General features: G+C 62.1%; 56 protein-coding genes and 1 tRNA gene (1 of these 57 running past the window's edge). 26 read left to right on the forward strand and 31 right to left on the reverse strand.

Annotated features, from left to right (window positions below; all coding sequences use genetic code 11):
- The 8 genes from ACFVHU_RS05725 to ACFVHU_RS05760 form a co-directional block, all read left to right on the forward strand.
- A partial coding sequence (locus tag ACFVHU_RS05725) for an HNH endonuclease (RefSeq protein WP_388022995.1) occupies positions 1-1,118 on the forward strand: 1,118 nt, incomplete at its 5' end.
- Between the two features lie 380 nt (positions 1,119-1,498).
- The gene (locus tag ACFVHU_RS05730; RefSeq protein WP_388022998.1) at positions 1,499-2,293 is read left to right on the forward strand and encodes a creatininase; all 795 of its coding nucleotides are present in this window, start codon (positions 1,499-1,501) and stop codon (positions 2,291-2,293) included.
- A 121-nt stretch (positions 2,294-2,414) separates the two neighbouring features.
- Positions 2,415-4,040 (forward strand): BCCT family transporter, encoded by a 1,626-nt coding sequence (locus ACFVHU_RS05735; RefSeq protein ID WP_388023001.1) that lies wholly within the window; start codon positions 2,415-2,417, stop codon positions 4,038-4,040.
- A 295-nt stretch (positions 4,041-4,335) separates the two neighbouring features.
- On the forward strand, positions 4,336-5,589 hold the full coding sequence (locus ACFVHU_RS05740; protein ID WP_388023003.1) for an aminopeptidase P family protein: 1,254 nt from the start codon (positions 4,336-4,338) through the stop codon (positions 5,587-5,589).
- A 258-nt stretch (positions 5,590-5,847) separates the two neighbouring features.
- Positions 5,848-7,134: an MFS transporter gene (locus ACFVHU_RS05745; RefSeq protein WP_388023787.1), complete on the forward strand. Its 1,287-nt coding sequence runs from the start codon at positions 5,848-5,850 to the stop codon at positions 7,132-7,134.
- A gap of 31 nt (positions 7,135-7,165) precedes the next feature.
- Positions 7,166-7,939, forward strand: a complete 774-nt coding sequence (locus tag ACFVHU_RS05750) for an IclR family transcriptional regulator (RefSeq protein ID WP_388023006.1) — start codon at positions 7,166-7,168, stop codon at positions 7,937-7,939.
- A 2-nt stretch (positions 7,940-7,941) separates the two neighbouring features.
- Positions 7,942-8,277 carry a cupin domain-containing protein gene (locus ACFVHU_RS05755; protein WP_388023008.1) on the forward strand — a complete coding sequence of 112 codons (336 nt, stop codon included), beginning with the start codon at positions 7,942-7,944 and terminating at the stop codon, positions 8,275-8,277.
- A 138-nt stretch (positions 8,278-8,415) separates the two neighbouring features.
- Positions 8,416-9,003, forward strand: a complete 588-nt coding sequence (locus tag ACFVHU_RS05760; protein WP_388023011.1) for an NADPH-dependent FMN reductase — start codon at positions 8,416-8,418, stop codon at positions 9,001-9,003.
- Between the two features lie 14 nt (positions 9,004-9,017).
- Here ACFVHU_RS05760 and ACFVHU_RS05765 read toward each other — a convergent pair whose 3' ends face one another.
- A complete protein-coding gene (locus ACFVHU_RS05765; protein WP_388023014.1) occupies positions 9,018-9,590 on the reverse strand; it encodes a dihydrofolate reductase family protein in 573 nt (190 codons plus the stop codon).
- A gap of 134 nt (positions 9,591-9,724) precedes the next feature.
- Positions 9,725-9,800, reverse strand: a tRNA-Ala gene (locus tag ACFVHU_RS05770).
- 191 nt (positions 9,801-9,991) lie between these two features.
- Here ACFVHU_RS05770 and ACFVHU_RS05775 point away from each other — a divergent pair.
- On the forward strand, positions 9,992-10,417 hold the full coding sequence (locus ACFVHU_RS05775; protein WP_133833990.1) for a VOC family protein: 426 nt from the start codon (positions 9,992-9,994) through the stop codon (positions 10,415-10,417).
- Positions 10,418-10,426: 9 nt separating this feature from the next.
- Here ACFVHU_RS05775 and ACFVHU_RS05780 read toward each other — a convergent pair whose 3' ends face one another.
- Positions 10,427-11,653 (reverse strand): MFS transporter, encoded by a 1,227-nt coding sequence (locus ACFVHU_RS05780; protein WP_105656358.1) that lies wholly within the window; start codon positions 11,651-11,653, stop codon positions 10,427-10,429.
- 208 nt (positions 11,654-11,861) lie between these two features.
- Here ACFVHU_RS05780 and ACFVHU_RS05785 point away from each other — a divergent pair, with 208 nt between their 5' ends.
- Positions 11,862-12,740 (forward strand): endonuclease/exonuclease/phosphatase family protein, encoded by an 879-nt coding sequence (locus ACFVHU_RS05785; RefSeq protein ID WP_388023018.1) that lies wholly within the window; start codon positions 11,862-11,864, stop codon positions 12,738-12,740.
- Here the strand turns inward: ACFVHU_RS05785 and ACFVHU_RS05790 are convergent.
- Positions 12,737-13,411, reverse strand: coding sequence for an alpha-ketoglutarate-dependent dioxygenase AlkB (locus ACFVHU_RS05790; RefSeq protein ID WP_332487612.1), 675 nt, complete (start codon positions 13,409-13,411; stop codon positions 12,737-12,739). The two genes, ACFVHU_RS05785 and ACFVHU_RS05790, sit on opposite strands and share 4 nt — an antisense overlap.
- 290 nt (positions 13,412-13,701) lie before the next feature.
- On the opposite strand from ACFVHU_RS05790, the gene cobA reads away from it, so the two are divergent.
- From cobA to ACFVHU_RS05810, 4 genes are all read left to right on the forward strand, one after another.
- Complete coding sequence (gene cobA / locus ACFVHU_RS05795; protein WP_388023022.1) at positions 13,702-14,721, forward strand: uroporphyrinogen-III C-methyltransferase; 1,020 nt, start codon at positions 13,702-13,704, stop codon at positions 14,719-14,721.
- The gene (locus ACFVHU_RS05800; RefSeq protein WP_105661937.1) at positions 14,721-15,821 is read left to right on the forward strand and encodes a uroporphyrinogen-III synthase; all 1,101 of its coding nucleotides are present in this window, start codon (positions 14,721-14,723) and stop codon (positions 15,819-15,821) included. Before cobA ends, ACFVHU_RS05800 begins: the two co-directional genes overlap by 1 nt.
- A gap of 46 nt (positions 15,822-15,867) precedes the next feature.
- On the forward strand, positions 15,868-16,776 hold the full coding sequence (locus ACFVHU_RS05805; RefSeq protein WP_105656354.1) for a carbohydrate kinase: 909 nt from the start codon (positions 15,868-15,870) through the stop codon (positions 16,774-16,776).
- A gap of 201 nt (positions 16,777-16,977) precedes the next feature.
- Entirely contained in the window at positions 16,978-17,751 is a 774-nt protein-coding gene (locus tag ACFVHU_RS05810) for an IclR family transcriptional regulator (RefSeq protein WP_105661938.1), read from the forward strand.
- 7 nt (positions 17,752-17,758) lie between these two features.
- On the opposite strand, the gene ACFVHU_RS05815 is transcribed toward ACFVHU_RS05810, so the two are convergent.
- The 7 genes from ACFVHU_RS05815 to ACFVHU_RS05845 form a co-directional block, all read right to left on the reverse strand.
- Positions 17,759-18,769 carry a sugar phosphate isomerase/epimerase family protein gene (locus ACFVHU_RS05815; protein WP_388023026.1) on the reverse strand — a complete coding sequence of 337 codons (1,011 nt, stop codon included), beginning with the start codon at positions 18,767-18,769 and terminating at the stop codon, positions 17,759-17,761.
- A gap of 13 nt (positions 18,770-18,782) precedes the next feature.
- Entirely contained in the window at positions 18,783-19,889 is a 1,107-nt protein-coding gene (locus ACFVHU_RS05820; protein WP_388023029.1) for a Gfo/Idh/MocA family protein, read from the reverse strand.
- Between the two features lie 18 nt (positions 19,890-19,907).
- The gene (locus ACFVHU_RS05825; RefSeq protein WP_105656351.1) at positions 19,908-20,747 is read right to left on the reverse strand and encodes a carbohydrate ABC transporter permease; all 840 of its coding nucleotides are present in this window, start codon (positions 20,745-20,747) and stop codon (positions 19,908-19,910) included.
- Complete coding sequence (locus ACFVHU_RS05830) at positions 20,740-21,732, reverse strand: carbohydrate ABC transporter permease (RefSeq protein ID WP_388023033.1); 993 nt, start codon at positions 21,730-21,732, stop codon at positions 20,740-20,742. The genes ACFVHU_RS05825 and ACFVHU_RS05830 overlap by 8 nt, the downstream gene beginning before the upstream one ends.
- 95 nt (positions 21,733-21,827) lie before the next feature.
- A complete protein-coding gene (locus tag ACFVHU_RS05835) occupies positions 21,828-23,180 on the reverse strand; it encodes an ABC transporter substrate-binding protein (protein ID WP_133833997.1) in 1,353 nt (450 codons plus the stop codon).
- 46 nt (positions 23,181-23,226) lie between these two features.
- Positions 23,227-24,339 (reverse strand): Gfo/Idh/MocA family protein, encoded by a 1,113-nt coding sequence (locus ACFVHU_RS05840; RefSeq protein WP_105661941.1) that lies wholly within the window; start codon positions 24,337-24,339, stop codon positions 23,227-23,229.
- 5 nt (positions 24,340-24,344) lie between these two features.
- Complete coding sequence (locus ACFVHU_RS05845; RefSeq protein WP_388023038.1) at positions 24,345-25,085, reverse strand: sugar phosphate isomerase/epimerase family protein; 741 nt, start codon at positions 25,083-25,085, stop codon at positions 24,345-24,347.
- 185 nt (positions 25,086-25,270) lie between these two features.
- Here ACFVHU_RS05845 and ACFVHU_RS05850 point away from each other — a divergent pair, with 185 nt between their 5' ends.
- A complete protein-coding gene (locus ACFVHU_RS05850) occupies positions 25,271-26,458 on the forward strand; it encodes an ROK family protein (RefSeq protein WP_388023041.1) in 1,188 nt (395 codons plus the stop codon).
- Between the two features lie 130 nt (positions 26,459-26,588).
- Positions 26,589-28,265, forward strand: coding sequence for a urocanate hydratase (gene hutU, locus ACFVHU_RS05855; protein WP_388023044.1), 1,677 nt, complete (start codon positions 26,589-26,591; stop codon positions 28,263-28,265).
- Between the two features lie 78 nt (positions 28,266-28,343).
- Here the strand turns inward: hutU and ACFVHU_RS05860 are convergent, their stop codons facing one another.
- Positions 28,344-28,853, reverse strand: a complete 510-nt coding sequence (locus ACFVHU_RS05860; RefSeq protein WP_388023046.1) for a Dps family protein — start codon at positions 28,851-28,853, stop codon at positions 28,344-28,346.
- Positions 28,854-29,232: 379 nt separating this feature from the next.
- On the opposite strand from ACFVHU_RS05860, the gene ACFVHU_RS05865 reads away from it, so the two are divergent.
- The 4 genes from ACFVHU_RS05865 (at position 29,233) to panD (ending at position 32,809) form a co-directional block, all read left to right on the forward strand.
- Positions 29,233-29,700 (forward strand): hypothetical protein, encoded by a 468-nt coding sequence (locus ACFVHU_RS05865; protein ID WP_388023049.1) that lies wholly within the window; start codon positions 29,233-29,235, stop codon positions 29,698-29,700.
- A 273-nt stretch (positions 29,701-29,973) separates the two neighbouring features.
- Entirely contained in the window at positions 29,974-30,552 is a 579-nt protein-coding gene (locus ACFVHU_RS05870; protein ID WP_388023051.1) for a hypothetical protein, read from the forward strand.
- A gap of 182 nt (positions 30,553-30,734) precedes the next feature.
- A complete protein-coding gene (hutH, locus tag ACFVHU_RS05875; RefSeq protein ID WP_133834003.1) occupies positions 30,735-32,276 on the forward strand; it encodes a histidine ammonia-lyase in 1,542 nt (513 codons plus the stop codon).
- Positions 32,277-32,386: 110 nt separating this feature from the next.
- Complete coding sequence (gene panD, locus ACFVHU_RS05880) at positions 32,387-32,809, forward strand: aspartate 1-decarboxylase (protein ID WP_332503325.1); 423 nt, start codon at positions 32,387-32,389, stop codon at positions 32,807-32,809.
- A 7-nt stretch (positions 32,810-32,816) separates the two neighbouring features.
- On the opposite strand, the gene ACFVHU_RS05885 is transcribed toward panD, so the two are convergent.
- Together ACFVHU_RS05885 and ACFVHU_RS05890 are read right to left on the reverse strand one after the other, a co-directional pair.
- The gene (locus ACFVHU_RS05885) at positions 32,817-35,273 is read right to left on the reverse strand and encodes an ABC transporter (protein WP_388023055.1); all 2,457 of its coding nucleotides are present in this window, start codon (positions 35,271-35,273) and stop codon (positions 32,817-32,819) included.
- A gap of 53 nt (positions 35,274-35,326) precedes the next feature.
- Positions 35,327-35,704, reverse strand: coding sequence for a hypothetical protein (locus tag ACFVHU_RS05890; RefSeq protein ID WP_332730751.1), 378 nt, complete (start codon positions 35,702-35,704; stop codon positions 35,327-35,329).
- Between the two features lie 155 nt (positions 35,705-35,859).
- Here ACFVHU_RS05890 and ACFVHU_RS05895 point away from each other — a divergent pair, with 155 nt between their 5' ends.
- A complete protein-coding gene (locus tag ACFVHU_RS05895) occupies positions 35,860-36,345 on the forward strand; it encodes a DUF6328 family protein (protein WP_105656337.1) in 486 nt (161 codons plus the stop codon).
- A gap of 12 nt (positions 36,346-36,357) precedes the next feature.
- Here ACFVHU_RS05895 and ACFVHU_RS05900 read toward each other — a convergent pair whose 3' ends face one another.
- The 8 genes from ACFVHU_RS05900 to ACFVHU_RS05935 all read right to left on the reverse strand — a co-directional run bounded on the left by ACFVHU_RS05900 (position 36,358) and on the right by ACFVHU_RS05935 (position 43,418).
- Positions 36,358-37,158, reverse strand: coding sequence for an oxygenase MpaB family protein (locus ACFVHU_RS05900; protein ID WP_388023060.1), 801 nt, complete (start codon positions 37,156-37,158; stop codon positions 36,358-36,360).
- Positions 37,159-37,221: 63 nt separating this feature from the next.
- Complete coding sequence (locus ACFVHU_RS05905) at positions 37,222-37,413, reverse strand: hypothetical protein (protein ID WP_332487581.1); 192 nt, start codon at positions 37,411-37,413, stop codon at positions 37,222-37,224.
- Positions 37,414-37,478: 65 nt separating this feature from the next.
- Complete coding sequence (rbsD, locus tag ACFVHU_RS05910; RefSeq protein WP_332487579.1) at positions 37,479-37,862, reverse strand: D-ribose pyranase; 384 nt, start codon at positions 37,860-37,862, stop codon at positions 37,479-37,481.
- A gap of 34 nt (positions 37,863-37,896) precedes the next feature.
- Positions 37,897-38,820: a ribokinase gene (locus ACFVHU_RS05915; RefSeq protein ID WP_388023064.1), complete on the reverse strand. Its 924-nt coding sequence runs from the start codon at positions 38,818-38,820 to the stop codon at positions 37,897-37,899.
- A 74-nt stretch (positions 38,821-38,894) separates the two neighbouring features.
- Positions 38,895-39,830, reverse strand: coding sequence for a substrate-binding domain-containing protein (locus tag ACFVHU_RS05920; protein ID WP_105656332.1), 936 nt, complete (start codon positions 39,828-39,830; stop codon positions 38,895-38,897).
- A 49-nt stretch (positions 39,831-39,879) separates the two neighbouring features.
- Positions 39,880-40,848: an ABC transporter permease gene (locus ACFVHU_RS05925; protein WP_359185508.1), complete on the reverse strand. Its 969-nt coding sequence runs from the start codon at positions 40,846-40,848 to the stop codon at positions 39,880-39,882.
- Positions 40,848-42,362: a sugar ABC transporter ATP-binding protein gene (locus ACFVHU_RS05930; RefSeq protein WP_388023069.1), complete on the reverse strand. Its 1,515-nt coding sequence runs from the start codon at positions 42,360-42,362 to the stop codon at positions 40,848-40,850. The genes ACFVHU_RS05925 and ACFVHU_RS05930 overlap by 1 nt, the downstream gene beginning before the upstream one ends.
- A gap of 21 nt (positions 42,363-42,383) precedes the next feature.
- Positions 42,384-43,418 carry a LacI family DNA-binding transcriptional regulator gene (locus tag ACFVHU_RS05935; protein ID WP_388023071.1) on the reverse strand — a complete coding sequence of 345 codons (1,035 nt, stop codon included), beginning with the start codon at positions 43,416-43,418 and terminating at the stop codon, positions 42,384-42,386.
- Positions 43,419-43,657: 239 nt separating this feature from the next.
- Between ACFVHU_RS05935 and ACFVHU_RS05940 the strand changes: the two genes are divergently transcribed.
- Together ACFVHU_RS05940 and ACFVHU_RS05945 are read left to right on the forward strand one after the other, a co-directional pair.
- Entirely contained in the window at positions 43,658-44,335 is a 678-nt protein-coding gene (locus ACFVHU_RS05940) for a metal-dependent transcriptional regulator (protein WP_105662148.1), read from the forward strand.
- A gap of 291 nt (positions 44,336-44,626) precedes the next feature.
- On the forward strand, positions 44,627-45,499 hold the full coding sequence (locus ACFVHU_RS05945) for an HNH endonuclease family protein (RefSeq protein ID WP_388023074.1): 873 nt from the start codon (positions 44,627-44,629) through the stop codon (positions 45,497-45,499).
- Between the two features lie 289 nt (positions 45,500-45,788).
- Here ACFVHU_RS05945 and ACFVHU_RS05950 read toward each other — a convergent pair whose 3' ends face one another.
- From ACFVHU_RS05950 to ACFVHU_RS05980, 7 genes are all read right to left on the reverse strand, one after another.
- Positions 45,789-46,664 (reverse strand): metal ABC transporter permease, encoded by an 876-nt coding sequence (locus ACFVHU_RS05950; RefSeq protein ID WP_388023077.1) that lies wholly within the window; start codon positions 46,662-46,664, stop codon positions 45,789-45,791.
- Positions 46,661-47,416, reverse strand: coding sequence for a metal ABC transporter ATP-binding protein (locus ACFVHU_RS05955; RefSeq protein ID WP_388023080.1), 756 nt, complete (start codon positions 47,414-47,416; stop codon positions 46,661-46,663). The genes ACFVHU_RS05950 and ACFVHU_RS05955 overlap by 4 nt, the downstream gene beginning before the upstream one ends.
- Positions 47,413-48,369 (reverse strand): metal ABC transporter substrate-binding protein, encoded by a 957-nt coding sequence (locus ACFVHU_RS05960; RefSeq protein ID WP_388023082.1) that lies wholly within the window; start codon positions 48,367-48,369, stop codon positions 47,413-47,415. The genes ACFVHU_RS05955 and ACFVHU_RS05960 overlap by 4 nt, the downstream gene beginning before the upstream one ends.
- 113 nt (positions 48,370-48,482) lie before the next feature.
- Complete coding sequence (gene hutG / locus ACFVHU_RS05965; RefSeq protein ID WP_388023085.1) at positions 48,483-49,448, reverse strand: formimidoylglutamase; 966 nt, start codon at positions 49,446-49,448, stop codon at positions 48,483-48,485.
- Between the two features lie 78 nt (positions 49,449-49,526).
- Entirely contained in the window at positions 49,527-51,485 is a 1,959-nt protein-coding gene (locus ACFVHU_RS05970) for an SH3 domain-containing protein (protein WP_388023088.1), read from the reverse strand.
- Between the two features lie 144 nt (positions 51,486-51,629).
- Positions 51,630-52,283, reverse strand: coding sequence for a peptidyl-tRNA hydrolase (locus tag ACFVHU_RS05975; protein ID WP_388023091.1), 654 nt, complete (start codon positions 52,281-52,283; stop codon positions 51,630-51,632).
- A gap of 75 nt (positions 52,284-52,358) precedes the next feature.
- The gene (locus tag ACFVHU_RS05980; protein ID WP_388023094.1) at positions 52,359-53,330 is read right to left on the reverse strand and encodes a zinc-binding dehydrogenase; all 972 of its coding nucleotides are present in this window, start codon (positions 53,328-53,330) and stop codon (positions 52,359-52,361) included.
- 350 nt (positions 53,331-53,680) lie between these two features.
- Between ACFVHU_RS05980 and ACFVHU_RS05985 the strand changes: the two genes are divergently transcribed.
- Together ACFVHU_RS05985 and ACFVHU_RS05990 are read left to right on the forward strand one after the other, a co-directional pair.
- Positions 53,681-53,815 carry a hypothetical protein gene (locus tag ACFVHU_RS05985; protein ID WP_388023096.1) on the forward strand — a complete coding sequence of 45 codons (135 nt, stop codon included), beginning with the start codon at positions 53,681-53,683 and terminating at the stop codon, positions 53,813-53,815.
- A 24-nt stretch (positions 53,816-53,839) separates the two neighbouring features.
- Complete coding sequence (locus ACFVHU_RS05990) at positions 53,840-53,998, forward strand: hypothetical protein (protein ID WP_388023098.1); 159 nt, start codon at positions 53,840-53,842, stop codon at positions 53,996-53,998.
- On the opposite strand, the gene ACFVHU_RS05995 is transcribed toward ACFVHU_RS05990, so the two are convergent.
- A complete protein-coding gene (locus ACFVHU_RS05995) occupies positions 53,995-54,561 on the reverse strand; it encodes a helix-turn-helix domain-containing protein (protein WP_388023101.1) in 567 nt (188 codons plus the stop codon). The genes ACFVHU_RS05990 and ACFVHU_RS05995 overlap by 4 nt on opposite strands.
- Positions 54,562-54,700: 139 nt before the next feature.
- Between ACFVHU_RS05995 and ACFVHU_RS06000 the strand changes: the two genes are divergently transcribed.
- On the forward strand, positions 54,701-55,486 hold the full coding sequence (locus ACFVHU_RS06000; RefSeq protein WP_388023104.1) for an IclR family transcriptional regulator: 786 nt from the start codon (positions 54,701-54,703) through the stop codon (positions 55,484-55,486).
- A gap of 75 nt (positions 55,487-55,561) precedes the next feature.
- Here the strand turns inward: ACFVHU_RS06000 and ACFVHU_RS06005 are convergent, their stop codons facing one another.
- Positions 55,562-55,952, reverse strand: the 3' portion of a protein-coding gene (locus ACFVHU_RS06005; RefSeq protein ID WP_388023107.1) for a hypothetical protein. Its footprint extends 77 nt past the window's final position; only the last 391 of its 468 coding nucleotides appear in the window; the start codon falls outside the window, past its right edge; it ends in the stop codon at positions 55,562-55,564.

Raw genomic sequence — 55,952 nt, forward strand, 5'->3', positions numbered from 1 at the left:
GCATCCTCTTCGAAGACACCCCGAACCTCGCCGCCGCCTGCGCCCGCGGCGAATTCACCGAAGCCCAAACCCAAGCCATCCTCACCCCGCTCCAAGACCTCAAACCCCAGCGCCGCACCGAATTCGACCAGCTCTACGCCCAGAACCCGCACATGTTCGAATCCATGGGCACCACCCAAATCAAGGAAACAGTCCGAAAATTCGCCCTGGCCTACATCTCCGACCCCGACTCCATCAAGCAGAAAACCGTCGAAGAGCAACGCAACCTCACCCTGAAAATCGACGACCAGCACGGCCGCATCATCATCCACGGCGAATACCCCCTGCTGCAGGGCATGTGCCTCAAACGCTACCTCGACGAAGAATCGAAAACCCTGCGCAAAAAAGGCGACCCGCGCACCCGCACCCAGATCCGCGCCGACCTGCTCTTCAGCTACATGATGGTCGGCGAACCCTCCAAAATGCCCATCGCCCTGCAAGTCGCAGTAGTCATGACCGACCGGGCCCTGTTCGCCGGCGAACGCGAACCAGCCTACCTGGAAGGCTACGGCTTCATCCCCGCCCAGAGCGTACGCGAATGGATCAGCGGGCACCAGATCCCCAACAGCCTGACCTTCGACCAAATGGACGCCAAACCAACTACGGAGCTGATCGAACAGCTCGACGTGCGCACCGAACTCGCCCGCCTCTACACCGCACCCGGCGACCAGGACCTGATCGCCATGGACTCCAAAGCCCGGATCTTCCCGGAAAAGCTCAAGAAGTTCATCGCGATCCGCGACCGGCACTGCCGCACCCCGTTCTGCGACGGCATCGTGGAGGAAATAGACCACGTCAAGCAATACGCCCGCGGAGGCAAGAGCACCGTCTTCAACGGCGATGGCCGCTGCGCTAGTTGCAACAAGGCCAAGGAAGCCGCCGGCTGGTACGAATACACGACCTACGGCAACGGCCACACCATCATGATCTGCCCCGGCTCGGCGATGTCCTACAAGTCCACCGCCCCACCGGCTACGGGCTACGCGCACAAGCCGTTCCCGCAATTGAGACGCGACTCGAAATGGATACAGCAACTCAAGGAACGGCTGAAGCCCCCACCCGACCAACCGGATCCATGAGCCGCGAGGTAAACCGATCGTTTGCACCGCTCGCCGCTATTACGCAACCACGCATCACCCCGTCCCACCCCTGCTTGGCGCGCTAATCCAAACCGCCTGGCATGCATCCGCCACGCAACAGTTCGATTTTCGTGCACCGCGCAAGCTGGCACCTCGTTACCGCACTGGCTTGGCACCTCTTCTTGCCGCTCATCGTGCAGATGCTGAACCCGCGAGATGCGCCACGACCACCATGCGAAGTTTTTCACCATGAGGCTTGACTGTGACGTGAGCCACTGAAATGATTCAGTGCAACACTGTTGCGCTTCTTGCAACCATATTCCGATACCGAATCTTTCCCGCCTGCGGCATTACTTGCCCCACGGGTCCAGGAGAATTCCATGCACTCAGTATTCATAGACGAACTCGATGCCCAGACTTACGCCGAGAACGTAGCGCGTACCGGATCCACCATTATCATCCCGGCCGGAGCGACCGAACAGCACGGACCTCACATGCCACTGGGCGTAGATGCCATGCTCTCGCGTTCCATCGCAGAAGCCGTCGCGCAACGCACAGGTGCTTTGGTTGCGCCGGCGTTGAGCTACGGGTACAAATCCCAGCCCCGCTCCGGCGGCGGCAACCACCGCAAAGGCACCACCAGCCTCGGCGGCACTTCGCTTAGCTTGATGATTGAGGACGTAGTTGCATCCTTCATCTCCCAGGGCTTCGATAATGTTGTCGTCCTCAACGGGCATTTCGAGAACTACCAGTTCATCTACGAAGGATTGGACAACTCAGTAGCCAAGTGCCGAGCCGCCGGCGCGGCGTCGCGCGCCATCCTGCTGTCTTACTGGGACTTTGTCGATGAGGAAACCTTGGCCAAGGTCTTCCCCGACGGCTTCCTCGGCTGGGACATCGAGCACGGAGGCATCCTCGAAACTTCCTTGATGCTCCTGCTCCACCCGCACCTGGTAAACATGGATCGGGTTGTCGACCACCCGCCCGCTAAGCTCGCGCCCTATGACATCTTCCCGGAGGATCCGTCACGCACCCCGGACAGCGGTTGCCTCTCTTCTGCGAAGGGCGCCACGGCAGATCGCGGCCAGCTGCTATTCGAAACCGTCACAAACCAAGTTGCCGATGCACTCAAAGGCGAGCTGCTGCTGGGCAACATCAGCATCGAGGTGAAATAGCATGTCTGTGGATAGCTCGACATCCCAAGACAGGAAAAAGTCCGCGAAAGCACCCCGGACCCCTGAAGGCACTAAGAAGCAAGTTGAGGTACCACGTTTCATGGGGCGGCACATACCTCCCATGGATCGACTGCTCATTCGCGTAATCCCCCCAGTACTGATTATCGCCGTGATGATTTGGGTCCTGTCCAATCCAGAAGCCGCCTCAGCCGCGATTTCCGAAATGCGCACTTTCGTCACCGGAAAATTCACCTGGCTCTTCATCTTGTATTCAGTATTCACAGTGGTGGTGTGCATTTGGCTCTCCATGAGCCGAGTAGGCAAGATCCGTCTCGGTGGCCCGAATGCCAAACCGCAGCACAGCAAATTCGCATGGTATTCCATGCTGTTCGCTTGCGGCCAAGGCATCGGCTTGATCTTCTGGTCAGTTGCCGAACCAATTATGCTTCGCGATGAAAACCCCGTGATCCCAGCAGGGCCAAACGGTGGCGGCGAAGAAGGGGCCATTGTTTGGACCTACTTCCACTGGGGCTTGACCGCCTGGGCAATGTATTGCGCCGTTGCAGTGTGCTTGGCCTACTCGCATCACAACCTCGGCAAGACATTGACTTTTCGCGAGGCTACCGTGGATATCCTGCCCCGCTGGTCGCGACGCGGAGCCGGTGTCATCGTTGAGCTCCTGGCAATTATCGCGACCGTACTCGGCCTGGCTACCTCCTTCGGATTCGCAGCCATGCAGTTCTCCTCCGGCCTGACTTCCTTCACTGGATTAACCGCCAGCCCAATGATGTGGTTCATGGTCATTCTGATCTTCGCCGGCATCACCTCAATTTCGGCTATCGTCGGCATCAGCAAGGGTATGGCACGCATCAGCGGATTGAACTCGATCCTCAGTATCGTGCTGATCGCAGCGGTGCTGATTTTCGGCCCATCGCTGTACATCATCTCGAATCTGTCCCAGACCTTTGGCAGCTTCTTCACGAACTTTGCCAATATGAGCCTGTGGACCGATTCAGGATTGGCCACCACCACCCTGGATTCATGGCAAGACAGCTGGAATGGCTGGTGGACGGTCTTCATATGGTGCTGGGTTATTGCCTTCTCCCCATTTGTGGCCGGATTCATTGCCCGCATTTCGCGTGGCCGTACCATCCGCGAATTCGTTCTCGGCGTGACCATAATTCCTTCATTGATCGTGATGGTTTGGGTTGCAGTGATCGGCTCCGCAGCCCTCTACTACGATGACCAGACTAATCGTGGCATCAGCAGTGCAGTCGCCGAGGACACTTCCTCCGGCTTGTTCGTCATGCTTGACTCCGTGCCTGTCGTTGGCACGGTCTTGCTAGTTGTTTCCACCATCCTGGTGGCCACCTACTACGTGACATCCTTGGACTCTGGCATTTACGCACTCAGTGAATTCGTCTCCGCCCCGGGCAAATCCGGTCCAGTCTTCCGTGTAGTCCTCGTGCTGTCTGTCGCAACGGTGACCACCGTGCTGCTGACCATGGGCGGAACCGCGGTGGTCGATACGGTCCAAACTGGCACCATTATCGGCGCCTTCCCCTTCTCCTTCGTGATCATTTTGATGATCATCAATTTGATCCGGAGGCTGCTCAAACGAGACAAGGCGATCAAGCAGCTGGAAAAGGACATCAACAACCCCGACCCGAATCTGGTCTTCGTAGCCGACCCCGATGGCGGCGGAGCGATCCTCAAGGAAGACCCAGGACAGGACCCACAGAATTAAGCAGTAGAACCCGCATTGGCATGAAGGCCGCGATGCTCGCCATGATGAGCTTCGCGGCCTCCTGCATTACCTCGTGGTTTTCATATTCATGCAGGTCAATTCCGATCTTGTGCACTGCAGAAAAAGATTTCGCAACCACCCTTGACAGTGATGCAGTGCACACATAATCTAGTTGCAACGACGTTGCAGTGAGCGCAACACGTAATTCTTCTCCGGCGATTCCCATGAATCCTCGCAATCCATCTGATTGGGCCGGCCTCCCTTGACAGTTGATTTCCCACAAGGAGCCAAAACCATGACTACCGCCAACATCGCCACCAATGTTTCCGAACTGGCGCGATTGAAGACCCTGCACAACGGCACCAAGCAGCCACTGACTTTCTCGGATGCGGAGTTCGAGCGCCGCCTGACCGGCCTGCGCCAGATCATGGCCGCCAAGTCCCTGGACGCGGTCATCCTGACCAGCTACCACGGCATCAAGTACTACTCGGATTTCCTGTACACCACCTTCGGCCGCAACTACGCCCTGGTGGTCACCGCCGACAACTCGACCACCGTCACCGCGAACATCGATGCCGGCATGCCATGGCGCACCAGCTACGGCGACAACATCGTGTACACCGATTGGAAGCGCGACAACTTCTTCTACGGTCTGCAGGAAGCGCTCAAGCGCGATGGAGTGAAGGCGAGCCGGATCGGCGTGGAAGACGACTTCCTGCCGGGCCGCACCCGCCAGCAGATCGCCGACACCTTCGACGGGGCGGCCCTGGTAGATGTTTCGCAGGACGCCATGCGCCAGCGCATGATCAAGTCCGCCGAGGAAATCGAAGTCATCAAGCACGGTGCGCGCATCGGCGACCTGGGCGGCGAAGCCATCAAGGCCGCCATCCGCGAAGGTATTAGCGAATACGAAGTTGCTTTGATTGGTACCGAAGCGATGGTGCACGAGATTGCCAAGACCTTCCCGCACCGCGAAGTGCGCGATACCTGGGTCTGGTTCCAATCGGGCATCAACACCGATGGCGCCCACAACTGGGCCACCACCCGCAAGCTGGAGCGCGGGGACATCCTCTCGCTGAACTGCTTCCCGATGACCTCCGGCTACTACACCGCTCTGGAGCGCACCTTGTTCCTCGGCGAGCCGGATGCCCGCAGCCTGGAACTGTGGAACGTCAACGTCGAGGTCCACAAGCGTGGACTAGAGCTCATCAAGCCCGGAGCGGTCTGCAAGGACATCGCAGCGGAGCTGAACGAAATCTACATCTCCCACGGACTGCTCCCGAACCGCACCTTCGGCTATGGCCACTCTTTCGGCGTGCTCTCGCACTACTATGGCCGCGAAGCTGGTCTGGAACTGCGCGAGGACATCGAGACTGTTCTGGAGCCGGGCATGGTCGTTTCGATGGAGCCAATGATCACCGTCGCTGATGGCGAGCCAGGTGCCGGCGGCTACCGCGAGCACGACATTCTGGTCATCGGCGAGGACGGCGGCGTCGAGAACATCACCAAATTCGGCTTCGGCCCACAAAACAACATCATCGATGCCTAGGGACAACTGATAACCGTGGGGCGGGGCCCGAGCCCCGCCCCACGGCTGCTTTAGCCATCTGGGGCGCAGCAAGCAGGGGGCTGTGCCTAGAACCGAAGACCACCCACCGGTCTGTCGAAACACTTCATCATTCCAGCGGCATCAAAGCCAGGACTGGCCAAAGCCGTTGCCCTCCAGAGGCGGTTTCACCCCATGAACCATTCCAGCAATTCCCCACTGCAAGCTCCCACCGGAACCACGGCCGCAGCGGCCACCGGCATGTCCCAGCCCCGCACCATTGACGCGAAGACCCGCCGCAAGGTGATCGCTGCCAGCTTCATCGGCAACTTCGTGGAATGGCTCGACTACGCGGCCTACGGCTACTTCGCCGTCACCATCGCCGCCGTATTCTTCCCCAGCGATGATCCGCAGGCTGGTTTGCTGATGACCTTCGGGGTATTTGCCATCTCCTTCCTGGTCCGTCCTGTCGGAGGGTTCATTTGGGGGCATTTGGGCGACAAGATCGGGCGGCGCGAAGCCCTGTCCTGGTCGATCCTGCTGATGACCGGTGCCACCTTCTGCATCGCGCTGCTCCCCGGCTACGCGTTCATCGGTTTTGGCGCACCCCTGCTGCTCCTGGCCCTGCGCCTGGTCCAGGGCTTCTCTGCCGCCGGCGAGTATGCCGGCGCCTCCGCCTTCCTGGTCGAGTACGCCCCAGCCAACCGGCGCGGCCTGTACGCGGCAGTGGTTCCGGCCAGCACCGCCACCGGCCTGCTCTTCGGCTCTCTGATGGCTGCCGGGCTGACCGGGTTGTTGTCATCCGGGGATTTGGAGTCCTGGGGATGGCGCATACCGTTCTTGCTAGCTGCGCCCATGGGGCTGATTGGCCGCTACATCCGTACCAAGCTGGAGGACTCGCCTGCTTTCCTTGAAGCGTCCGAGTCTTCCGCCCCCGAGGGATCCCCAGTCGGGTCGTTGCTGAAGAACCACTGGCGCCAGCTGGTTCAGGCTGCGGGCGCAGTGCTGCTCAATGCCGTCGGGTTCTACGTCATCCTTTCCTACATGCCGACCTATCTCTCTGAAGAGCTCGGACTGGACGCCACCCGTTCCTACCTGGCAACGACAGTTGCACTGCTGACCTACGTCGGATTCATCTTTATCACGGGCATGCTTTCGGATCGCTTCGGACGCAAGCGCATCTTGATCAGCGCATCGATTCTGTTCATCCTGTTCACCGTTCCTGCCTTCATGGCCTTGGAATCGGGAAACTTCTTGGTCATTGTCTTGGTCCAGATCCTGCTCGGCGCGATGCTCACGCTCAACGACGGCACCCTTCCGAGCTACCTCGCGGAAATGTTCCCCACCAAGGTCCGCTATTCCGGCTTCGCAGTGTCGTTCAACCTCTCAAATGCATTGTTTGGCGGAACCGCGCCATTCGTGGCCACATTACTGATTGCCACTAGCGGCAACGTCCTTGCCCCCGGCTGGTACTTGATGGGCGCAGCAGTGATTTCGCTGGTGGCGGTGGCCTGCTCGGTCGAAACCAGCCGCAAACCATTGGTTTGAGCCGTAGGATAGTAGCAACTCAGGAGGGGAAATGACTGAAATTCGCAGCGAAACCCGAGGCGCCTCGGTGATTGTCAACGTGCTCGATGTGCTCCGTTGCTTCACCGTTGAGCGCCCGCTAGTCGGCGTCACCGAAATCGCAGATCAGGTTGGTCTCCACAAATCCAGCGTCTCGCGCATTCTGGCCACCCTTGAGCAGGAACGCGTTGTGGATAGAGACGAGGAAACCCGCAAGTACCGCTTGGGTGTCGGCCTGATTGCCATTGCCGGTCCATTGCTTGCGAACCTGGATGTGCGGCAGGTGGCTTACCCTCTTCTGGAAGATCTTCGTGAAGCGACCGGCGAGACCGCTGTACTGAATATCTGGGACGGCAACGAGTCGATTTCGGTCGAACAACTGCCTTCAACCCACCTGGTCAAGCACACTTCGGTCATGGGGTCGCGTTACCGTTCGGGACTGAGCGCTACCGTGCAGGTATTCCTCGCCAATGAGGATCCAGTACGCCGCGCGGAGCTGATCTCCAGTGGAGAGATCGATCTTGCAGGCACAGCCCCCACCGAATACCAAGCACGTCTGAATCTTGTGCGCGAGCGCGGCTACGCGGTCAACTACGGCGAGACTTCCGCCGAGGAGGTCGGAGTGGCCGCAGGCATCCTCGACCACCGCGGTGAACTTGTCGCCTGCGCCATGACTGCCGCTCCGTTCTACCGCATCGGCGCCGATGAGCTGGAGCAGCTATGCTCCAGCACCCGCACCGCAGCAAGGCGAATCAGCACCAGGCTGGGATACCAGGCGGCAAGTTAGCCATGGACCCGTTTGAAGCGCGCGATGCCCATGCCTTCGACTACGGTATGCACGAAGGGTCAGCTATGAAAGTCAGCCACCACTTCGCCGGGCATACCGGGATGCCAGTAGCCATCCAGACCTGGGTGATCGAACCAGGCGGATTCGAGGGCTTCCATCGCCACGAGGGCGATCGTGCTTCGCAGGAGTTCTACCAAGTGCGAGAGGGTCAGGCGCTGATGCGGGTCGGCGAGCGCGACTACGAGCTGGGCCCGGGCGACAGCATCTTGGCCGATGCCGGAGTGGACCACGACCTGCGCAATACCGGCGGCACTGGCCTGCGCGTGCTCACGGTTTAGGTCCCGCCACGCAAAGCCGACTTCTCAGCCTTCGGCTCGCAGCAGATTACCCAGCGCGGTCAACCAGGCGGACTGGCGTAGCTGGGAGTTTGCCCGAGGGCCTTTTGCCACCCCTGGTCCCGGTGCTGGAGTGGTGCCATGGATTACAACATCGGCTATTTCGTTGGTTCGCTCGCCACGAACTCCATCAACCGCGTCCTGTCCAAGGCCCTGATAGCCCTGGCACCTGAAAACCTCAGTTTCACGGAAATCCCGATCAGCGATCTGCCCTTGTATAGCGCCGACTACGATGCGAACTATCCGGAAGCCGGGACCGCGCTCAAATCCGCGATTGAGGCCTCGGACGGGTTGCTGTTCATCAGCCCGGAGTACAACCGCTCGATTCCTGGTGCGCTGAAGAACGCCATCGACTGGGGCTCCCGGCCCTGGGGCACCAACTCGTTCGCACGCAAGCCCACCGGCCTGCTCGGCGCTTCGGTCGGAGCCATCGGCACTGCGGTCATGCAGTCCAGCATGCGCAGCGTCCTCAGCTTCCTGGATGCCCCGCAGCTGAACTCCCCCGAGGTCTACCTGCAGTACCGTCCCGAAGACTTCGGCGAGGACGGAAGCATCAGCAACCCGGACACCGAGAAGTTCTTGGCCCACTACATGGGCGAGTACGCTGCGTTCGTTGAGCGCGTGCTCGATTCGACGGCCGCCGGCCACATCGGAGATGAAGGGATGTAGCCGCAAACCGGGTGCTAGCCGCGCGAGTATTCGGCAAGGCAGACTCCGGAGGCAAAAGACTGCATGTTCTCCAGCTTCCAGCGATTCGGGGCATACCCGATGTCCCCGAAGAGCCTGATACCCGACCCGAACATCACCGGCTGCACTTTCAGGGCCAACCTGTCGATGTCCGGCCGGAGTCTGGCGGCCAATTGCCCTCCGCCGCACAGCCAGATGCCGTCACCCGGTTGGGATTTGAGTTCCCCGATGACCTCTCGCGGATCCGCGCTGGTGAACTGCACCTCTTGGCTTCCTGGAGGTGCAGAGTGCTCGCGCGTGAAAACCATCTGCCTCAGATGCGAGTAAGGGCTGGGCAGTGCTGGCAAGCCGACAGCGTAGGTATTCCAGCCCATCAGCACCGTATCGAAAGGGCACCCCTCGATAGGCAGTCCAGCCGACTCTGCCAGCTGGGTCGGCGCGGTGCCGCGGTAGCGGTCCCAGATGGGCGCCGCATGGTCACCAGCCACCGCGAAAGCATCGAATTCACCGTTAGGACCGGCAATGTACCCGTCCAAGCTCACTGCAACGAAGTAGGTTAGTTCTCTCATTGATTCTCCCTTGGTTCGAAGACGGGATCGTTTGGGAAATTGAGCCAACCCTACAGCATGGCCTGTTGGGAACTTGGGAGAATGCGAAAAAGCCGGGAAACATCATTTCTGATGTTTCCCGGCTTGTTTCCATTTGGTGGAGGTAAGGGGATTCGAACCCCTGACCTTCTGCATGCCATGCAGACGCGCTACCAACTGCGCCATACCCCCAAATGAGGTGGTTTTCCGCGGTTTGAACAACCGCTGAACCGAGATAAAACTCTACCGGAGCACTGCCGAAAACGCCAAATCGGCCATTCGAGACGCTGGTCACACTCTGCTATTCACACGGTGCTCCCCAAGTGGAAGAATATGGGTCGGGACCTGCCGGCCCCACCCACTCCTTCGAAAGGCGCAATCCCATGACCATCGGACTGACCCCATACCTGCGTTTCGCCGGAGACGCCAAGGAAGCAATGGAGTTCTACCACCAGGTACTCGGTGGCGAGCTTTCCATGATGACCTTCCAAGAAGGCATGAATGACAACAATCCGGCCGTTGCCGACCAGATTATGCACTCCTCGCTATTCGTTGAACGCGGCCTGCACTTCATGGCCTCGGACACCCCGCCCGAAATGGACGTGCGGGGCAATGGCGTGATCGCGCTCAGCAGCGACGGGACGGCCGGAGCCGACGCGGAGACCCTGACCCGGTGGTGGGAAGGGTTGGGCGAAGGCGGCCAGATCAACATGCCATTGGAGCGGGCCCCGTGGGGCGACTCCTTCGGCGAGCTGCGCGACAAGTTCGGTGTGGTCTGGATGTTCAACATCACCGCGGTGGCAAGCTAGCCGAAGCAGCTAGTGGGTGCGCGCCTGCTCGCGGGCTTCCAAAGCTTCGCGGCCTACGAGCAGGCCCACCTTCTTCGCGCGGATCTGGGTTATCCACGCGATCAGCAGGCCCAAAGCGGCCAGTCCAGCGCCGACCACAGATGGGGCGCGGAATCCGTAACCGGCGGCAATCACCGCGGCACCCAGGGCGGCGCCCAGCGCGTTGGCAACATTCAGCGCGGAGTGGTTCAGCGAAGCAGCCAGCGACTGCGCATGCGGGGCCGAATCCATCAGCAGCGTCTGCAACGCAGGGATCAGCAGGGAACCCACCGCGCCCATCACGAAGACCATGATCATCGTCGGAACCACCCAGCTGGTCACGGCCGCGAAAATCAGCATGGTGGCGATCATGAAAACGGAAGAAAGCTTGATCGCGCCGAAGATCGACCAGTCGGCAAGCCTGCCACCGGCCAGCGAACCAACGACCATGCCTACGCCATAGAGCGCCAAAGCCAACGGCACCAGCTCAATTGGCAGTCCTGCTTCTTCGGTCAGCGTGGGCGAAATGTAGGAGTACACCGCGAAGAATCCGCCGAAGCCGACAATGCCGGTGAGCATCGCCAGCCACACCTGGGCACTCTTCAAGGCGGTCAGCTCGCGGCGGATGCTCGCCCCGGCATCGGTCTTGCGCCATGGGACGAACAAGCTAATCAGCACAGCGGTCAACACGCCGATCGCAGTGACGACCAGGAACATCGAACGCCAGCCGTATTCCTGGCCGAGCCGGGTCACCAACGGGACACCGGCAACGTTGGCCACCGAGAGCCCGAGCATCACCCAGGCAATGGCGCGTCCGCGCATCGTGGCCGGAACCAGGCTGCCGGCAAGCACACCGGCCAGTCCGAAGTAGGCCCCATGCGGCAGGCCTGCAAGGAAGCGGGTCACCAGCATGGTGTTGTAGTCCGGAGCGAAGAATGAGGAGAGGTTGGCGAGCGTGAAGAAGAGAATCAGCAGCTGCACCGCACGCTTGCGCGGGATCTTGGCAGCCAGCGCAGTGAGCACCGGGGCGCCCACCACCACGCCGATTGCGTAGGCGCTGATCATCAGGCCCATCTGCGCATAGCCCACTTCCAGATCAGCGGCACCTTCCTGGAGCAAGCCCATCATGGCAAACTCAGTGACACCGATGCCGACGCCGCCCATGGCCAAGGCAACAATTGCCAGCAGTAGTTTTCCGCCAGATACATAGGCAGTCATTCAATTTCTCAATTCATGGCAGGGTCTTGGGAAGCGGCTCCCTCGGCGCTCTTATCCATCGTAGTGACTGCATCGGGCGACAGTGGCAATCCCCGAGCGGAAAATTACGAATCCCACAGTATTTTGTGCCACTGTATTAAGTCCTATGCCTCATTCATCGCACCATCGCCTGTCGGCCTCGCGAATAATCGCGAGGTTCTTCTTTGTCATGCTCTGTCTCGCGCTGGCCGGGCTAATGGTGTTCCACCAGCAGATCCCCGATGTCCTGGGTCTCGGATTGATCGTCGATAACCTGGCCCCGTGGATGGGCCTCGGAATTCCAGTGCTCTTGCTGATGGCCTTGGTGGTGCGCGGACGCATCAGCTTCATCGGCCTGCTCGTACCGGTCGTTGTTTGGGCTGTGCTCTTCGGGCCGGCGTTCCTGCCTTCGGACCGGCGCGCACCAGAAGCTTCCCTGCTGGTTGCCACGCAAAACGTCCACGAGTCTGCGGGCGTGCAAGCCGCCCGCGAATTGGCAGCCAACGGCGCGCAGGTCATCACCCTGCAGGAAATCGGTGAAGGCCAAGAGCCGGAAATCACCGCCGAGCTCGCCCAATCCCATCCTTACAGCTACATGGTCAGCACCGTAGGCGTGTGGAGCGCCTATCCGCTGAAGAATCCAGAGCCCCTGGATCTGGGGCTGGGTTGGGACCGCGCGTTGCGGGTGGACGTGGCCAGCGAAAAAGGGGATGTCCGCCTGTACGCTGTGCATGCGGCGTCGGCCAGGCCTACCGGCCATCACGAGCGGGACATGATGCTTGCTTCCTTGGCCGGCTACCTCGCCGATGACGATTCTGCGAAGATCGTTGCCGCCGGAGACTTCAACGCCACCAGCTCCGACCGCCACTTCGCGCCGGTCGCTAACCAGCTGGAGGAAGCCCACTACAGCGACTGGGGCTTGGCCCTGACCTGGCCGCGGTCCCTGTTCCCGATGCTCGGCATCGATCATGTGATGCTGCGCGGCGTCGAATCAGCAGGCCTGGAGCGGCTGGAAATCGCCGATTCCGATCATTACGCGCTCGCTGCCACGATCGATCTGGGGAACTAGTTCGCTTCCAGCCCGGTCTGGCGCAGCGTGATGTTAATGCGTCCGCCGCCAAGGCCCAGGCCTGCAGGCGCGGTCCCGGCATGGATCTTGCTCACCCCGTGATAGGCGAAGCGTGAGGGGCCGTCGAAGACGAACAGGTCCCCCGAAGCCAGCCGGATCTCTTGCCATGGCCGGTTGCGGTTCTCGGTATTGCCCAGGCGGAATGTTGCCGAATCGCCGATGGACAGCGAAACCACTGGGGCGTTGATGCGTTCTTGCGCATCCTGGTGCATGCCCATGGCGGCCTGCTCGTCGTAGTAGTTCACGATAGCCGCATCGGGCTGGTAGTCCTGCGCGCGCTGCAGGTCACCAGTAGCTTCTGCGACCGCTTGCTTGCCCAAGCGGACCAGCCAGTCTTCCATGGGCGCCACTGATTGCCCGTCCAGGTCGTCAGCGGTCTTGGAGTAGCGGTTCGGGCTCCAATGCCATCCCAGGCACAAGCTCTGCACGCTCATCGGATGGCCGTTGACGGCTGTGCGGTGCGGCGGAACAGGCCCGCTGCCCCATTCGAAGAAGCGCCGGACGATCCACTGCTGCGCGGGCGCGTCCAGCCACCCCGGCAAGTGCCAGGCTCCTGGGCGCAAGGCTCCCCCGCTACGGGGCAGTGCACTGTCGTCGAACAGGGATTCCATGTTCCCAGCGTGCCCGTTGCAGGCAGAACTCGGCAAGTCTCCCGCGTATTCGCTCACTGAACTTTGCAGGATCAGCCAGGCCGGTGCCTCGCAACAATATTTACATTAGAGACTTTGTGTTTCGTCTTACCCTCGCGAACATTTCGAAAAGGTTAACCTTTACTCGAATTATTGCGCTTGAAACATTTGCGATACCTCCGGGAAAACCTGGGCGCCTAAGCTGGGTGCATCCACTAGTTCAAGGAGAATCCCATGTCACCCCTAGAAACTCGAGCAGAATCAAGGAAACCATGATTGGCATCGACCTCGAACTGCGCGGATGCACTGTGCTGATCGCTGGAAGTAAATCCGGGAGCAAAAATACTGCGCTGCGCTTCCGGGTGGAGGGCGCCACGGTGCTCACCGCCGACGGGCCCTTCCAGGCAATACAGTTGCTGGAACAAGCCGGCCTGCTGGTGATCTGCGATGCCGAACCGCTGCGCTTCGCCTCGGTGGTGCAGGCCGCGCGCATTCCCGTCATGCACCTTGGACCAGCGACCCGGGCCGGATCCATCACCCTGCTCGGTGGCGGCCCCGGCGCATTGGACCTGCTGACCCTGCGCGGCGTGCGGGCCCTGGCCGAAGCAGAAGTCGTCTTCGCCGACAGGCTCGGTCCCGCAGCGCACCTGCCCGCTCTCGCACCGCAAGCTCAAATCGTGGACGTCGGCAAGCTTCCCGGACACCACAAGCTCACCCAACGGGATATCGAAGCCCTGATGATCGAAGCGGCCCGCGGTGGCGCTGCCGTAGTCCGGCTCAAGGGCGGAGATCCCTTCGTCTTCGGCCGCGGCTTCGAAGAAATCGCGGCCGCTACCGCTGCGGGCATCCCGATCAGCGTCATCCCGGGACTGAGCTCGTGCATCACCGTGCCGGCAGCAGCCGGCATCCCGGTCACCGCCCGCGGGGTGAACACCATGTTCACCGTGGTATCGGCCCACGACCCACTCAGCGATGCGCAGCTTGACCATCTGGCCAAGCTGGGCGGAAGCATCGTGATCCTGATGGGCATGGGCACCATCGAGCAGACCGTCGCCGGGTTGCACCGGGTCGGCATGGACCCGCAAATGCCATGCGCCATCGTCGAATCCGGCACCACCGACATCCAGCGCACCAGCTGCACCCGGCTAGCCCGTCTCGCCGAAACAGCCCGCGGCCATTCCAACCCTGCAGTCATTGTCATAGGTGAAGTCGCTGGGCTGCCGGCCACCCTGGTGAACGCGGCAGCGCAAGAAGAGCCGGCCACGCTGGCAGCGCAATTGGAAGTGGCCTGATGAGCAGCCCCAAACCCTTGGCCGGCTTCCGGCTGGCCGTCACCAGCGACCGCCGTTCCGCAGAACTCATCGAGGCCTTCGAACGCCGCGGCGCCGAGGTGACCCATACTCCGCTGCTCCAGCTCGCCCCGCTGGACGATGAGCAGCAACTGATCGCGCAAACGCAAAAGCTGATTGAGGTCCGTCCGCAGGTAGCCGTCATTACAACCGCCTACGGACTGCGCCGCTGGGTTGATACCTCCGAGGCTGCCGGCATTGGCGACGAGCTGCTGGCAGCGCTCGGGCAGGCGCAGCTCTACGTCCGCGGGGCCAAAGCCCATGGCGCCGTCAAGGCGCTGGGCCTGGAACCGGCCGCCGTGGCCAAGGACGGGCGCAGCGCCTCCATGCTGGAACTGCTGGAGGGCAAGCTCCAGGGCGCCACCGTCGCCTTGCAGCTTCATGCCGATTCCGACCATGGAATGCCCCAGAGCCTGCGCGAGCTGGGCGCTCGCCGGGTGCTGAAGGTGGAGCCCTACCGCTGGCAGGACACCAGCAGCGATAGCGGGATTTCTGCTTTGGTGGAGGGCCTGTGCGCCGCCCACTTCGACGCGGTGACCTTCACCAGCGCGCCAAGCGTGCACGCGCTGTTCGCCGCTGCCAAGGCGCGCAATCGCTTGCCCGCACTGCTGCGCTCACTGGCCGAGCGCGTCGCAGTGGCCACCGTTGGACCGGTGACTGCTGCCCCGCTGATCGAGGCGGGCATCTGCCCGCTGGTTCCCGAGCGCCATCGCATGGGTGCGATGATCGGCCAGCTCGTGGAGCATCTAGCCTCGCTGGGCACGTTGCAGGCGCAAACAGTCCACGGCCAGGTGCAGCTGCGCGGTCGCACCCTCTCAGTCCAGGACGAAAACTGCGAATTGACTCCCGGGCAGGCCGAATTGGTGCGCGCGCTGATCGAGGCGGGCGGCAGCGTCCTCTCCCGCGACGAGCTGGGGGCCGCACTTCCGGAAGCCAGTTCCAAGCATGCCTTGGATATGACATTGAGCCGGCTGCGCAAGGCGTTGCCGCAACCGGAAATCATCGCCACGGTCATCAAACGTGGGTACAGGCTGAACGTATGATCTCCCCGATGGGCTTTTTCCCTCCGGGTTACGTAGGATCGATGTCATGGTTAATATTCAGGTTGCCGGTGAAGCCCTAGTCGATATCGTCGATGGTGTGGCGCATCCCGGCGGTTCCCCGATGAATGTTGCTGTTGGACTGGGCCGATTGGGCCACGAAGTCCTGCTCCAGACGGACATCGGCGATGACGAGCATGGTCGGCTGATCGCCGAACATGTGGCGGCCTCAGGCGTTCAGCTCGCAGCCGGATCACACACCGATGCGCAGACTTCCAGCGCCACCGTCGTGCTGGACGAGTCCGGAGATGCCAACTACGAGTTCCAGCTGAACTGCAAATTGCAGAGCATGGCTTCGACCCAAGCCACCTTGTTCCATTCAGGATCCGTTGCAGCATTCCAGGGTCCGAGTGCCGCTCGAATCCATGAGGCTTTCGAGGCTTCCCCACCGGGCCAGATCCTGAGCTTCGATCCGAACCTGCGTCCGGAGCTGGTCGAGGACCGGGCAGAATCGGTCAAGCAGATCGAGAAGCTGGCCGGGCTGGCGGATATCGTCAAGCTCAGTGACGAAGACGCCCTGTGGCTCTATCCGGGATGGGACACCAATCGCATCCTGGAGCACTTCTTGGAGCGCGGGGCATCGCTAGCGATCATCACCTTCGGCGCACGCGGAGCCGAGGCCCGGACCAGGCAAAGCGAGGTCATGGTTCCCTCGATTTCGGTGCGTACCGTAGATACGGTCGGCGCCGGTGATGCGTTCATGGCCGGGCTGCTCCACGCCATCTTGGACAGCTCGCTGGCCAAGTCCCTTCGCGATGGCACGCAGCTGGACAGCGTCGAGCTGGAGAAGGTCATGCAGATCGCTTCGGTGTGCGCGGGAATCACCGTGTCGCGCGCCGGGGCGAATCCTCCAACCCTTGACGAGCTGAATCATTTCCTCAGTTCCACGACGCGCTAGACCTTTCATTTCTGGCCGATAGTCGCTGGGATCTCCGCCTGGAATGGCGCTGATCCCAGCGACTATTTATTTCATTCGTTGTGGGTGACTAGCATTATCCGCCGGCAGCCAGCCCAGCAGCCTGGACTATCGAAGGAAACCGCTGACCAGGTTGCTAGAGTTCCTTGCAGAGCACTATGCACGATTCATTGAGGAGGCCCCATGGGCAGCAAGGTTCCAGCGGCCGATAACACCTTGCGGATCCTCAGGTTGCTGGCCAGCAGGAAGACCCCGACTCCGGCGGCAATGATCGCCACGTTGCTGGAGCTTCCTCGATCCAGTGTCTACCAGCTGCTGAACGTGATGCTGGAGCACGGATTCATCACCCACTATCCAGAGGACAAATCCTATGGTCTGGGTGTCTCCGCTTTTGAGCTTTCCAGCGCCTATACCCGCCAGGAACCGCTGGCACGGCTGGGTGCCCCGCTGATTGCCCAGCTGGTCGACAAGGTCGGGGAAAGCGCCCACCTGGCCGTGCTGCATGGTTCCGATGTTCTCTACATTGTCGAAGAACGCGCCAAGGGCCGGCCATCCTTGGTCACCGACGTGGGTGTTCGCCTGCCTTCGCACCTGACCGCATCCGGCAGGGCAATTCTCGCCGCGCTGCCCAAATCCCAGGTGCGTGCGCTCTACCCCGGTGCTGCCAGCTTCACGGAGCGAGTGGCCGAGTCATCGATCTCCAGCTACTCGCAGTTGCGCCGCGAGCTGGACCAGAGCACGCAGCGCGGCTATGCCGTAGAGCGCGGGGATGTCACCCCGGATTTCCACTCGCTCGCGGTAGAAATCCGGGATTCCAGCGATTGGCCGGTGGCCGCCGTTGCTGTCACCTTCCTGGCCGATCGTGTCCCCGAAGAGCAGTGGGAGACTCTCCTGCTGCAGATCCGCGCCACCGCTTCGGTGATTACCTCGCGGGTGCAGGGCAAGCGTCCTTCCTAGCCAGGTGCTACTGGTTCGAGAATGCCGCGTCGAAGGACGCTTCGGGGCGCTTGAACAGGAGGCTGCGGATGTAGCCCACAGCTTCCTTCGCACCGTGCAAGCGGTCCATTCCCGCGTCTTCCCATTCAATGGAGATGGGGCCCTTGTACCCGTGGAACTCCAGTGCGCGGAAGGCATCTTCCCAGTTGATGTCGCCGTGGCCGGTGGAGACGAAGTCCCAGCGCCGGCGGGGATCGCCCCATGGGAGATGGGAACCCAGGATGCCATTGCGCCCGTTGGGATGATGCATCCGGGTGTCCTTGCAATCCACGTGGTAGATGCGGTCGGCGAAGTCGGTGATGAATGCGACCGGGTCGATGCCCTGCCAGAACATATGGCTGGGATCCCAGTTCAGCCCGAACGCTTCGCGGTGGCCGATTGCTTCCATGGTGCGCACGGTAGTCCAGTGATCGTAGGCGATCTCGGATGGGTGCACCTCCAGGGCGAACTTCACTCCCTGCTCATCGAATTCGTCCATGATCGGATTCCAGCGATCCGCGAAGTCCTCGTAGCCTGCATCGATGACCTCGCCCGGAACCGGCGGGAACATGGCGACGTACTGCCAGATCTTCGAGCCGGTAAAGCCAACCACTACATCGGCACCGAGCTTGCGGGCGACGCGGGCCGAGCGCTTCATGTCCTCGGCGGCCCGCCGGCGGACGCCTTCCCCATCTCCATCGCCCCAGACATAGTCGCGCAGGATGGCCTGGTGGCGGAAGTCGATGGGATCATCGCAGACTGCTTGGCCGCCCAGGTGGTTGGAGATCGCCCAGGCTTTCAGCCCGTACTTGTCCAGGATTTCCAGCCGCGACTGGAGGTAGGCCGGATCCTCGTCGGCACGCTTGAGGTCCAGGTGGTCACCGCTGGCTGCGATTTCCAATCCGTCATAACCCCATTCGGAAGCCAGCCGGGCGACTTCTTCGAAGGGCATATCAGCCCACTGGCCGGTGAAAAGCGTCACTGGATGCGTCGCGTTCATGGTGGTTTCTCCTCTAGTCATCGGTGTCGATCCAGTCCCCGGAATCAGCCGATTCCAGAACGGCATCGGTCAAACGGCAGGCGCGGGCGCCATCGGCAAAAGTTGGAAGCCCATCGGGTGCTTCGCCACGGATCGCCGCGTAGGTGTCGGCCACGAAAGCGGCGAAAGCATCAAGGTAGCCCATCGGGTGTCCTGCGGGTACCACCGACAAGCGTGCGGCGTCGGGACTGAGATCAGCGGCCTGGCGGGACAGGATCGAGGACATGTCGGGTTTGCCGATCCACAGTTCTTCCGGCTTTTCCTGCTTGAATTCCAACGCCGACCGGTCTCCGGACATCTCGATGGTCAAGGCGTTCTTCCGGCCTGCGTTGACCTGTGACACCATCAGCGTGCCGATGGCTCCCGAAGCCATCTGCACAATCAAGGCGGCAGCATCCTCGGTATCGACGTCCACGGCGCCCCGCTGCTTATGGGCAATGGAGGTGGTCGCGTTCAGCCGAACGATCCGCTCTCCCGCAATGAATTCCAGCAGATCCACCAGATGCGAACCGATGTCCGCGAAGGCCCGCGAAGGCCCGCCTTTGGCTGGTTCTACCCGCCAGTTGCTGTCGCTGATCGTATGCATCCAGTCTTGCAGGTACTGGCCACGCACGGTCAGCAGCCGGCCAAGTTTCCCTTCCTGCACGTGGGCCCGGGCCTGCCGCACCATGGGGTGGTAGCGGTAGACGAACGGCACCGAAGCCACGGCCCGGGAACGCGATGCCAGCAAGGCCAGCTCGCCGGCTTCCCGGGCGCTGGTCGCCAGCGGCTTCTCGCAAACAACGGACAGGCCAGCTGCCAGTGCGGAGGCTGCCTGCTCGGCATGCAACGCATTGGGCGAGGTGACATGCACGGCGTCGCATTGGGCGAGCAGCGCTTCGACGCTGCCGAAACCGGGCACGCCCAGGGCGGCTGACGCTTGGCGGGTGGATTGCTCGCCGTTGGACCGCACCCCGATGAGCTGGGCGCCTGCCCGGCGGATCGCATCGGCGTGGGTCCGGGCCATGAAGCCGCCGCCGATGACGCCGACCTTCAGTTCCTGCATGGCCGGTGCAGCCTGCTGGCTGTTCAACTGGGACATGTAATTCCTTGTCTTTTCTTACTTGACCGCGCCGGAGGACAAGCCTGCGACCAGGTGCCGTTGCGCGAAGAGGAAACCGACCAGCACCGGAATCGATACCACCACCGAGGCGGCCATCATCTGGTTCCAGTACACATCGGTCTGCGAAGCGTAGGCCTGCAAGCCGATGGACAGCGTCCTGGTGTCCGAATTGGTGAGCACACTGGCGAAGAGCACTTCGCTCCAGGAAGTGATGAAACAGTAGACCGACACCGCGATGATCCCCGGGCGTGCTACCGGCAAGACCACCTTGAGCAGTGCGCCGAGCCGGCCAAGTCCATCGACCATGGCCGCCTCTTCCAGTTCCTTGGGCATGGCGGCAAAGAAGCCGGTGAGCATCCAGATGGAGAATGGCAGGGAGAACGTCATGTAGGTGACGATCAGCCCCAGGTAGGTTCCGTTCAGCTGCAGTCCCACGGCACGCTCCAGCTGGGTGAAGATCAAGAAGAGCGGCAGCAGGAACAGGATGCCGGGGAACATCTGGGTGGAGAGCACGATCAGCCGGAAGGACCGTGCCCCGCGGAAGTCGAAGCGCGAGAGCGCATAGGCGGCCAGGATCGCGATGGAAACCGAGAGGATGGTGGCGCTGATGGTCACGATCAACGAGTTGGCGAAGTACTTGCCCAGCGGCACCGTGGTCCAGATATCCAGGTACGGGGCCAGCGTGATTTCCGAGGGAATCCACTCGAAGGCGCCGCGCACATCCTTGAGGGGCTTGATGGAGGTCGTGAGCACCACGTAGAGCGGCAGCACGATGATCAGGGTGATGAAGGCTAGTCCGAAAACTCGCAGGATGCGGAAGCCGCGGGTCTCAATCATCGATGCTCTTTCCCTTCGGCATGACAAGTCGGATGTAGAACGCTGAGACGATCAGCAGGGCAATCAGCAGGACGACGCTCAAGGCGCCACCCACGCCGAAGTTCCAGTTGTTGAAGGACTGCTGGTAGATCAACGGGGAAATCAGGGTTGCTTCTTCCGGGGACACCGGGCCGAAGAGCAGGTAGGGGATGTCGAACTGGTTGAACACCCACAGTCCCAGCATCAAAAGCAGCACCACGTTGGCGTGCTTGATCATTGGCAGGGTGATCCTGGTGAACTGCTTCCACAGGCTGGCTCCATCCAGGGAAGCGGCTTCATAGACTTCGTTCGGGATGGATTGCAGGGCGGCCAGCAGCATCAGGAAAGCGAAAGGCCAGAATTGCCAGACGGCGACAACCACCATGACAAAGAAGGAATTCCCGCCCAATAGCCAGAACGGCCCTTCCTCCAGGATCCCGAGGTCTTCGACCAGGAAGCGGTTGACCATGCCATCGCGCTGGTTGAACATGAACGCCCAGGCGATGGTGGTGACGTAGCTTGGCAGTGCGTAGGGCACCAGGAACAGGGTGCGGAAGAATCCGTTGCTGCGGAATTTGGATGCCAGCAAGACCGCGGCGAAGATGCCAAGGCTCCAGGCGATTGCCACTACCAGGAAGGTGAACAGGAAGGTGCGCCCGAGGGCGTCGAAGAATTGGGAACCGATCGGACCGTTGGGGTCCAGCGCGGTGTTGAAGTTCTGCAGTCCCACGAACGGGGCCTTGACCCAGTTGGCAATGGAGAACTGGGTCAGCGAGAGGAAGGCGATCCATACGCCGAGCAGCATCGGGATGATGTGGATCAGCAGTTCCAGGAATGCTGCGGGCGCTGAGAGCGCATAGGGGAAGAACCGGTCGCGCTTGATTGAACTGCGCTTGATCGCCCTTGAAGCGTCGCGGGGCTTGAGCGGTTCGCTGATTCGAGGCGGTGTCTGGGCTGGCGCCGACATTCGGTCTCCTTTCATGAAAACGAATTTGGGTGCTGCAACTGGCCGCGGGGGCGCAAGGAGGTCCGCTCCCGCGGCCAGTGCAACGTGTCGGGCCGCTAGCTAGCCGGCATCTGCTTCTGCGCGTCTTCCAATGCCTTGCGGACATCGGCCTCGGTGATTTTTTCGCCCTGGGCAATCCTGGCGAATTGCTTGGCGATGGCCTCGCCTACGAGGGATTCCATCTGCCCTTCGGTGGGGAACAGCGGCATCGGGGCAGCGTTATTGGCCAGGATCTCCTTCTTGGCCTGCTGCTCGGGGGTGTCGAAGGCCGGGTCGTCGAAAGCTTCGGTGACCGATGGCAGCGAGGTGTACTTGGCGTTCAGCTTCTTCTGCTCATCGACGCTGAGCAGGTGGTTCACGAATTCAAGGGCGGCATCCTTGTTATCCGAGTTCTCGAAGACGCTCACGTTGATGCCGGCAACCAGCGACTGGGTGGCTTCCAGCCCGGTGGCATCGGCGTTCTTCAGCGGGATGGGCGCCATGGCGTAGTCCTCGAAGTCAGCGGCATTGAAGGACTTGCCCGGGGCCTGGTCGAAGAACATGGCGGCGTTGCCGTCCATGATTTCCCCTGGCAGCACCGAACCGTCATTGATCTCGGCGTTGGACTTGGAGACCACGCCGTCCTCGCCCATCAGCTGGATCCAGTCGTTGACGCCGCTGACGACGCCATCATTGGTGAAGTCCGGCTTGCCGTCCGTGGTGTACAGCTCGCCGCCGTTCTGCATGCCCAGGATGAATGCGGAGTGGGCATTATTGGCGGTACGCTGTCCGGCCAAGGTGAAGCCGTACTGGTCGACCTTGCCGTCGTCGTCGGTATCCTTGGTCAGCTTCTTGGCGGTGGCCAAGAATTCATCCCAGGTCTTCGGAGCCTGCTTGATGCCGGCTTCCTCGAACATCTTGGTGTTGTAGTACAGGCCGTAGGCCATGGAATACAACGGCAGCGAGGTTGGGGCCTGGCCCTCGGCGCCGCCGGTGGCCAGGGCTGCCGGCACGAACTTCTCGGCTCCGCCTATGGCCTCCAGCGCCTCGCCTTCAAAGGGGACGAAGGCGCCGCTGGCCTGCAAGGTGGTGGCCCAGGTGTTGCCGATGTTCAGCACGTCCGGCCCTTCGCCGCTGGAGACGGCGGTGAGGATGCGGTTGTACAGGTCGGCCCAGGGGACGACTTCCAGCTCGACCTCGATGCCGGTTTCCTCGGTGAACCGCTTGATGGATTCGCCCAGGATCTCCTCGTCCTGGGTGACCGAGCTGCCCTGGTTCGAAGCCCAGTAGGTGATGGTCCCGCCGGCTTCTTCCGAGCCGGAGCCGGAAGCCGAGCCGGAACAGGCGGCCAGGCCGCTGAGCGACAACGCTGCGATGGAGGTAATCGCCGTGAAGCGCCCCAGCTTGCTCTTGAAATGTGGTGCAGACATGTTTATTCCTTTTCAGGTGCGGGTGATGCTGTCAAGGGGTGGTGCTTCAGGCAAGGATGCCGGGAGCCGAAGGATCCCAGGCTGGGTCCAGCAGCGCGATGGGCTCGACCGTCGAGGCCACGTCGATGAATGCTCCCGATTCCATTGCTTCCGCGGCGCAGACCATGATGTCCAGGACGTGGAACGCCAGTTCGCCGGGCACGCGTTCCTTGCGTCCCTCGCGGATGGCTTGGGCGAGTTCGGCAACGCCGGTGCCGCGCCCGTAGGTGGAACCTTCGGCGGTGACAACGCTCGGCTCCTGGTCCTCCAGGTGCAGGATGGTGTCTCCGGTGAATTCGTTCGGATCCGGCAACTGCGCGGTGCCTTCCGTTCCGGAGATCTCCACGAACCCTGCACGCTTGAGCTTGGAGTCGAAGCTGAAGATGCACTGCGCACTGGCCCCGGACTCGAAGGAGAGCAGCGCTCCGACGTGGGTTGGGACCTCGACCGGGAAGCTGGTTCCGGCCTTGGGGCCTGCACCGATGACCCGCTGCGCGCGGGCCTGCGAACCCAGGGCGGCAACCTTGGCTACCGGGCCGAAGACCCGCACCAGGGTGGTCAGGTAGTAGGGCCCGAGGTCGAAGAGCGGTCCCGCGCCGTGGGCGAAGAGGAATTCCGGGCTGTGGTGCCAGGATTCCGGGCCGGGGCCCTGGAAGATGGCCAGGCCCGAAAGCGGGGTGCCGATGGCGCCTGCTTCAATCTGCCGCAGGCCGGTCTGCAGGCCCGCACCCAGGATGGTATCCGGGGCCACGGCGACGCGGACTCCTGCTGCCTTGGCGGCTTCGACCAGCTGCCGTCCGGATTCGCGGTCCAGCGCGTAGGGCTTCTCGCCCCAGACGTGCTTGCCGGCGGCCACCGCCTGCAGGGCTACCTCGACATGAACTGCCGGGATCGTCAGGTTCACGACGATCTGGATGTCTTCGCGGGCCAGCAATTCAGCGTAGGTTCCCGAGGCTTCCACGGACCATTTGCGCGCTTGGCTTGCTGCGCGCTCGGTATCCAGGTCGGCGATGAACCGCACGGCGAGGTCCGGGAATGCGGTGAGGTTCTCCAGGTACTGGTCGCTGATGGTGCCGGCTCCGACAATGCCCACGCCCATGGGCTGATTCTGAAATTCCATAGTCCCTAGTTCTTTTCTGCTACGAGGTAGGCGCGGCTTTCGGACACGGCCTGGAAGATATCGCCTGCGAAGTCATCGAGTTCCACCACATGCAGCATGCCGCTGGTGGCGTCGACGATCTGGTCGATCGGCATGGATCCGCTGCCCACCGGCACCTGTTCCTTGTGGTTCTTGGACTTCGGCCCGTCCTTGATGTGCAGGGCCACGACGCGGGGAGCCAGCGCTTCAAGCAGCTGGAGCACATCGGCGCCGCCCACGGCAACCCAGTAGGTGTCCACTTCCAGGACGACTTCCGGGTCCAGCAGGCTAGCCAGGTATTCCAGGGCCGTCTTGGAATTGATCTTGCTGGAGATCTCCCAGTCGTGGTTGTGGTAGCCGACCCTGATGCCGTATTCGGCCCCGCGCCGGGAGGCGGCGTTGAGCTTCTGCGCGATGGCACCGATGGACTCGGCATCCTGCCACTGCTCCGCCGGGATGAACGGATCGATGACGGTGCTGATGCCGAGTTTGCCGGCCGCGGCGAAGACCTCGTCGTAGTCCGAGGAGAGCAGCGGTGCGTGCGCCGTTGGCGCGCTGAGTTCGTTCTCGGCCAGCGCCTGGGCATACTCGTCAGCGCGGGCCACGAAGTTGTACGGCTCGACTTGCGTGTAGCCGATGCCAGCTACGCGTTCGAGCGTCGCGGCCAGGTTCTCTGCGATGTGCTCGCGCAGCGTGTACAGCTGGATTGATAGGTCGTGGGCAGGCAAAGGCGTCTCCTGAAAGAAGTGGTGGGTGCGATCCAGATGCTCATGACTTGCATCACACCTTGAGACTAGTTTTACTTTTGTCGATAGTCAATAGAAGTATGTCGACATTCCCATAAAGTGTTTCGGCTTCGCGTCCATTGCTGTGTTTTACTGGGTTCATGGCCAATCCTTCGAGCCCCCAAAGCATGCAATTCGCCCGCGGCGCCAGTGGGGCAGGCGACGTCTTGCAACTGTTCATGGACGGTGCCGCGCACAGCCGCACGGACCTTGCCGCCCTGACCGGCATGGCTCGCTCCACCCTGCAAGAGCGCCTCGACGTGCTCATCCAGCTGGGCCTGGTTGGCACCATCGCGGATGGCGCGTCCACCGGAGGCCGCCCTCCCCAGCGGCTTGCCCTGCTCCCCGATGCCCGCCTGGTGCTGGCCGTCGATCTGGGAGCCAGCCACCTGCGCGTTGCGCTGACCGACCTGGCCCCCACTCCCCTGGTGCAATCCCAGGCTCCCATTTCCTTCGCCGACGGCCCGGTGGCGATCTTGCAGACCGCGATGGATCTGGCCGATGGCTTGCTCGATTCGCTGGGCCGCACCCGTGACGATGTCATTGCCATAGGCATGGGAGTGCCAGGGCCGGTGAATTTCGAGACCGGCCGTCCCGCCAATCCGCCCATCATGCCCGGATGGGACGACTTCGACATCCCCGCTTGGTTCCAGCAGCAGCTGGACGCCTTGGTAGTCGTGGACAATGACGTCAACCTCATGGCCATTGGCGAGAAGGACCAGCTGGAGACCGGCAGCGAGGACTTCATTTTCGTCAAGCTGGCCACCGGCATCGGCTCGGGCATCATTTCCGGAGGACTGCTGCAACGCGGAGCGCAGGGTACAGCCGGCGATATCGGGCACGTGCGCATCCGCCGCGGCGATGGCATCTACTGCCATTGCGGCAATGAAGGCTGCCTGGAAGCCGTAGCTGCCGGACCCAAAATTGCCACCGCGTTGCGGGCGCAGGGCATCGAAGCGCACAGCAACACCGATGTGGTCGCCCTGGTGAACTCGGGGAACATCCAAGCGATCCATGCAGTGCGCCAAGCCGGCCGCGACTTGGGCGAGGTATTGGCTGCCAGCGTGAGCTTGCTGAACCCGTCGCTGATCGTGGTCGGAGGTCGGATCTCCGCCGCCGGAGAGCACCTGCTGGCAGGCATCCGCGAGGTGGTCTACCAGCGCGGAGCGCCGCTTTCCACCCAGCACCTGCAGATCCGCACCTCGCGCAGCTGGGAAGTTGGAGCCCTGCGCGGAGCCAGCATGATCGCCATCAGCCAGGCCCTGAGCCCGGAGGCCATCGAACGCAGCGCGCTGGCGCTGATCCCCGCCACCTAGGAGCTGGAGGCAACCGGAAATTCCTCCGATTCTGAAATACCGGACAGCTCTGCCCATTCTCCGGTACCCAAGCCATGGCCGATAGCCAATGATGGAATCAGTTAGCTACGTTACATCGTAAGGAATTGCCATGAGCCACGAACCACGTGTTGTCCGCGCCCCGCGCGGTACCGAACTGACCGCCAAGTCCTGGGCCACCGAAGCCCCATTGCGCATGCTGATGAACAACTTGGATCCAGAAGTTGCCGAACGCCCCGAGGATCTCGTGGTCTACGGCGGCACCGGCAAGGCAGCCCGCTCATGGGAGGCATTCGATGCGATCGTCCAGACGCTCAAGGACCTGGAAGAGAACGAGACGCTGCTGGTGCAGTCCGGCAAGCCGGTCGGCGTCTTCAAGACCAACAAGTGGGCACCACGGGTGCTGATTGCCAACTCCAACCTCGTTGGCGACTGGGCCAACTGGGAGCACTTCCGCAAGCTCGAAGCCGAAGGCCTGATGATGTACGGCCAGATGACCGCCGGTTCGTGGATCTACATCGGCACCCAAGGCATCTTGCAGGGCACCTACGAAACCTTCGCCGCGATCGCCGAGAAGCGCTTCAAGGGCTCGCTGGCCGGAACCCTGACCTTGACCGGCGGCTGCGGCGGCATGGGCGGCGCCCAGCCGCTGGCCGTGACCCTCAACGGCGGTGCCGTGCTGATCGTTGACGTGGATGAAACCCGACTGCGCCGCCGTGCCTCCAAGCGCTACCTCGATGAGGTCGAGCTGGATCTGGACAAGGCGCTGGGCAAAGTCCTGGCAGCCAAGTCCGCGGGCCGCCCGCTGTCGGTGGGCTACGTCGGCAATGCCGCCGAGGTCTTCCCGGCGCTGCTCAAGCGCCACGAAGCTGGAGAATTCTCCTTCGACATCGTCACCGACCAGACCAGTGCCCACGATCCGCTCAGCTACCTGCCGGTGGAATACACCATGGACCAGTGGCACGCCGAAGCCGAAGCCGATCCGGCCGGCTTCACCAAGAAAGCCCAGGCCGCCATGGCCGCGCAGGTCGAGGCGATGGTGGGATTCCAGGACGCCGGCGCGGAGGTCTTCGACTACGGCAACTCGATCCGCGACGAGGCACGCAAGGGCGGTTTCACCCGCGCCTTCGAATTCCCCGGCTTCGTCCCGGCCTACATCCGTCCGCTGTTCTGCGAAGGCCTGGGCCCGTTCCGCTGGGTAGCGCTGTCCGGGGATCCCGAAGACATCAAGGTCACCGACCAGGCGCTGAAGGACCTGTTCCCGGAAAACGAGCACCTGCACCGCTGGCTGGATGCCGCACAGAAGCACGTGGAGTTCGAGGGCCTGCCGGCGCGCATCTGCTGGCTGGGCTACGGCGAGCGCCACAAGGCCGGCTTGCTGTTCAACCAGCTGGTCGCCGAAGGCAAGGTCTCTGCACCTATCGTGATCGGCCGCGACCACCTGGATTCGGGTTCGGTAGCTTCGCCGTACCGCGAGACCGAAGCCATGAAGGACGGCACCGATGCCGTGGCCGACTGGCCGCTGCTGAACGCCCTGACCGCAACCAGTTCGGGTGCCACCTGGGTTTCGATCCACCATGGCGGTGGCGTCGGCATGGGCCGTTCCATCCACGCCGGCCAGGTCTCCTTGGCTGACGGCAGCGAAATGGCCGCCGCGAAGCTGGAGGCGCTGCTGACCAATGACCCGGGCATGGGCGTCATCCGCCACGTCGATGCCGGATACGAACGCGCCGCCGAAGTTGCCGCTGAGCGCGGCGTGCGCATCCCGATGGCCGCACAGGAGAAGTAGGACGCGCACATAGCCTGAGGCACCACTGATTGTGGTGCCTCAGGCTATTTATTCAATTCCAGGACCACGCGGCCCGGTTTACGGTTTGCGGGTTTCCGCGCTGATAAACCAGGCTTGCTGCTCCAGATCCGCAATGTACTGGTGCAGGATATCGGCGGTGGTCGGATCCGCTTCATCCACCGGGTCATGGACCTCTCGCATGACTCCCACAGTGGTCTGCAGTGCCTTGACTACCATGTCCACGGCATTGGTGGTCAGGATTTCGGTATTCACGGGTTGTTCCAGCTTCGTGTACTTCGTGACCGTAGCTGCCAGCCCGTCCGGAGTGGCATGCAAAGCTCGCATCCGCTCGGCGATTTCATCCGAGCCGCGGCGCGCGATGTCAACGATTTCGTCGAGGTTCTGGTGCAGGTCGCGGAAGTTGGGACCAACGACGTTCCAGTGGATTTGCTTGCCCACCAATTGCAGGTCCAGCAGCTGGATCAGCACGGTCTGCAAGGAATCGCGCAGCACTTCCGGAGCCACGAACCCGTTTTCTGCGTTTTCGCGATCAGTTTTCTTTGCTGGAGTCTTCTTCGAATTAGCCAATGCTTCTCCTTACGTTGTCATGGACGCTTGGGGCAAGACCTTTCTCGGTGTCCCAGTCTGGACACTATCGATTTACCGGGCGGATTCCGACCGGATGGACAATTCTTTCGGAGAACGTTCAGCTTTCTCTTCGCGCCTGTTGAGCAATTCCAGAAGCCACCATGGCAGCTGCGGAAAATCCTCCTTGTCCCTCGGGTTCCCGGGAATGGCGATTCCTTTAGCACGCAGTAGTGAATATTGGCCGAAGTCTCTGAACACCATGGGTATTGGCTTAACTGCGGGTTTCCAGCGGCTCTGAGCTTCCCCGAAATCCTTGAACCGGGCTTTTTCTACGCATAGCGTAGGGCAAGTCAGGAACCACCGACCCACGGAGGACAGCATGTCTGAGCAGGATGCAAACGAGCAGTTCGGGAACTTCGACAACAACGAATCTGAAGGCTTCGAAAGCCAGTCCAATTCAGATTTCGGATCAAATGACAATGGCGGATTCGAAAGCCAGCAGTCAGAACAGCAGTCCTACGGCGGCGGCGAAAGCCAGGAGTCGGAACAGCAATCCTACGGCGGAGGCGAAAGCCAGCCGTCCTACGGCGGCGGCGAAAGCCAGCAGTCCTACGGCAATGACAGCCAGTCCGGACAGCAGTCGGAACAGCAGTCCTACGGCGGTGGCGAAAGCCAGCAGTCCTACGGCAATGACAGCCAGTCCGGACAGCAGTCGGAACAGCAGTCCTACGGCGGCGGTGAGGAATCGTTTGGCGGCGAAAGCCAGTCGGGACAGCAGTCCGATGGCCAATCGTATGGAAACGATGAAAGCCAGTTTGGTTCCGAAGAGCGGAATGAAGGATTCTAGGAACCAAATAGCCCGGTAGGTTCGCCTGCCGGCTCAAATCGTGCCCCTTCTCCCCCTGGGCACTAGTAATCGCTTCACTGCTTGCACTGGGCAAGCGGTGAAGCGATTACTTTTGTCCCCGCACGGAATCGTCAGCAAATTGCATGGTTGCGTGCTCCCGGGGCACGAGAACTCATTCGTTCCTGAGCCGTTCGCGTTGGTCATTTATCGTCATTCAACGCAGAATGTATCTATACCGCGTGTCCAAATGCGCTGGCCGGTTCGATTGACAGGATGGTTATGTTCTCGAAAATTACCAAACGCCTCGCTGGGCCGCTGGCGGTTGGAATCCTTGCAGTCGCACTGGCAGGTTGCGTGAGCATCCAACCCTCCAGCGAAGAGACAAGCGCACCAGCAGAAGAAAGCATAGCACCGGAGAACGCCGGGCCTATCGAAGGCAGCGTCACCCCAAGCTCCAAAGCCCCAGAAGGCGCTTCTACTGGTACTCCCAATGTTCCGAAGGCACCTGCGGACAGCACCTTCCAGTCCATCTATGATTTCCTCGATGCGCAAGCGACCGAAATCAGGTGCACGGGCGGCATGGATATCTCTGAAATGGGTCAAATGCTGAAGCTCATCGGCGATTGCCAGAACGTCACCATCTCTGGTTCCGGAAACATGATCGTCGCTCCGCACATCAAGAATCTTGAGCTGGACGGCAGCGGTAATATCGCAGCGGTCAAGAACATCAAGCACGTAACCTTTAGCGGCATCGGCAATTCGGCCGCATCCCTTAACGAGAACGCCAAGGTCACGGACAACGGCTCGTCCAACAAATTTGGCGAGGAAGCCTTCGAAGGCATCACCTTCTGAAACTGGAACCCTTCGGACGGACCTCCAATTGGCATGCCAATTGGAGGTCCGTTCTTTTCTCCCTCCAAGGCACTGTCTGGCATTTCGGACAGATGACTCGAATATCAGTGCCGCGCAAACTCGTTCTGCCGAACAATGGAGATTAGAGACCTCATTGCAGCGTAGAGAACGGATTGAAAATCATGGCTACTTCCCCGCACGTAACCCTGGACCTAGCTGGCGCCACCGCCGATGACGTGATTGCGGTAGCCCGGCACAACGCGCAGATTAGCCTCGCGCCTCAGGTTCTTGAAGAACTGGCAGCAGTCCGCGCACACATTGATGCCCTGGCTTCAGCCGACACCCCGGTCTATGGCATTTCCACCGGGTTCGGCGCCCTGGCAACGCGCCACATCGCTCCCGAGGACCGCGCTAAACTGCAGCGTTCGCTGATCCGCTCGCATGCAGCCGGCATGGGCGACCCAGTTGAGCGCGAAGTGGTGCGCGCGCTGATGTTCCTGCGCGCCAAGACCCTGGCCTCGGGCCGCACCGGCGTGCGCCCGGTAGTGCTGGAAACCATGGTTGGACTGCTTAATGCCGGCATCACCCCGGTGGTGCGTGAGTACGGTTCGCTGGGTTGCTCAGGAGACCTTGCTCCGCTCTCCCACTGCGCACTGGTCTTGATGGGCGAAGGCGAGGCCACTGACCGCGAAGGCGTGAAGCGCCCAGTGCCGGAGCTCTTTGCTGAAGCAGGACTGGAACCTGTCGAACTGGCGGAGAAGGAAGGCCTGGCGCTGGTCAACGGCACCGACGGCATGCTCGGCCAGTTGCTGATGGCACTGGCAGACCTGGAAGAGCTCGCAGACATTGCCGATGCCACCGCGGCCATGAGCGTCGAAGCCCAGCTGGGCACCGACCAGGTCTTCCGTGCTGAACTGCACGAACCGCTGCGCCCGCATCCGGGCCAGGGCCGCAGTGCTGCGAACATGTTCAGCTTCCTTTCGGGCTCCCCCATTGTCGCTTCGCACCGCGAAGGCGACGGCCGCGTGCAGGATGCCTACTCGCTGCGCTGCTCCCCGCAGGTTACCGGCGCAGTGCGCGACACCATCGCCCATGCCCGCCTGGTCGCCACCCGCGAATTGGCGGCAGCCATCGATAACCCTGTCGTGCTGCCATCGGGTGAAGTCACCTCCAACGGCAACTTCCACGGTGCTCCCGTGGCGTACGTCTTGGACTTCTTGGCCATTGCCGTAGCTGACCTGGGATCCATTGCAGAGCGCCGAACCGATCGCATGCTCGACCCGGCTCGTTCCCGCGATCTGCCAGCTTTCCTTGCCGATGACCCGGGCGTGGATTCGGGCATGATGATCGCCCAGTACACGCAGGCCGGACTGGTCGCGGAGAACAAGCGTCTGGCCGTACCGGCCAGCGTGGATTCCATCCCGTCATCAGCGATGCAGGAAGACCACGTTTCCCTGGGTTGGCACGCGGCGCGCAAATTGCGCACCTCGGTCGCCAACCTGCGCCGCATCCTGGCAATTGAAATGCTGATTGCCGGCCGAGCCCTGGATCTGCGCCAGCCATTGCAGCCTGGCCCGGCTACCGGCGCCGTATTGGAGCTGCTGCGCACCAAGGTCGCAGGTCCGGGCGAGGACCGTTTCCTCTCTGCGGAGCTGGAAGCTGCTTGCCAGTTGCTGGCCTCCGGGGAAGTGCACCGCGTGCTGGAAACCCATCTGCCAAAGTAGCCGTTCGCGGCCAACTGTGTGGGGTGCCGGACAATGCCCGGGCATCTGCGCGCAAGAGGCGTAAGCTTGGATACCGGGAAACCACTTACCTCGCGTGAAAGAATCGTCTAATGCAACGCACCATGTTCAAGTCCAAGATCCACCGGGCAACTGTCACCCAGGCAGACCTGCACTACGTAGGCTCGGTCACCGTTGACTCCGAGCTGCTCGAAGCCTCGGATATCCTGCCCGGCGAACTGGTCAGCATCGTAGACATCACCAACGGCGCCCGCCTGGAAACCTACACCATCGCCGGCGAGCCGGGCAGCGGGGTCATCGGCATCAATGGTGCGGCAGCGCATCTGGTGCACCCCGGGGACCTGGTCATCCTGATCAGCTATGCGCAGATGGAAGACGCCGAGGCTCGTGGCTATGTGCCGAGCGTGGTGCATGTGGATGCCGATAACAAGATCATCCACCTCGGCGATGATCCTGCCGAAGCGGTGGCCGACGGGGTGCAGACCCCGCCGTACGCACTGCTGAACAGCAACTAGTCCAGCTTCACAAGGCCAGCCGGCGCGCAAGGTATTGCGCGGTTCTGCTGGCCTTGTCTTGCGCCACCGCCGTTGGGGTCCCCTCGGCAACGATGCGCCCGCCGCCATCCCCGCCGGCCGGCCCCAAATCGATCACCCAGTCGCTTGCGGCAACCACATCCATCTGGTGTTCCACCACGATGACGGTGTTGTCCTGGTCGACCAGCTGCTGCAGCTGCGATACCAGCAGCTGCACGTCGGCAGGGTGCAGTCCGGTGGTGGGCTCATCGAGAAGATAGAGCGTGTGCCCGCGGCGCTGGCGCTGGAGTTCGGTGGCCAGCTTGATGCGCTGGGCTTCGCCGCCGGACATTTCGGTAGCTGGCTGGCCCAGCTGCAGATACCCCAGTCCGACTTCGCGCAGGGTCGCCAGGGCCCGTGCCGCGGAAGGGATTCCGGAGAGGAATTCTTCGGCTTGGCTGACGTCCAGTTCCAGGATCTGGGCAATGTTCTTGCCCTGGTATTCGACGTCCAGGGTCTGCTGGTTGTACCGGGTTCCGCGGCATTCGGGACATGGCCCGTAGGTCCCTGGCAAGAAGAGCAGCTCGATTTCCAGGTAGCCTTCGCCCTGGCAGTTCTCGCACCGCCCGCCGGCAACGTTGAAGGAGAAGCGTCCGGCACTGTAGCCGCGTTGCCTGGACAGCGGCAGCTCGGAGAAAGCCTTGCGGACCGCATCGAACAGGCCCGTGTAGGTTGCGACATTGGATCTGGGCGTGCGCCCGATGGGCTTCTCGTCCATCAGCACTACGCGGCTTAGCTGATCTGCGCCGGTGACCTCGGCGATCACCGCGCGATCCGCCGTCGCCTCCGGATCCTCCGGCCCGGCAAGCACCGGGCCGCCCGCAGCCTGGGCCAGGGCACCGCAGACCAGGCTGGACTTGCCCGATCCCGACACGCCGGTGACCGAACAGAAGACCCCCAGCGGGAACGCGGCGTCCACGTCGTCCAGGTTGTGCAGGTCCACCCCGCGCAGCTGCACCCATCCTTGGGCTTCGCGCGGCTCGCGGCGCGGCGCAGGCCCGGGATCGAGGAAGCGCCGGGTCACGGATTCCTCAATTCCGGACAGCCCGGAAACTTCTCCGCTGTAGAGCACCTGCCCGCCGTTGCTGCCCGCGCCCGGGCCGACATCGACAATCCATTGCGCACGGCTGACCACATCCATGTTGTGCTCCACCACGAACACCGAATTGCCTTCGGCCTTGAGTGCATCGAGCACCTCGATCAGCGGCTGCACATCGGCCGGGTGCAGCCCGGCAGATGGCTCATCGAGCACGTAGATGACGCCGAACAGTCCCGCGCGCAGCTGGGTGGCGATGCGCAGGCGCTGCATTTCCCCCGGCGACAGCGTCGGGGTGGCACGGTCCAGGCTCAGGTATCCCAGCCCGAGCTCGACCAGCACCTGGATTCGGCCCAGCAGGTCGGCGCTGATGATGCTCGCGACTTCGGCCTGCGCCTCTGCCTGGGCATCAGCCGCGAAGGGGCGCAAGAGCTCGGCCAGGGAGCTGAGCGGCTTGCCGTTGAATTCCGCGATATCCAGGCCGTCGAAGGTGACCTGTAGCGCATCGGGGCGCAATCCCGTCCCCGAGCACGCCGGGCAATCCTGCGAATGCATGAAAGCCAGCGCCTTGGACCGCAGGTTCTCGCTCTTCGAGGTCGCAACCGTGTGCCGGACGTAGCGTTCGGCACTCCAGAACCGGCCCTTGTACGGTTTGGCCACGCGATCCCGTTCCGGGGTGACTTCCACGACTGGCTGGTCTTCGGTGAACAGCAGCCACTTCCGTGTTTCCGCGGGCAGCTGCTGGAACGGAACGTCGATGTCGTAGCCCAGGTGCGTGGTGATGTCCCGCAGGTTCTTGCCCTGCCAGGCGCCGGGCCAAGCCGCAATCGCGCCGTCCCTGATGCTCAGGGAGGAATCCGGGACCAGCGATTCCTCGCTGACCGAATGCACCGTTCCCGCACCGTGGCATTGCGCGCAGGCGCCGGCCGCGGTGTTGGTGGAAAAGGCATCCGAATCCAGCCTCGCCGCACCCTGGGGGTAGGTTCCTGCGCGGGAGAACAGCATGCGCACGGAGTTGGACAGCGTAGTCAGGGTCCCGACGGTGGAACGGGAACTGGCAGCACCACGCCGTTGCTGCAGGGCCACGGCCGGTGGCAGCCCGGAGATGAATTCCACCTTGGGCGTGTGCCCCTGGGCAATCAGCCGCCGCGCGTAGGGAGCCACCGATTCCAGGAATCGGCGCTGGGATTCAGCGAAGATGGTTCCGAAGGCCAGGGAAGATTTTCCCGAACCGGAGACCCCGGTGAAGGCGACAATGGAATCGCGCGGAATGCGCACTTCGACATTGTCCAGGTTGTTCTCGTTGGCACCCCGCACATGGATGAATCCGTCATGGTCGGCAGGTGCCCGGAAGGATGCAAAGCTCTTCATCTTTCCCACACTATGCGCCTGCACGGGGCGAACTCAATTCGCACCTCGCGCGCTCACCCTTCTGATTGGCAGGCCGCGTCGGGGCATCCTTGCCAGGTCTTCGAGAAGTATCCGACGATATCGGTACTGTGATCCCACGGGTAGATTTCATCGACCTTCCCGTGGATACGCATCGCCGCCTGCTCCACGGCCAGGTGGAAGAACCGGCAGACCTGTGAGTAGTGCCAGAGATCCGCAATCAGCTCGGCCAGCTGTCCATGGGCCAGCGGCCGGCCCGGTCCAAATCCTGCTGCCGCCATAGCCTGGAGCACGATCTCCTCCGTGAGTTCATGGCCTTTGCCGCAATCGCACCAGGCCAGGCCCTGGCTGGGCATCGACCACACATCAATGCTGCTCCCGGCGGCGCCATCAGGTTCCATCTGCTCCTCCATCGTCGAATTCTGCTTGGCTCCCGAATGTACCGGCCGCGACCTACAGTTTGGCCCGGCGGGCCGGCAGGCTCTTGCCTGCACCGGCATTGCTTGGCATAGTCGTTTGAGCCGGCGGGGTTCAACCAGCTGGCGGATTGAGGCCGAGGAGAACAGTGATGATCAAGCGTTCCCACCCCGATACCAGCGATGGCGCACCACACCGGCAGTGGAACGAGCTGCTGCAGGAAATGCGGGTGATGCAAACTGGTGTGCAGATCCTGGCTGCTTTCCTGGTGGTCCTGCCCTTCCAGGCGAGGTTCGAGATGCTCAGCCGAACCGACGAGGTGGTCTACATCATCTTGCTGGTGGCGGCCACTGTGCTGATTCTGCTGCTGATCACCCCCGTGGCCGTGCACCGGTATCTCTTCGGACAGCGGCTCAAGGAGCAGACGGTCAGCTTGGGCCACGCCATCGTGAAGATCGTGGGCATCGGCGTGGGATTGCTGGTCTCGGGATGCGTCTGGTTTGTGCTGCAGGTGCTCTTCGGCTGGCAAATCGGGGCCTGGATCGGAGGGCCGCTGATCCTGGTGGCCTTGTTCCTGCTGGTGGCGCTGCCACGGATCCTGATCCGGGTTGGACCCGAGAACGGCTCGGGGCACTAGGCTTCGGGCCGGCTAGGCCATCTTGTCGACGCGGCGCAATATCAGCCGCATTGGCGCATGCCTGAGGGCTCGCGGCAGCAGCCGCGTGGCGGCCCTGGCGACGGCGATGACGCGGGCGTTGCGCTGCGCGGCTTTCCCGGTGAGGCGATAGCCGAAGCCTTCGCGCACCGGGGCCGGCAGCTGGGCTATGGTCACGTCGCGCATCAGCGGCATGCTGATCCGGACCCACCATGGGGCATTGCGTGCTTCGAAAAGTTCGCGGGCCAGCGCCCGGGTCTGGTTGGTGACTTCCAGCTCCGCTTGATTCTGCGCAAAGTACTGCTCGAAGCCGCCGAGGTCCTGCGGCCAGTAGTCGACCGGCATCTGCAAGGCCTCACCGATCCGTGCGTACTGCAGGTAGAGCTCTTCCTGGTCGGCCTCGTTTTCATCCAGGATCTGGCCGGCAATTACGCGGGCCGAATCATAGAGCGTGGCCGCCACCCACAACTGCAGCCTGGGATCCAGCGCAGAATACGCGGGCCTGCCCTCGTCACGCGTTGCGCGAATGGGCCGGTGCGCCGCGTCCACATGGGCGATGATCTTGCGCTGCTGTTCTGCTGTGCCATTGCTCAATGCATAGATATATCCGAGGGTATGAATCAGCCGGCTGAGCGGGTTGGCGGCGAAATCAGAGTGCTCGGCAATGGCCCGGCCAATCTGCGGGTGGGCCAGTTGAAGCAAGATGGCGCGGCCCGCGCCGAGCAGGAGCCCGGCTTCCGGCGCGATGCGGGAGAAGGGCTCGCTGTTCTCTGCGGCCAGGTTCCTTTGCGTCATGACCCCCATTCTAGGCAGTCGGCTAGCCCAAGGTCATTGGCGCCGATGGCTGCAGGAAGTTTCTCAGGATTCTTGCGTCGCAGCCTTCTTCAGCAGGACAACGACGGAAGCTGCGGCCATGAACACGGTTCCCGCGATCACCGCAATGCTCTGGGGCGCTTGGCCCGGGTCGCTGGACAACGCCGGCACGGTGAGAATCAGGACGGCCGCCCCCAGCACCATGAGGGCAAAAGCTGCATAGAACATCTTCTTCATTGCCGGTCTCCTTGCGTCTCTCCTCGGGTAGCGCGCTGCCGCGAAACAGCTGCGGCATCCGTTCCCTAGAATGCTACCCCGCAGTGCAGGATCGCGTTGGCGTAGGGGGTAGCTTCCCCCGTGCGCACGATGACCTTGGCCTGGGGCAGTTGGGCTTTCAGCTCTTCGTGGGAGATGAAGTCCGGGTCCAAGCCCTTGGCCAGGCACAGTTCCTGGACCGGGCCGTTCTCGGCTTCGGCCGCCAGGGTGCTGTTCTCGATCACCAGGTTCCGGGCCAGGACCTCGAGCACCTGATCGAAGCTGGGCAGCCCCTGCACCAAGGCCAGATCGATGACCAGTGGGCCTTCGGGCAGCGGCAGGCCGCAGTCCGCTATCACCACGGTGTCGGTATGCCCGCACTTGGCCAGGGCGGCCAGCAGCGGGGCGTTGAGAATTTCGGATTTCAGCACAGCGGCTTCCTCAGGTCTTGCTCGAAAAGGGGTCTCAGAGGTTCTGCAGGGAACGCGGGTAGGAAGCCTGGGCGCCGTGCGCCTGCACCGTCAGCGCGGCGAACTTGCCGGCGAATTCTGCGGCCTGCGCCAGGTCATCGCCCTTGGCCAGGCGGGCAGCCACCGCACCGGTGAATGCGTCGCCGGCACCGGTGGTGTCCACGGCCTTGACCTTCACGGCGGGCAGCGCGCGAACCTGGACCCCGCCGTTCTCCCCTGGGAAACGGTCGGCAACCAGGCAGCCATTGGCGCCGAGGGTGATGACCACGCTGGCGATGCCCTGGTCGACCAGCATCCCGGCCAGGCGCTCGTACTTGCCGTCGAACTGGCGAGCCGGGTGCGGGTTCAGCTGCTGGAGCACGGCTTCGGCCTCATGCTCGTTGACCACCAGCGGGTTGGCCTTGAGCAGGTACTCGCGGTCCAGTTCGATCACCGGCGCCAGGTTGAGCACGATGCGCTGTGTGGCAGCATCCATGGCGGCCTTGATGCCCGAGGCAGGAATCTCGCCCTGCAGCACCAGGATGCCCTCGATGCCCCCGGCGCCCTGCACAGCCTCGCCGGAGACGGTCGAGTTGGCCCCGGAGACCACGGCAATGGAGTTCTCTGCGCCACGGTCCACCTGGATGATGGCTACGCCGGTCGGCTCGCTGGCGCGGGCCACGCGATCGAGCTTCACGCCGGCTTCCTCGAGCTGGCCCAGCGCGATTTCGGCGTGCGAGTCGTTGCCGACGGCGCCGATGAATTCCGTGGCGGCACCGGCCAGCGCGGCGGCCAGCGCCTGGTTGGCGCCCTTGCCGCCGGGCGAGAGCTGGTAGGAATCTGCCAGCACGGTTTCGCCCGGGCCGGGAAGGCGGGCCATCAGCGCAGTGATGTCCACGTTGCTAGAGCCCACAATGGTGACCTGGATGTCCTGCTGCATGCTATGTCCTCTGGTTCTCTCCACCCGGCGGCCGATGGGCGCCGGTGCACTGCTTGATTGCCGCTAAGGGCAGATTACTCGCCTGCGTAGTCGGCGACGTTCTTCTCATCCACCGTGTCAACGGCGACCTGCACGTTGGCTTCGACTTCTTCGCCCTTGATGGCCTTGGCCAGGATCTGCACCGACTGCTTGCCCAGCTCGGCCGGGTTCTGGGCGATGGTGGCAACCAGGGTGCCATCCTGGACTGCCTTGAAGCCGTCGTCGGTGCCGTCGAAGCCGACTACCAACACGTCCTTGCCGGCCTTGTCGCCCAGTGCCTGGATGGCGCCCAGGGCCATTTCGTCGTTCATCGCCAGCACGCCAGCGGCATCCGGGTTGGCCTGCATCAGGTTGGTGACCACGTCCAGTGCTTCGGCTCGGTCGAAGTTGGCGGTCTGCGAGGAGACGACCTCGATGTCCTTGAACTCGGCCAGGCCCTTATCGAAGCCTTCGCCGCGCTCGTTGGTTGCCGAGGCGCCTGGAACACCTTCCAGCACGATGATCTTGCCCTTGCCGCCCAGCGCCTCGCCCAGCGCCTTGGCAGCCTGCTCGCCGCCGGCAACGTTATCCGAAGCCACGAAGGAAGCGATCTTGGTCTCGCCCACCGCACGGTCAACCGCAACGATCGGCAGGCCGGCCTCGGCCACCGGGTTCAGGCCGGCTTCAGCAGTTTCGGTATCCACGGCGTTGATGATCAGGCCGGCCGAGCCGTTGGTTGCCGCGGTGGCCAGCTGGTTGGCCTGGGTTGCGGAGTCGTTCTGCGCGTCGACGACGGACAGGTCGATGCCCTGCGCTTCGGCCTCGGCCTGGGCGCCGTCACGCAGGTCGACGAAGAAGGGGTTGTTCAGGGTGGACACTGCCAAGGTGGCCGAGCCGGCCTCTGCTTCGGTGCCGCGGTTGCAGGCGGCCAGGCCGGCCACCAGGGCCAGTCCGACGCTGACGGCTGCGGTCTTGCGGATGATGTTCTTCATGGGGTTCTCCTTTGAACTTTTCTTGAATTGCTGGGTACGGAGGGAAAATCTAGTGCTTGACGTTCTTGCGGCGCAGCACGTCGAAGCCCACGGCGATCGCAATCACGGCGCCGATGACTACCTGCTGCCAGAAGGCGGAAACCGAAAGCAGGTTCAGCCCGTTGCGGATCACGGCCAGCACCAGGGCGCCGATCAGGGTGCCGGAGATGCGTCCCACGCCGCCGGAGAGCGATGCGCCGCCGATGACCACGGCCGCGATGGCATCCAGCTCGTAGCCCGAAGCCAGGGTCGGCTGGGCCGAGTCCAGGCGCCCGGCCAGGATCATGCCGGACAGGGCCGCGAAGACGCCGGAGATGATGAAGACGGTGACCAGCACGCGCTTGACCGGGATGCCCGACAGGCGCGCGGCTTCGGTGTTGCCGCCCACGGCGAAGGCGTTCTTGCCGATGACGGTGCGGTTGAGCACGAAGGCGGCAAGCAGGCCGGAGACGACCAGGATCAGGATCGGCACCGGGATCGGGCCCAGGTCATCGCCCAGCCAGGACACCGAGGAGCTGGTGGAGATCGGCCGGCCATCGGAGATCACCAGGGTCAGCCCGCGCACCACGGTGAGCATCGCCAGCGAGGCGATGAAGGTGGGCAGCTTGCCGTAGGCGCTCATCGCACCGGTGACCCAGCCGCACAGTGCACCGACGGCCAGGCCGATCGGGATGGACAGGCCATCGGGCAGGCCGGCGGTGGTGATGGCATAGGAGGAGCCCATGGCCGAGAGCGCCGCGACCGAGCCGACCGAGAGGTCGATGCCGGCGGCGACGATCACGAAGGTCATGCCGAAGGCCATCACCGCGATGGTGGAGACCTGGATGCCGATGTTCATCAGGTTCGGTCCGGTCAGGAAGCGCGGGGTGGCGATGAACAGGGCCAGGCAAAGAATGACCAGGCCAACCAGGGCTCCGTTGTTGGCAAGGAATGCCTTGAAATCAAAGCCCTTCTTCGGGGCAGTAGCTACGCTGCTCATTACTTGGTTCCCATTTCTTCTTCGCGGTGCACATTGCTGACGGCCAGGGACATGATGGCGTCCTGGGTGGCTTGTTCGGTGGCCAGTTCCCCGGCGATGCGTCCCTGGCTCATGACCAGGACGCGGTCGGACATGCCCAGCACTTCGGGCAGTTCGCTGGAGGCCATCAACACGCAGCCTCCGGAGGCGGTGATCTCATTGATCAGTTCGTAGATTTCGACCTTCGCTCCCACGTCCACGCCGCGGGTCGGCTCGTCGAGCAGCAGCACCTTGGCTCCTGCGGTGAACCAGCGGCCGAACACGGCCTTCTGCTGGTTTCCGCCCGAGAGCGAGCGGATGGGCGCATCGATGCTGCCCATGCGGATGCGCAGGCGTTCGGCGACCTGCTGCGCGCGGGCCTTCTGGCCCTTGCGGTCCACCAGTCCGTTCTTGGCGGTGGCGGCCATGGTGGCGTAGCCGATGTTCTCGGCCACCGAGGCATCCAGCACCAGGCCCTGGGTCTTGCGGTCCTCGGGAACGTGCCCGATCCCAGCGCGGGTAGCTGCAGCGACGTCGAAGCTGGCCAGCTTCTTGCCGTTGACCGCCACGACGCCGCTGGCGTACTTGTCGGCTCCGGCGATGGCGCGGATCAGCTCGGTGCGCCCGGCACCCATCAGGCCGGCCAGGGCAACCACTTCGCCGGGGCGGACTTCCAGCGAGATGTCCTTGAGCATGCCCTCGCACAGGTTCTGCACGCTCAGCAGCGGCTTCTGGCCTGGCTCGGTGGCTACACGCGGGAACTGGGCGTCGATGTCGCGGCCGACCATGAGCCGGACCAGCTCGTTCTCCTCGGTGTCCGCCGGCACGGTGGCAATGAATTTGCCATCGCGCAGCACGTTCACGAAGTCGCCGATTTCGGCAATCTCATCGAGGTGGTGGCTGATGAACACCATGCCCACCCCTTGTTGCTTCAAGGTGGCGACCACCGAGAACAGGTGCGCGATTTCGGCCTTGGTCAATGCCGCGGTGGGCTCATCGAGGATCAGCACGCGGGCGTCCAGACTCAGCGCCTTGGCGATCTCCACGAGTTGCTGCTGGGCCAGGCCCAGCTGGCCCACCGGCGTATCGACATCCAGCGCCAGCCCGAGCTTGTCCATCGCTTCGCGGGCGATCTGGCGCATGGCGCGGCGGTTGATGATGCCGAATATGCGCGGCACGCGGCCAAGGGTGATGTTCTCGGCGATGGTCATCGACGGGACCAGGTTCAGTTCCTGGTGGATGGTGGCGATGCCCAATGCCTCGGAGGCCTTGGTGTTGGGAATCTTCACGGCCTTGCCGTCCACCAGGATCCGGCCGGCGTCCGGCTCGTGCACGCCGGCGATCATCTTGATCAGCGTCGACTTGCCTGCGCCGTTCTCGCCGAGCAGCACCGAGACCTTGCCGGCATGCACCTCGACGGTGACCTCGTCGATCACCTGTACCGGGCCGAAGGACTTGCAGACCTTGTCCAGGACCAGCAGAGCGTCATTACTCATTTTCGTTCCTTCCATCCTCGCCTATGCGCCGGTGGCGGGTTGCGTTGGGGCCAGCGACTCACGCGCGGTGAATCGGCTGATGAATTCTTGGGGCTCGGGGCTCTTGCCCGCCATGACGTCCTGGAGCGCGGTGACCGCGGCGCGGCCCATTCTGGTCAGGTCGTGGCTGATCGTGGCGATCGGCGGATCGTGCATGAGCATTGCATCCACCTCGTCGAAGGTGATCACCGAGAGCTGCTTCCCGATCCGGATGCCGGCTTCGCGCCACACGGTCAGTGCGCCGATGGCCATCGGCGCATCGGCGATGACCACCGCGGTGGGCTGCAGTTCATGGCCCAGCAGCCAGCGGGCGCCTTCGGCACCCGAGGCGGCGCGGAAGTCGCCGGCAAAGTGCAGGGCAGGATCGGTATCCAGGCCGTTGGCTGCCATCGCCGAGTCGAAGGCGCTGTGGCGTTCGCGGGCGGTGGAAGCGTGGTCCGGGCCGCCCAAGAAAGCGATTTTGGCGTGGCCCAGGGCCTTCAGCCGCGCGATGGCTTCTTCCAGGGCGCCGGTGCTGGAGGCGGTGATGGATGGGATGCGAAGTTCGGGCAGGGTGCGGTCGACGAAAACCAGCGGAGTGCCCGAGGCAATGATGCGCTGCATCATCTGGCTTGGCCGGTCGGCGTCTTCATCAAGGCCCTGGGGAACGAGAATCAATCCGTCAACGCGGCGCGAAAGCATCGCGGCGAGGAACTGGTCCTGCTGTTCGGTGTCCTCGTTGGCATTGCCGATGAAGGTCATCATTCCCGCGGCATGGGCCTGCTGCTCGACGGCATGCGCGAGATCGGAGAAGTAGGGGTTGCGCACATCGGATATCAGCAGCGCGATGGTGTCGGTTTTGGTGGAGCGCAGGGAGCGGGCCTGGGCATTGGGCACGAAACCCAAATCCTTGGCGACAGCTTCCACTTTTTCGCGGGAAGCGGCCGAAGTGGCGGGGTGGCCGGATAGAACGCGCGAGGCAGTCGCGGAAGATACTCCGGCTGCAAGTGCCACATCCTTGATGGTGACAGCGTTCATGTCGATAAGCCCCTTTGCTTACGTGTAATCGATTCCATGGAATCGATTACACAGTTTTCCGCACAAAGAAATTTAAGTCAATACGCTGCCCCTGGGCCTCGGATAATCCTTATCCATGGAGCAGAATTTTTAGGCTCGTGACTAGCCGCTTTCAGTTGTCAGCGGTCTCCAGCCCGAATTGTCCAATAATCAAAGTCACCTCGCGACCAGCTGGCCCGATGGTCGCTAAGATGGTGCTTGTGTCGGTCAACCAGCTTTCAGATAGCGCCCAGAACTATCTCAAGATCATCTTCGGTCTCAACGAGTGGTCGAGCGATCCGGTAACCGCCAGCATCATCGCCAGCAAATCAGGCATGAAGCTCTCCACGGTTTCCGGCGCCCTGGGCAAATTGCGCCAGCAGGGCCTGCTCGACCATGCGCCCTATGGCGCCGTAACGCTGACCGAACTGGGACGCGAGTATGCGGTGACCATGGTGCGCCGCCATCGCCTGATCGAAACTTTCCTGGTGCAGATGCTGGGCTACCGCTGGGACCAGGTGCATGACGAGGCCGAGAGCCTGGAGCATGCGGTATCCGATTTCATGATCGAGCGCATCGACAGCTTGCTGGAGCACCCCACCCGCGACCCGCATGGCGACCCCATCCCGACGGCCGAAGGCCGCATTTCCATCCCGCAGGCGTTCAACCTGAGCGAAGCCAGCGATGACGCCCAGGTGGTTGTCGAACGCATCGCCGATGACGATTCGCAGCTGCTGCAGTATTTCTCCGATCATCGGATCGTTGTCGGCGCGCAACTGCGCATTACCGCTGGCGAGCAATTCTCCGAGACAGTGAATGTCCAGGTCTGCTCAACTGGCGAAACCCTGCGCTTGGGTTCGCGTGCAGCCGCGGCCGCATGGGTCTCCCTTCTCCCCTGAATAGCCTTTCCAGGTCCTGGTCAACGGCAAGCGGAAGGCCCGTGGCATCGACGCGTCCCTGCACCCAGGGTGCTGATTGTCCGGCCAATAGTCTAAAGTGATGATCAACCAGGGATACTGCAATGTACAAGTTTTACATGGGGGTACATTGCAGCATTCTTGGCGAACTCCTGCGCTCACACTCTCTTGAAAGACATCACCTTGCCAAGAAAACTCATTGCTGCGCTCTGCGCTGCAGTTTTGGTGCTCGCTGGATGCAGCGCACCGGCAGAACCTTCGGCACTTACCGGGATGGATCCCGCACCGGTTGAAGACCTGCTGGCAACAGATCGGCCATTGCTGGTTGAACGGGCTGCCACCAGCAGCAAGAAGGTCCTTCCCGGGGCGAAGCTCAAGGGCCCCAAGGCCACCGCAATGCTCAAGACCCTGCCGGTAAAGGGCAAGGCGGCCGCCACTGGGTACAACCGGAACAAGAAGTTCGGCAATGGGTGGAAGGACTTCGACAAGGACAAATGCGATGAACGCCAGGACACCTTGTCCCGGGACATGTCCAAGGTGAAGTTCAAGGACCGCAAGAAGTGCACCCTAGCTTCGGGCACGTTGCATGACAGCTACACCGGCAAGAGGATCAACTGGAAGGTCAAGTCAGGCAGCGTCGACATTGACCACGTGGTTTCCCTGAAGAACGCGTGGATCTCCGGCGGCCAGAAGCTTTCCCAGGCCCAGCGCCAGGCTCTGGCTAACGACCCGCTGAATTTGATGGTCGCTGATGCCTCTGCCAATCGCCAAAAGGGCGATAAGAACACAGCTGAATGGCTCCCCAAGAACAAGTCCTTCCGATGCCAGTACGTAGCCACCCAGATCAGCGTCAAGAAGAAGTACGCGCTGTCGGTCACCAAAGCCGAAAAGCAGGCGATGGCCAAAGTGCTCAAGAGCTGCCGCAACCAGAAGGCCGCGAAAGTCACCACGATCAAGCCTGCCGGTTCCAAGCCCAAGGCATCCCCGAAGAAGGACGTGCACAAGGCTCCTTCCGTGGTCAAGGGCACCGTGCATCCGGGCGCTTACTGCAAGCAGGCAGACAAGGGAAAGCGCGGCAAGTCCAAGGCCGGCAAGCTCTACACCTGCAAGACCGACGCCAAGGGCAAACTGCGCTGGCGCGCCTAATGCCGCTTGCAGGTCCCGATCGAGCCAACTGATTCAGCTGCCCATCCGGGCGCAGCGCAGGGCAGCGCCCTTCCAGTTAGCAGGGTGGTCGGGTGGAGGTTCAAGCCATGCGCCGGATCGCCCGGATCCGGATCCAGCCATGAATCGAGAGGACCTGCCGCAGCGTTGCCGGCCATGGGAAGTACGCTGATTCGCTGATGCGTGCATCCATTGCCCATCAGCTGTCGCCGGCGAGCGCACGTCTCACACGCCATTTTCCTTTCAGCTGCGGGAAACTTGCCACCGCCTTCTACGCGTTCGCCGCAAGCGCCTTGCGCCGCCCCTTGCTGGCCAGCCGGGTGGCAATGAGTCCTTGCTTCGGACTGAACAGATAGGCAATTCCAAAAATCGCCGCCTGGGCCAGAACCACCATTCCGCCGGTTGATGCATCGAGGTAATAGCTCATGTAGACCCCCAGGATTCCTGCACAGGCTGCGAGGATCGGTGCGATCAGAAGCATCTTCCCGAATCGATCGGTCAACAGGTAGGCCGTGGCGCCGGGGATGATCAGCATGGCAACTACCAGGATGACGCCCACCGCCTGCAAAGCCACAACAGAGGTCATGGCCAATAGCCCCAGGAGCACCGCACCGATGATCCGCGGGCTCATCCCCAAGGCATGTGCGTGCGTTTGGTCAAAGGCATAGAGGGTGAAGTCCTTGCGCTTGAGAATCAGGATGGCGAAGGTGATCGCGCCAAGCACCAGGACCTGCCACAGGTCATTGGCCGAGACGCCCAGCAAGTTGCCGAAGATGATGTGGTTTAGATCCACATGGCTCGGCGTGACCGAGACCAGCACCAGCCCGATGGAGAAGAGCGTGGTGAAGACGATGCCAATGGCAGCATCTTCCTTGAGCTTGGTGGTGTCGCGGACTCCCCCGATCAGGGCCACCGCGAGGAATCCGAAGACCACGGCACCCAGGGCAAAGGGAGCACCCACGATGTAGGCCAGCACGACTCCGGGCAAGACCGCATGCGAGACTGCATCGCCCATCAGGGACCAGCCAATGAGGACCAGCCAGCAGGACAGGACCGCGCACAGTACCGCGGCGATGATCGTAACCAGCAGGGCGCGCACCATGAAGGTGTAGCCCAGCGGCTCAGCTAGCAATTCAATGAGGTTCATTCCCCGCCTCGCTTCATGGGATCCAGCCCGAAGGCCAGGGCCAGGTTTTCTGCCTGCAGCACGAGATCCGGATGTCCATGCATCAGCACCTTGCGCATCAGGAGCACCGCTTCATCGGCAAGTTCCGGAAGCGCGTGCAGGTCGTGGGTGGAAATCAGCACGCTGCCGCCTTCATCAGCAACTTCGCGCAACAGCTTGGTGATCGTTGCTTCGCTGCGTTTATCCACGCCTGCGAAAGGCTCATCGAGCAGCATGATATTGGCGCCCTGGGCAATGCATCGGGCGACGAAGGCACGCTTCTTCTGTCCTCCGGAGAGCTGGCCGATTTGCCGGTTGGCAAAGCTGGCCAGCTCCACCCGTTCGAGGGCTTCATCCACGGCGGCGTGGTCCCTCTTCCTGGCTCTCCTGGTCCATCCCAATTGCCCGTAGCGCCCGGTCATCACCACTTCACGCACCGAGATCGGAAAGTTCCAATCCACGGCTTCGCTTTGCGGCACGTAGGCAAGCTGCCCGCTTTTCCGAGCTTGCAGCGGGTCGGTGCCGTTGATGCGCACGCTGCCGGTGTCGGGCTTGATCTGCCCCATGATGGTTTTGAACAGCGTGGATTTGCCCGAGCCGTTCATTCCGACCAGGCCGCAGACCCGTCCGCGGCCCAACTGCAAGGAGGCATGGTCCAGGGCCAGCACGGGGCCGTAGTGGACGGTCGCGGCCGAGACATCAATTGCGAGGGCATCGCTGGGCTTCGCGTTCATGGTGTTCCGCCTTTCAAGGCACGGGCGATGGTTCTGGTGTCATGCGAGATCAGGTCCAGGTAGCTGGGTACCGGACCGCCAGGCTCGGAGAGCGAGTCCACATAGAGCGTTCCGCCATAGGAGGCATCGGTGGATTCGACGACTCGTTGCATGGCCGCATCGGAGACCGTGGATTCGCAGAAGACCGCAGGAACATCGTTTTCCCTGACATAGTCAATCGCCGCGGCGACCTTGCGCGGCGTAGCCTGCGATTCCGCGTTGACGGCCCAGAGATACTTTTCGGCCATAGCGGTGTCCCGGGCCAGATAGCTGAAGGCCCCTTCGCAGGTCACCAGTACCCGTTGGCGTTCGGGGATTTGTGCCAGTGCCGCTTCGAGCTCGTCGTGTACCTTTTGCAGTTCGGCTTGGTAGGCCTTGGCGTTGTCCCGGTAGTCGCGCGCATTGGCCGGGTCCAATTCGGTAAATGCATCTGCCATGCGGTCCACGTAGATTTTCACGTTCAATGGACTCATCCACGCATGCGGATTGGGCTTTCCCGCACCTTCTTCCTGGACGATATCGATGGCCTTGATCCCTTGGCTGACGGTGGCATGCGGAGCGTCATTGCCTTCGACGAATTGCTGGAACCAGGCTTCGAGGTTCAGCCCGTTATCGAGAATCAGGTCCGCATGCGATGCCCGGCGCAGATCATCAGGGGTAGGTTCGTAACCGTGGATCTCCGCACCAAGACGGGTAATTGATTCAACGCGCAGGTGATCGCCTGCGACATTCTGGGCGATGTCCTGCAGGACCGTGAAGGTTGTCAGCACCACCGGCCGGTGGTCTTGGCTGTCGGCGGGCACGGCACTTTGGCTACCGCCGCATCCAGCGAGCGCGAACAGGCATGCCAAGCCAGCAGCCAGCCAGCCTGCGCGTTGCCCCGCACGTGATCGGGGCTTGAGGGTTCGCACCATTGCACACCATTCCAAATCTCGCCATGACGATTAGTTCGTCCCCCTCAATCATAATGTTTGAGGGGTCGAACATTGCAAGTTCGCGTCGGCAGATTTCGGTGCGGCCTCCTGCTTCAGACCCCCAGCAGGGTATTGACCAGCCTGGCTGCGGTGCGTGCCGTTCTTCCGTCGATATCCAATGATGGGTTCAACTCCACAACATCGACCAGCGCCAGCTTGTCACTGCGCGCCAGCATCGCGCAGACCCCGTGGATTACTTCCAGCGGCACCCCGAATCCGGCAGGGGCGCTGACCCCGGGGGCGACCGAGGCAGGAAGCACATCCAGGTCAATGGTCAGGTACAGCTTGTCTACGCTCTCCATGAAGTCGGCAACGAACGCCAGGACGGAAGGCAGCTGCCCGGCAGTGCACTGCTCGTCAAGCAGGTAGCGCACTTCCAGGGCGCGGGCCCGCTCGAAGAGGACCCGGGTATTGTTCGGTTTGCTGATGCCCACCACGGCATAGTTGAAATCTTGTTCCGCCGCCTGCAGGTCCTTGGCAATATCCAGGAAAGGGGTGCCGCTGCTCCGCCGCGGAGCACTGCGCAGATCGAAATGCGCATCCAGATTCAAGATGCCCAGCCGGGTTCCAGGCTCTTGGCTGGAATGCCGGAAAAGCCCGTTGAACGAACCGTAAGCCGTTTCATGGCCGCCGCCGAGCACTATTGGAAGCGTCCCTTCTCCGAGCAAAGCGCTCACCGACTGCGCCAGCCGCTCCTGCCCTGATTCAAGCTCATCGCCAGATACCACGACATCACCAGCATCAATCAGGAGCCGTGGCTCGTGGATAGCCAGGGAAACCAAGGCGGCACGCAGCGCCTGCGGTCCTTGCGCCGCCCCGGCCCGGCCCTCGTTGCGCAGCACGCCGGCATCCGAAGCGAAACCGAGCAGCGCTGCCGGTCCCCGCCCGCCGGACTGGTCGTCAGCCTTGCGGTTGATTTGCTGATGCCATCTCAGGTGCTGCTCTCCGGCACCGTCATTGCGCCCGCTCCACGTAGCCGCTGCCCGGTCAACAGCCAATTCCGGCTTAAAATTCTCCATGGTTCCAGCTGACCAGAGACACCGCGAGTACGCCATGCCCCCTGCGCATCTTCGTCTGAAACACCAGACAGCAGCAGATTAGCGGGTTCGCAGCACCCCGTAGTCCAGCGGACCTCCCGTGGCCGAGTTGCCGTAGACCTCCACATGGATGTGATCCATATGCATCGTGGTGTCATTCCAATTGCCGGTGAACTGGTTTCCGTACTTTCCTGATCCGGAATACGGCGTCCAGCCTGTCGTGGGAAGCCAAATCCGGTCTTGCCAGATCAGGTAATAGATACCCAGCTGGCTGCGGTTATCCAGCAGGAACTGGGCCAGCTTCTGGCCCTGGGCAACCCGCTGCCTGTTTTTGTAGTCGCGAATCATCAGGTCCACGGCCTTCCCGGAGCTGTGCCCGGCAGAGCCGCTTCGAATGGTATGAATGGCGCTGATAGTATCGCCGGTCTTCCCCTGCAACGCAGCGATGACGCGCTGCGCATCGGGTTGCAACGTTCCCGGCTCATTTTTGGAAAGGTAGTTTTCCTTGACCCAGCCGGTGGCCTGGGGAGCGGCGACTTGCGCCCATCCGGAATCGCTGCGCAGGTAGGCGACTTTCTGCCCCGCTGGCAGCACGGCTTTGCTCTGGTGGCTGATTCCCGCGCCGGCGCGGAGGTTCACGTTGGTTGTGGTCCAGCGGTATTCGGCTTTCGGTGCCGGTGCCGGTCGCGGCGCCTGCGGTTTGCTAGTAGCAAGATAGCCATTGCTGATCCATCCGGTGCCCTGCGTTGAGGCAACTCGCGTCCAGCCATTGGCCGTTCCCAGGACGCTGACCTGCTGGCCCTTGGAGATGACCGCCAGTGATTTATGGCCGGTGGAGTACCCGGAGCGCAGGTGCACATTAGCCGTCGTCCAGCGCTTGGCCTGCTTCAGCGGCGTGTAGGCCTTGACCACCAGTACGCTTGATGGAACCCATCCCATCGTCTTGGAAGTCTTCACTCGCGCCCAGCCATTCGACGTGCCGTGCAGGGTGAGCTTGGACCCCGCTGGCACGGTCCCCAGGGACTTGGCAGAGCCCGAAGCGCCGACGCGCAGGGCGGTATTAGCCAGGATCCAGCGAGCCGATGGGTTGGCGGGCTTGTAGGCGGTGCTGGACAGGCTAGTGCTAGGCACCCAGCCGGCGCCGCGCTGGGACTTGATCTGGGACCAGGAACCTCGGGTTGCGTACAAGCCGACTTTTTCACCCGGCGCAAGGCTTCCAAGGGATGGAGATGAGCTGCGATTGGACTGGCGCAGGACGCTGCTGCTGATCAGCCAACGGTTCCCGCTCGTTTTCCGGGTTTCAACCGGTTTAGAAGACAGCTGCTTGGCGGGCAACCATCCGCGCCTTCCGGCAGAAATGGCATAGGCCCATGAGCCTGAGGTACGCAGCCACTCGACCTTGGCTCCCGCTGGAACACTTGCCACTCGTGCTGCCTTGGCAGATGCGGACTTCCGCAGGACTTGGGCAGTTTTCGCATACCTGTGCACTGGTGCCGGCATTGCAGTGGCCAGCTGGCTTGTGGGCACAAAACCGGTGATCTTGCCGATCTTGATCCGGCTCCAGGCGCCAGTTGCGCCCAGACGCTGGACCTTGGCTTTGCGCATCGCCCCGGCCAAGGCCGGTGATGCGGCCGATGCCTTCTTGCGGACCGGCTGGAAGGAAAGCAGATAGCGCACGGCAGAAGTCTTGGGCTTTGCCGGTGCTGGCGCTTTCGGCGTTGCCAGGTACTTAGCCGAGACCCAGCCGGTCTTCTTCAAATAGGTCGCTTGCACCCAACCGGAGGAACCCCTGGACGCAAGCAGCTTGGCACCTTCGGGAATGACTAGCAGCGACGCGGATCGGACCGATGGCGACTTACGCAAATTCAGGTTGGCGGTGGTCTGCTTGGCGAATGCAGGAGCGGCAGCAAGCTGCACAAGGCCAGTTGGAGCCTGCGTTGATGCGCTGGCACCGGCTGCGGTCCCGAAGGCCAGCATCAGGGCCAGCAACAGGCCCAGTACACGATTCGTATATTTCAATGTGAGTGCTTTCGAGCAAGGGCATACTGCCGTTTCCTGCGGCCCACGGAAGTGCACAGCAATCCGCTGTGGTGACAATACTGTTACCGCCTAGAAAATCATGGCACAAGCACGGCGGTTTCGCCTTGCTTGGATTCGAAAGATCTAGCGTGCTTTGGAAATGACGAAAGCAGTGACGGATCCCGGTTCGATTTCGGTACGTCCGGCATCCTGGATGACGGGTCCAGCGGCCTGCTGCGACAAGCGGTCGAATTCCCTGCGCGGCAGGTGCCTGATGCCCACCGGAGCATGGGACTGCAGCCACGCTTCGACAGGTTCCACTGGGGATTCGGTCAGCCAGGCGAATAGCGCGTGCGCTGCCTGCGCTGCGGCCTTGCCCGTGGACATGTCCAATGACTTGTTCAGCACGATGTTGATCTGCGCGTCCAGGACTTCGTCCGATTTGGGCAGCTGCGTGCCGGAGACCTGCAGTTTGGCAATCAGCTTCGGCAAGTCCGCGGCCGGCAACGGAGGCAAGCCAACGGCTCGGGCCTTGCCCACTTCGCTGACCATTTGCTCGGGGAACATGTCCAGCACTTTGGCGAACATCTTGGGATTGGCCCGGCGCACCGATTTGGCGTAATCCTGTGAAGCCCACTGCTGCCAATCCGGGTTCTGCGGATCTTGCAGATAGGAAATCACTGCTGCTCGTGCCACCGCTGACAGGCCCTCGTCCTCGCTCGACGGATCCTCCTTGTCGATTCGCAGGATGATGGGCTGGACCAGTTCTCCGGGGTCGCGATCGCGCAGTTCAGTCATGGTTTCATTCTATGTGGATGACCCGTGCGGATAATGCAAAGGCCTCGGGCGAGCGCCAGCCGAAGTAAAAGTGAACTATGGAATCGCGATGACAACTTTGCCGGATAAGCAGCCGTCAATCATGGCCTGGAATCCCAGATGGATTTCATCCAGCGGGTGAACGCGATCGATAACCGGACGCAGCTGATGCCGTTCGACAAACTCCAACATGGCAGCAGTCTCGTCGCGGGTCGAACCCGTGGAGCCGATCACTCGAAGCTGCTGGTAGAAGATGCGCCCAAGATCAGCTTCTGGGCTGGTACCACTGGTGGCGCCGGCAATGACAATGGCTCCGCCAGGTTTCAGGCAGCGCAGGGAGTGCGCCCAGGTAGCTTCACCAACGGTTTCAATCACGAGGTTGACGCGTTCTGGTAGTCGGTCACCGGTGCTGAAGGCTTCGGCAGCTCCCAGTTCGAGTGCCAGTTCGCGGTTCGCTTCTGAACGGCTCGTTGCGTAGACAGTTGCGCCGGCTGCATTGGCCAAGGCTATGGCCGCGCTGGCAACGCCCCCGCCTGCGCCCTGAACCAGGACCTTCTGCCCTTCGCGCAGCTGGCCCTGGGTAAATAGCATTCGATAGGCCGTAGACCATGCCACTGGCAGGCAGGCGGCCTCCTCAAAGCTTAGCGATGCAGGCTTGCCGAGTACGCAACGTTCAGGAACGACAATGTACTGGGCGAATCCGCCGTCATGCTGTTCCGAGAGCAGCGCACGGTTAGGGTCGAGAGTTTCATCTCCTTCTCCGGCATCAGCATTGGCGATTACGGGGTGAATAATGACTTCTCGCCCGCCTTCGGTCACCCCGGCTACGTCGCAGCCCAGGATGATGGGTATGTTCTTCGGGTCATGCCCTACACCTCGAAGGGTCCACACATCATGCATGTTGACCGATGAGGCCTTGACGCGAACCTTCACCCATCCTGGTTTCACAACTGGCTCCGGGACATCCTTGAGAACCAGTCCGGCCAACGGGTCGCTGGCGTTCTGCGAAACGGCTACGGCTGCGCGCATGTACTACACTCCTGGGACATCTCGAGGGCGAGCTTTAGGTTCAAGGAAGCTCGGTTTACTCCCAGTCTTCGAGAGCTGGCCGGCGTTGTCCATGGAGTGTGCCGTAGGGCGGAATGATCTGCTGATACACAGCTCTACCGCCCAATGGAGTCAAGCACGGAAATCACTTGTCTTTAGGAGTCACCAGGAGCATCCTTGCCCGAGCAGACAGCACCAATCTGGTATTCGACCCCATCGGTCGAAATCCTGAATCCAAACGCCGAAGGCACGCTGAATCATAGCTTGGGCATAGAAGCCACCGGCATCGCCAACGTCGTGCTGCAGGGCCGGATGCCCGTGGATGAGGCAGGGTGCAACCGGCCGGTGTGCTCCATGGCGGAGCGTCGGTGGCATTCGCCGAGACGCTGGCATCGTGGGCCGGTTACGTTGTAGCAGACAGCGCGCGCTTCCATGTTGTCGGCCAGGAGATCAACGCCAACCACTAGCGCTCGGGCTTTGCAGGGCAGTATGTGCACGGCGAAGCGACCCCCATCCAGTTGGTTCGCCGGTCCCATGTATGGCAGATCCATATCCGCAACGAGGCTGGCAAGCTAGTTTGCATCTCGCGTTGCACACTGGCCGTTATTGATGCCCCCGGCCAGTACGCCAGCAAAGAGGAACGCGCCTAGTCCAGCGGCTTGAACTGGGCAACCTGCGGAATGGTGGTGGTGACATGCAGAACTGCTTCATTCGCCAACGCGCAGTAGCCATGCTTGATATCTCCCGGGAAGCGGAAGCTGTCTCCGGCTGAAAGTTCCACCCGGTCGAATTCTCCGGTGATGCAGACTCGTCCAGAAATAACGTATACCTGATGCAAGGTGCCGCGAGAATGGGCGCGGAATGCGGCTTCCTCTCGGACTTGCACCCGGACGATGCTGGTCTCGGCGAATCCTGTTCCATAAATTCGGTCCAGGTCGCGCACCGCTCCTACCGGATGCTCGTGAAACGTCCCGTCGCTGGCGCGTTGCAGTTGGATATTGCTGCCATAGGTACTGAGCAGCGCCGGCATGCTTGTTCCCAAGCCTTCGCAGATGGTCTCCAAGGTTCCGATGGTCGGGTTGCCGTCGCCGGATTCGATTCGCGACAGCGTCTGCTTTGAGGTACCGGTACGGCGGGAGAGTTCGCCAAGTGAAAGCCCTCGCTCTCGACGGAAACGACGGATATTCTTCGCAATGGTCTCATTGTGATCCATGGCCAAATTGTCTCTTATAAGTGACGCATTGTCATGAATCTTTGACTTTGGCGTTGCGGATCCCCACCATTAATTGGTATCCATTAACCTTTGGAGGACATGTTCCGGCCAAGGAGTCTTCTTCGATCGGAGCCATGAGATGCCACCTTCAGCCTCATCACGAGATAACCGGACCGCGGTCGACAAGGCCATGGCCCTGTTGCGTGCATTCGGAGAAGAAGCCACCACCGGCGTGGGCGTCAGCGAACTAGCCCGGCGTGCCGAATTGTCCAAGTCCACGGCTTTTCGCCTGCTGGCGTCTTTGCAGTCCAACGGCGCAGTCGACCGCGCAGGCAACGCCTACCGTCTCGGCAAGATGATCCAAAATCTCGGCACCACGCAGGAATCGGATCTCCATGCACGCCTGCGTGATGCCTTGACCCCCTATATGGTGAACCTGTACGAAACGACCCGCCAGACCGTGCATCTCGCAGTGCTACAGGGAACCGATGTTGTGTACTTGAACAAGCTCTATGGGCAGTTGGCTGTGCGCAGTCCCTCGCGCATCGGAGGTCGTTTGCCTTCCTACTGCACCGCGGTCGGCAAGGTGCTTCTGGCCTACAACCCTGATGCCGCCGAAGTCGTATTGTCCAAGGATATGTATGCCTGGACCGAGCACACGATCACCGAGTCTTACCGGCTGTCGGCAGAGCTCAAAGCCATCCGCAAGGACAATGTGGGTTATGACCGCGAAGAAATCCTCATGGGCCTGAATTGTGTGGCCGCGCCTGTATTTGACAGCACCGGCCATGCGGTTGCGGCGCTGTCCATTTCTGGTCCTACCGGCCGTTTCCGTCCGGAGAGCCAGACCTCAATTCTGCGCCGCGTCTCCTACGAAGCCTCGCGCGCCGCTGCTGCCGTTTCCGCCGCGGCCCAGCGCTCCTAATTTCCCGCTCAATGCAGCAGACCGATGCCCCATGAGTTGGGGCATCGGTCTTAGCAGGGGAACTGCTGCTGGCACTTAGCGCGTAGGCACTTCATCAATCCGACGCGATTCTTCCAGAACCCACGACGGTTCGGCAGTCATCAGGCTTACTGCCCGATCATGCAGATCCACATCCACCACGTAGCGATAGCCAGCGCTTTCAGCACGGCCAATCTGTTCTATATCCTCTTCAGGTGTAGCGATCACCAACCGGCGGCAGGCTTTGTCGCGACGCATGATTTCCTCAGACACCAGCTGCACACTGCCAGCTACTGCATCCTCCGACGGATACACCACTCGGTCATGGGCCGAGACCGGATAGGCATCTTTCAGTTCGCTATTAAGCGCAAGCACCACATCGCAGCGCCCCCGAGCTTGATCGGCTTCAAATATTTCAAAGCCGTGCTCGAAGCCCCCGGCGGCAGGC

This window comes from Glutamicibacter sp. NPDC127525 (assembly GCF_042672105.1).
Taxonomy (GTDB): Bacteria; Actinomycetota; Actinomycetes; order Actinomycetales; family Micrococcaceae; genus Glutamicibacter.

Coding starts and splice junctions, on each gene's coding strand:
- ACFVHU_RS05825 (WP_105656351.1), bottom strand. CDS start 20,747: ATGATTGAGACCCGCGGCTTCCGCATCCTGCGAGTTTTCGGACTAGCC.
- ACFVHU_RS05850 (WP_388023041.1), top strand. CDS start 25,271: ATGCAATTCGCCCGCGGCGCCAGTGGGGCAGGCGACGTCTTGCAACTG.
- ACFVHU_RS05790 (WP_332487612.1), bottom strand. CDS start 13,411: ATGGAATCCCTGTTCGACGACAGTGCACTGCCCCGTAGCGGGGGAGCC.
- ACFVHU_RS05920 (WP_105656332.1), bottom strand. CDS start 39,830: ATGAAGAACATCATCCGCAAGACCGCAGCCGTCAGCGTCGGACTGGCC.
- hutH (WP_133834003.1), top strand. CDS start 30,735: ATGGCTACTTCCCCGCACGTAACCCTGGACCTAGCTGGCGCCACCGCC.
- ACFVHU_RS05755 (WP_388023008.1), top strand. CDS start 7,942: ATGGACCCGTTTGAAGCGCGCGATGCCCATGCCTTCGACTACGGTATG.
- ACFVHU_RS05915 (WP_388023064.1), bottom strand. CDS start 38,820: ATGCAGCAGGACATCCAGGTCACCATTGTGGGCTCTAGCAACGTGGAC.
- ACFVHU_RS05885 (WP_388023055.1), bottom strand. CDS start 35,273: ATGAAGAGCTTTGCATCCTTCCGGGCACCTGCCGACCATGACGGATTC.
- ACFVHU_RS05830 (WP_388023033.1), bottom strand. CDS start 21,732: ATGTCGGCGCCAGCCCAGACACCGCCTCGAATCAGCGAACCGCTCAAG.
- ACFVHU_RS05975 (WP_388023091.1), bottom strand. CDS start 52,283: ATGACTGAACTGCGCGATCGCGACCCCGGAGAACTGGTCCAGCCCATC.
- ACFVHU_RS05740 (WP_388023003.1), top strand. CDS start 4,336: ATGACTACCGCCAACATCGCCACCAATGTTTCCGAACTGGCGCGATTG.
- ACFVHU_RS05840 (WP_105661941.1), bottom strand. CDS start 24,339: ATGGAATTTCAGAATCAGCCCATGGGCGTGGGCATTGTCGGAGCCGGC.
- ACFVHU_RS05955 (WP_388023080.1), bottom strand. CDS start 47,416: ATGAACGCGAAGCCCAGCGATGCCCTCGCAATTGATGTCTCGGCCGCG.
- ACFVHU_RS05935 (WP_388023071.1), bottom strand. CDS start 43,418: ATGAACGCTGTCACCATCAAGGATGTGGCACTTGCAGCCGGAGTATCT.
- hutU (WP_388023044.1), top strand. CDS start 26,589: ATGAGCCACGAACCACGTGTTGTCCGCGCCCCGCGCGGTACCGAACTG.
- ACFVHU_RS05995 (WP_388023101.1), bottom strand. CDS start 54,561: ATGGATCACAATGAGACCATTGCGAAGAATATCCGTCGTTTCCGTCGA.
- ACFVHU_RS05760 (WP_388023011.1), top strand. CDS start 8,416: ATGGATTACAACATCGGCTATTTCGTTGGTTCGCTCGCCACGAACTCC.
- ACFVHU_RS05960 (WP_388023082.1), bottom strand. CDS start 48,369: ATGGTGCGAACCCTCAAGCCCCGATCACGTGCGGGGCAACGCGCAGGC.
- ACFVHU_RS05945 (WP_388023074.1), top strand. CDS start 44,627: ATGGATCCCGCACCGGTTGAAGACCTGCTGGCAACAGATCGGCCATTG.
- cobA (WP_388023022.1), top strand. CDS start 13,702: ATGATTGGCATCGACCTCGAACTGCGCGGATGCACTGTGCTGATCGCT.
- ACFVHU_RS05780 (WP_105656358.1), bottom strand. CDS start 11,653: ATGACTGCCTATGTATCTGGCGGAAAACTACTGCTGGCAATTGTTGCC.
- panD (WP_332503325.1), top strand. CDS start 32,387: ATGCAACGCACCATGTTCAAGTCCAAGATCCACCGGGCAACTGTCACC.
- ACFVHU_RS05895 (WP_105656337.1), top strand. CDS start 35,860: ATGATCAAGCGTTCCCACCCCGATACCAGCGATGGCGCACCACACCGG.
- ACFVHU_RS05775 (WP_133833990.1), top strand. CDS start 9,992: ATGACCATCGGACTGACCCCATACCTGCGTTTCGCCGGAGACGCCAAG.
- ACFVHU_RS05835 (WP_133833997.1), bottom strand. CDS start 23,180: ATGTCTGCACCACATTTCAAGAGCAAGCTGGGGCGCTTCACGGCGATT.
- ACFVHU_RS05735 (WP_388023001.1), top strand. CDS start 2,415: ATGGATCGACTGCTCATTCGCGTAATCCCCCCAGTACTGATTATCGCC.
- ACFVHU_RS05930 (WP_388023069.1), bottom strand. CDS start 42,362: ATGAGTAATGACGCTCTGCTGGTCCTGGACAAGGTCTGCAAGTCCTTC.
- ACFVHU_RS05785 (WP_388023018.1), top strand. CDS start 11,862: ATGCTCTGTCTCGCGCTGGCCGGGCTAATGGTGTTCCACCAGCAGATC.
- ACFVHU_RS05870 (WP_388023051.1), top strand. CDS start 29,974: ATGGTTATGTTCTCGAAAATTACCAAACGCCTCGCTGGGCCGCTGGCG.
- ACFVHU_RS05800 (WP_105661937.1), top strand. CDS start 14,721: ATGAGCAGCCCCAAACCCTTGGCCGGCTTCCGGCTGGCCGTCACCAGC.
- ACFVHU_RS05865 (WP_388023049.1), top strand. CDS start 29,233: ATGTCTGAGCAGGATGCAAACGAGCAGTTCGGGAACTTCGACAACAAC.
- ACFVHU_RS05820 (WP_388023029.1), bottom strand. CDS start 19,889: ATGTCCCAGTTGAACAGCCAGCAGGCTGCACCGGCCATGCAGGAACTG.
- ACFVHU_RS05805 (WP_105656354.1), top strand. CDS start 15,868: ATGGTTAATATTCAGGTTGCCGGTGAAGCCCTAGTCGATATCGTCGAT.
- ACFVHU_RS05750 (WP_388023006.1), top strand. CDS start 7,166: ATGACTGAAATTCGCAGCGAAACCCGAGGCGCCTCGGTGATTGTCAAC.
- ACFVHU_RS05815 (WP_388023026.1), bottom strand. CDS start 18,769: ATGAACGCGACGCATCCAGTGACGCTTTTCACCGGCCAGTGGGCTGAT.
- ACFVHU_RS05900 (WP_388023060.1), bottom strand. CDS start 37,158: ATGACGCAAAGGAACCTGGCCGCAGAGAACAGCGAGCCCTTCTCCCGC.
- ACFVHU_RS05950 (WP_388023077.1), bottom strand. CDS start 46,664: ATGAACCTCATTGAATTGCTAGCTGAGCCGCTGGGCTACACCTTCATG.
- ACFVHU_RS06000 (WP_388023104.1), top strand. CDS start 54,701: ATGCCACCTTCAGCCTCATCACGAGATAACCGGACCGCGGTCGACAAG.
- ACFVHU_RS05905 (WP_332487581.1), bottom strand. CDS start 37,413: ATGAAGAAGATGTTCTATGCAGCTTTTGCCCTCATGGTGCTGGGGGCG.
- hutG (WP_388023085.1), bottom strand. CDS start 49,448: ATGGAGAATTTTAAGCCGGAATTGGCTGTTGACCGGGCAGCGGCTACG.
- ACFVHU_RS05745 (WP_388023787.1), top strand. CDS start 5,848: ATGTCCCAGCCCCGCACCATTGACGCGAAGACCCGCCGCAAGGTGATC.
- ACFVHU_RS05890 (WP_332730751.1), bottom strand. CDS start 35,704: ATGGAGGAGCAGATGGAACCTGATGGCGCCGCCGGGAGCAGCATTGAT.
- ACFVHU_RS05980 (WP_388023094.1), bottom strand. CDS start 53,330: ATGCGCGCAGCCGTAGCCGTTTCGCAGAACGCCAGCGACCCGTTGGCC.
- ACFVHU_RS05730 (WP_388022998.1), top strand. CDS start 1,499: ATGCACTCAGTATTCATAGACGAACTCGATGCCCAGACTTACGCCGAG.
- ACFVHU_RS05810 (WP_105661938.1), top strand. CDS start 16,978: ATGGGCAGCAAGGTTCCAGCGGCCGATAACACCTTGCGGATCCTCAGG.
- ACFVHU_RS05765 (WP_388023014.1), bottom strand. CDS start 9,590: ATGAGAGAACTAACCTACTTCGTTGCAGTGAGCTTGGACGGGTACATT.
- ACFVHU_RS05925 (WP_359185508.1), bottom strand. CDS start 40,848: ATGAGCAGCGTAGCTACTGCCCCGAAGAAGGGCTTTGATTTCAAGGCA.